Origin of the sequence: Burkholderia sp. B10 (assembly GCF_004368385.1) — a bacterium.
Lineage (GTDB): Bacteria > Pseudomonadota > Gammaproteobacteria > Burkholderiales > Burkholderiaceae > Burkholderia > Burkholderia vietnamiensis.
Genome location: NZ_PQMX01000038.1, coordinates 1 through 56,094, shown reverse-complemented (window position 1 = coordinate 56,094; position 56,094 = coordinate 1). Strand labels below are relative to the sequence as shown.

Genomic DNA, 56,094 nt, shown 5'->3' with positions numbered 1-56,094 from the left:
TGTTGCTCCGGTTTGGTCACCTCCTTGTCTCCCTTTGGGTGTATTCCGGCGCGTAGCGGCTCCTCAAGTGGCGCTTCGCCTTGGGCGGACTTCCGGCCCCTCGGTGGCGGTGTCACCGGCTCCCGCGACGCGTCCCGACTACCCCGCCGCATTCGCCCCCTTCCGTCAGCGCAACGCATCGCATATCTCAAGGAATTGAGACTCACGTCAATGCCCTCCTGCGCGGCCTGCTCGATCAGCTCAGGCATCGTGTATCCCTTCTCCCGCGCCGCAACGATCTGTGTCCATATGGATTTCACGCCATCGCCCACCTTGACCGGCTGGTCGTGTTTCGCCTTTTCCGGCAGCGCATTCAGTCTGCGTCCAAACGCTTCCCACTGCCCTCGCGTGAAGTTCCTGACGTCTGACATGACTCACTCCGATACACAAGCTTCGCTCCATATTGCGCACACACTCACTCGCCGTCAACACCTGCTTCGTGCGTGCTTCGACGACGACGGAATACATCGGAATGCAGATGACATTGACGGAACGAGAATATTTTTTGCCGATTGCCAAAGCGGTCCTCGATTTTCACGGGCCTTTCAGCTGCTCTCCCACTCGTGCACACCAGCGTAATCGCGGTGAACATAATGCGCTCGCAGATTCGCACCGAAGATACGCCACGACGCAACTCATGTCTCAGGTACACGAACGCGACGCTCACTCGTCTCGACCCGCCATTGCCACGCATATGCCATACACGCGAGTGCGCTTCGCGATAATTTTCATCGCGGTGGGACTGCGGATCAAACAAAAGTATCACCCGCACGACATGCGCGATACGCCGAGCCCACCATCCACTCACTGGGCACTGCAGGACGTCCTCGGCACCTCTGCGTCTATCTCGACAGGGATTGATCGGGCGCTCGCGTGCCGAATACTTCTTCGCATCACTACGTCAAACGCGGCGCGCACTGCAATTACATGGATGCGAATTCGCGTTGTACATGGCTTACACATCGAGCGCCAGAAAGTCACACGCGGTATAGAAAACAACACGGGAATCGAGGCATGGCAGGATAGGCTTGCGCCGGTTTTTGGCGCCATTGCGACGCTCCTCGAAAACCAAGGCTGGTCCGATGTTGCGCGTGTCATCTAGATCAACGCCTGCAGCGCGCGCTACGAAGAACTCCAATGTTCTTCGCATTCGTCCACAGTTTCGCTCATAGCAAGACCTGTTCTCTTCCACATACGGAGATTCGCAGAAAAATGACTCGCTGATATTTCAGATGTCCAAACTTTCTGCTCTCGGTCTGTCTGTCTATATTGGAAGGCAGGGCAACCGACTCGTCACATTTCGCTGAGGAGCCGTTCATGTCGCCAAAGGAGGCGCCCCGATCAGGCGCCACACTCTGGAGGAACGTTCCGTGGAATATCTCAAACTTGCGATCATCCTTGGTACTGTCATCGCGATTGCAAAAAGCATTCAGCTTTTTGATCGTCACTCGCGACATCGGTACGGTTACAGTTTCTTCACGGCGCGTGGGTTTTGGCTTGCCGCAGTGGGTATCAATCTCATATGGTGGGGATATGTCGGATGGGGATTCGCACTACTGCATCACGAACCAACAAGGGCGGGGCTCGTGCTCATAGCAATGGGGCTTGCGGCAGTCATCCGATTGATGTACGAAAACATCAGAAACACAGCGCTGATGTACGGTGTTCCCGGATCGGTCCTGCAGCTCGTGCTGTTTTTCCCGGTGGCGATCTACGGCATCCCGCTTCTCGCGATCACATTCCTGTTTCTGCTCGTCGCGACATTCAAGGCCGGGCCAGCATGGCTTTCCGATCGGGAATGAGCCTAGCGGCTCGAAACTGCGGGCTCAAGTCGCAACACAACGGGCAAGACTGGGCACTGTTCGAGATTGCCGGCAACCAAGGGCCGACGGATCATCCGCAGGCCAGCGTAGAAGACCGCTTCGCATGTGGGGACAACGGGCCGCGTACCCAACCAGGCACCAAGTTTCCAAACATCCGGGACTCGGCTTGTAAATATGATTGCTGCCGAGTCGCACCATGATAACGACAGCCATCATGCGCTCTGGCCATTAGCGTTCCACATCGTGCCTGGCGCCACCGGAACGCTCGACAGTATCTGGCATCTGTCGATCCGGCATCTCGCGCCTCGCACGCCCTGCCATTGTTCGATCTCGTTGCACCGGCATGGACCCGACGAAGTACGCCATCTCAACGGCCATTGCCCGATCCTCACGGACACCCGACCTCGCCATTGCATAGGCCATTGATCGCCAGGCGGTAAATGCGCCACCTTGCGCGACCCATACTGCATCGCGCTGAGCATCGGTCGGCATCGATCTCCAGTACCTCGGCATTTCTCCACGCTCGACCATATGGACGACGGGCTGCTTCGGGTAGCGCTGCGTCACGCCGCGCACACGTCGAGGCGTCGCATTCGCCTCGACACCGTGCTGACGCAGTTTCTCCGCAAAACGCTCCCGCCATCGCTGAAGATCCTTATGGCGTGGATTCAGACGATGCCCATTCGGACCACGTACCTGTACGCTCAGATGCACGTGCGGATGAGCTTCGTCATTGTGCGCAGCGAAAACGTACGCCCGGCCATCACCGAACTCAAGCGCCGCGAAATCCCGAGCCGCATCGCGAACTGCCTTCCGATCCGTTCCGGGTGGCATCGACAGCAGGATGTTGAAAGTCTCGCGGCGCGTGCTGGCCTCGGGGATACCCCAACCGCCGAATTGCCAGGTCTTCGCGAGATCGCTTAGCGCATCCTTGCCTTCAATACAGGCGCCGTTTTGATCCTCCAGTTCGATCCGGCCGTTGCGAGAAATATAGCGCAGATGTCGACGTACAGCTCCCATGCCCTGTGCACTCGCCGCCTGGTTGGTAATCTTGACCATGACTTCCGGAGCGCGTCTGAGCGTGCGGGCGATCTGCGCACGCATGCGAGCGGCAGCGTCGCGAATGCCCACATGTGAGAGTCGCGATGCCTGCGCATGTCGCAGCGGATCATGAAACAGGCGGTCGCCCCAGTTCACGAGCATCGCATCGATGTAGATTTTCGGATATGACATGTCAGCGGCTCCATCGATCGAGGTTCGCGCGCATGATCGCAGCTGCCGTACGCAGGTGTTCGTCAATACGCTTTTGCAATTCTGCCGATTCGGACACCAGATCTCGACGCACAAGTTCGTTTTCGTCGGCACGTGCAAGTTCGCCCAACAAACGGCTGATCTCAGCAAGTCGTTGGTTCGATATGGAGAGCGCATTCAATTCGGACACGCCCAATTGCGGTTCCCGGGTCAATTGCGCCCGAACCAACGACACGATCCAGCGATTACTGCGCAGACCTATTGCTGCGGCGCACCGCTCGACCGCATTCAGCTCCGCATTGGTCAGTCGGATTTCGATGCGATGACGCGGCTCTCCAACCACCGGTCGAGGCAAGCGCCATTTGGTCGTGCCGGATCCGTCTGCCGCATTGTCACGCACAGCCGTTGCGATCAACTGACGCACGCCCTCGCCCGCCGTCACACCTCGGCGAGCACACCAGTATTCCCAGCGCACCCTGATTTCCCCGAGTTCGACGCACAAGCGCTCGCGCACGACCACGACTAGCCTCAGCGAGACGGTGCTGATTGCGGCGGCTCGGCTGGTGTGCGCTCGAGCTCGCTGGCAGGCATGCGCTCCGGCACCTGATGCTTACGCCGATCCCGGCCCGACGGCGCGTTCGGATCGAATACTTTCGGCGTAGGCACCGGAATGCCCTCGCGCCGGAATGCCTCGAGCATGCGTTCAGCGTGCTGCCGAACTCGGGTAACGGAGCGCTCGCTAAAACCCTGTTCTCGCATGGCCGCCGTGAGCACGGCTACATGCAATGCCCGTTGCCTGGACCAATAGCGCGCATCGCGGATATTGTGCGGTGCTGTCTCGTCGACTGGAACACCGAGTGAATCTGTAGATCCAGCTTGCTCAACCTGCGGATAGTCCGGCTTGTTCGAGACTGCAACGTCATGGTCCCGCTGCACGGTCTCTACCTGCCAAGTATTTCGATGAACGAGCTTCTCCTCTTCACCTATCACGCTCCCTTCGTCATTCAAAATCGGCAATCGCACGGTGACGAGGCGTTTGCCGAGATTTTCGAGTGTCACCTGCTGCCCGATCTGGGCATTCGCCTCCCGCACCGCACGCTCGAGATCGACACCCCACACGACCTGATCGACGGCCGCCTCGTCGCGAAATACCACGTAGTACGAGCCGCTGCGCGCGGGATTGTGCTGATATGGGGCCGCGCCATGCTCGAGCAGCTCTCCGACGTATTTCCGAGGGATATCGGCCTCGTCGTTTTCAGCGGTACGGCCGCCATCACGAATAGGCAGTTCAGACATCGACGCAAGGACCGATGTGGATGGAGATTTTCGGTCGCTATTCGTGCCTACGCCGGCTCGGGGTACAGTTGAAATCACAGGCGGATTATCTGTACGAGCCGCCGCGCTCGCGGCCGTCGGCGCGTCGATTTGCTCGACCACCTCGATGCGGTTGTCCAACCGCGCTTGCCGCGCCTCCGTCAGGCGCGCCAGATCTGCCGCTTTGGGCGCGTAGCCGTTCACGTCAATGCCGAGCAGCGCGCCCTGGAACCACGCCTCGCTACGAAACATTTCGTGGCCCGACACACGAATGCGCCGCCACGATTTTGCATGCGCCATGTCAATCATCGACTCGACCACATCCGGCCGGTTGTGCTCAGTTACGAGGTATGACCCTAAATCTTCAAATGCAAGCTGATACGGCGCCTCCTTTAGGAAATACTGGTTGCCCGCGCGCAGGTAACGCTTGCGCACACGTTCGGGCAACTGGTCAAGCGGCGCACTCGTCAAACTCATGTCGGCCTGAGTCCCGCTCGGCGGGCGAGTCTGAGCCCTCGACCGTGTGGTCGCATCGTCGCGGATCGCTTGCTCCCGCAATCTCGCCCGGGCGGCATCAAACTCACGTCTGCGCCGGGCCGATACGGCTGCTAGCGCAGCTGATTCCAGCCTGCCCTGGCGTTCGTCCAACGCAGCCGGTCCTCCACCGCTGGCCGTCAAATCCTGTTCGATCACGTTGATAACTGGATCGGCGTCGTTCGCGAAAGTCCTCAGAGCCATGTGGCACCTCGCATTCTAAAGATCGACGTTGAATGTCGGCTCGATGCTGGTATGCCTTATCGGTCAGGCATTGAACCGGCTTTGCGAGACACATCATGTTCCCGCGACTTCTCGAGTGCGGCCGCACGCGCTTCACGGATGCGCGTCCAGGATCTCGCCTGCAACTGATCGAGCATCGCCTCAAGATTGGGGCTGTAGTTCAACTCACGGACCGACTTCTTCAGTGAACCGACCATACGTTCCAGCAGATCGCGCGCCCGGTCCCACGGATAAACCTTCGCCTGATCGCCGTCATAGCCCACTTGCAACTCGGATCCATTCAAACGGGAGTTTTCATCCATCCATTTCAGACGGTCGGACACAAATGTCATTCGATCTTTGCGGTGGAACACGACACTGCGTGTCGCGACCTGCTGGATTAGATAGCGCTCCGTGTTGAAGACCTCACCCCGATAGGGGCCACCGTTTTCGCGCGGCGTGCCCAGCCTCAGCGGTGAGCCAAACCGATGCTCCGCGAGCGCCTTGACCTCGTTCGGAACGTCAGCAAGGCCAAACAGCGCCTCGCCGATTGGTGGACGGGTCGACGCAAGTCGAGTCGGATCGGTAGCCGATGGCGCCGCAACAGGCAGAGTGTCAGATGGAGCATCCACCGAGGGTGACGCGGAGCCGGATGCACGCTCCGTTGCCGGCACATCCGGCGTAGCCTGCTTCGGTGCACCGCGCTTTGAGGACCGGAGACGCGACGTACCGTCATCTCCTGTCAACAGCGTTTCCTTGACGTTGCTCACTTTTCCGTCCTCCTCATGCTCATTGACATCAACCACGGTCACACCGGATTCGGCGAAGATTTCCGATTGGCCATCTGCCCTGACAACAGTACGGACCACAGCGCGCAGGTATTCGCCGACCGCTTCATATCCGCTCAGCACCACCATGTCACTGAAGTCATTCGGTACCATGTCGCGGATACGCGCATCTGCGGCGAATCGTGGCCAAACCAGATGCGCACTCGCATCTTCCGCCGCACGCCGCGCCCGTGCCTGCGGCTCGCCACGACCCAGTTCACCTAGCACGATCAGCTCCGCGGCGGGATACTGTTCACGCAAACTCTTCGCTACCAGCCCCAGGTTCCCGCTGGACAGCGCCGCCGTCGCGAACCAACCTGTGGCTCTGGAGGCCGCCAGGGCAGTCGCCATACCCTCTGCGACCAAAACCCGCGACGGAGCGCTGGCCGGAATCCATCTCGGCTCCGTCGTCCAGTAGCCGCCTCTTTTCGCGCCGCCAGCCAGAGATGATTTGCGCCCGTGTTCGTCGATCAGTTCGAGCGTCGAGATCAACCCATTCCCAACAGGCACGATCAAAACACGTCCATGCAGCGGTACTTCCTCGCTGGCCGGCAGGTAGCCAAGCAGCGCACGCAGTTCAAGTGCATCGAGCTCGCGCAGCGTGTATGGCGGCTCAAGGTGTTTACGTACAAGATAGGGATGCGCCGGGCCGACTGGCCTCGCCCACTGCCAGATCGATGCGGCCTCTTGAGCAACAGCTGCGTGACGTGCTTGAAGTTGAACCTCCTCCCGTGCGCGCTGAGCCAATACCTCGGGTGACGCCGCCAATACGGTGGTCATGCGATTCGGATAATTCGCCCGCTTCAGATCGAAGCCGTGCTGACGCGCCTGCCAGAAAAGCGTAGCGAGCGTCTTGCCACCGGATGCGCTGGCCGAGCGCCATGTAGTCCGAGCTGCACGCTCGTTATAGTTGGGTGCCGTCCGACTCCACGCGTCCCAGATTTCAAAACCTTCGTCGCCGAAGCCCTGCTTGAGCGCGAACGCCATATCGACCCAGGTCCCATAGTCGTCGGCCGGAATGACGGCAAGCGCTGCACGTGCACGATCCACATCGTGTACATAGGGCGTCGTCATTGCCGGACTTCCCCGACTGGCGCACCGCTCACGGCTGCCTGGCGCGCCGGTTCAACAAAATCGAGCTCAGCCACATCAAGATCGCTTGCGCTCAGGCAACGTCTCACCTGCTCAACCTTACCGGCCGGCATACCCAGCAGCACGAAATGCCGCTCGACATAGGCCACAGCCTCCTCCTCGCTGAGGTCTGCGAGGTTCGGCGGCAGATCGCGCGGATTCCATGCCTGCAGTACTTCAAGGTACTCGTGCGGCACATGAACGAGCCCCGCGTCCTGCGGGTCGAGCTCATCGGGATGCAAGTCGCGCAAGCGACGCTGGACCACCGCGGAGAAATGCTCCATGTTCAGGGTGGGCACGGACGGTGCCGGCATGACGCGGGCCGCAAACTCGGGATCGCGCCAATAGCAGATCTTGTCGGCCAAAATCGGCTTGGTGTTTTCGAGCAAGATGATTTCCTTGTCGCGCTCCAGTTCCTTCAATTCCTGCGGCAACAGCAACGGCCGGCGCTGTTCAGATACGCTTTCGCTTGAACCACCCCGGCCGCCAAAAAATGCGTTGGGGCGGCTCACACTGCGCGATTGGTCGGTAAACGTACCGAGCATTTCCGAGTATTCGTTCGCGTCCTTCTGCTCGCGCGGTGCATAGAGGATCTGCATCGCGTGGTTCGTGATGATGGTACGGGCATCGGATCGCCCGTAAACGGATTCGAATTGCGCGATCGATTGCACGATCGACAGCACACGCAGGTTGAAACCCGGCATATAGGCAATCGCGCGCGGAAGAATGTGGATCTTTCCGATTGCCGTCATCTCATCGAACACAAGCAGGCATTGGAACTTGAGTGTAGGATCGGCTTCGGGCAGCTGCTTCGTGTTCAAGTTGATAATCTGCGAAAAGAGCAGGTTCACGATCAAGGCTGCTTCCGCCAGATGATCTGGCGTGACACCGATATAGATGGAAATACGTCGGCGCCGCAGATCGCGCAGATCGAAATCGTCCGCGCTCGTTGCTGCGTCGACAATCGGGTTGGCCCAGATCGTCAGCGGCGCATTGAAGGTCGCCAACACGCTCGCCAGCACCTTGTCGTCATTAGACAGGAAGCGATTCAGTGCATCCACGCATTGTTGCGAGAGCAAGCCACGATGCCGGACCAGCGCTCGCTGCAAATAGGTTTTGACTGGCATGCCATTGCCCGACGACTGCCGCAGCACTTCGCCCATCGTGACGGGAAAATCGGGACTCGACGCGTCCTTGCCAGCCCGGTGCGCATCGCGCCATTCGCACAGCAGGAGCACGATGCCGAGGAACAGATTTCGCGCCTGATCTTTCCAGAAATCGTCGTGACCTCCGGGTGGATACAGTGCATAGCCGATCGCGAGAATGTCGCCCACCCGGAACAAGCCATCTGAGATCGCCGACAGTGGGTTGTAGCGGTGTGTCCGGCCATCTTCGGCAAACGGATTGAACAGATACACATCTTGTCCATGTGCGCGGCGAAAGCCGGATGTGGTCGCATAGTTTTCCTGCTTGATGTCGAGCACCACGACCGAATCGGGAAAGGTGAGCAGATTCGGGATCACTACGCCAACTCCCTTGCCGGAGCGGGCAGGTGCGGCAAGTAGCACGAACTGCTGACCTCCAAATCGCAGGTAGCGGCCGCGCCATATTCCAACGACAATCGCAGGTGGCGTATCAAGGCGGCCATGCGTCGTCATAGCAACCCCGCCTGCCGGATTTCCGATTCATTCGCAAAGCGCGCACTGCCATAGAGACGACGCCGATGCGAGCTCGCCCATAGCGCATGAAAGCCCACTACCGGACCACCCGCGGACACGAGTACAGCAAACAACGCCGCCCCCACGAGCTTACGCCCGACGTTCGGCATCATTCCGTCTCGCCACATCAGTACTGCGTCGAACCAGCCCCACACTCCCGCATGCAGCGGATTCATGCGCAGGCTGGCATAGAAGATGAACGATGCGAGCCAGAGCGATACGGCTAGTCCAGCCATCAGGCAAGCTAGTGCGGCCAACGTCACGACAGCCGTCCGAACATGTTGGCGCAAAGGCAAAGACGGATGATCCACGCGCGCCCCCTATACAAACGCGGTGCGCGCCTTGCGCACCGGATCGAACCAAACTTCGGTCATGCCCCAACGCCTGCCGGTCTGTTTGTCCTCTGCGTCGAACACCGCGCGTGACTCCATGTGCGCGACGAGATCGACTGTCAGGAACAGCAACCGCTTGAGTGCGGCATCATCCCAAGCTGCGGCCTCCGGATGTTCCTTTGCCATCAGCGCGAATCGCTCAATCGCGACGGTCACATTGGGCGCGTGATAGCTCGTGATCGACCCCGCGTGTCCGGTCGTCAGCAGCTTCAGGAAGTCGTAGGCTTCGGCACCACGCAGTTCGGCCAACAGCACGCGATCCGGTCGCATGCGCATCGCGCTTGCAATCAGGTCTGCTGGCGTCACCTGCGCGTGACCATGCCCGCCCTTGCTGTAGAGAAGATGCACGCAGTTCTCGACGTGCCGAATGACTAGCTCCCGCACGTCCTCGATCGTCACGATCCGCTCGGTCGCAGGAATCGAGCGGCACAAGGTCTTCATGAAACTGGTCTTGCCGGACCCCGTATTACCGACCACCGCGATGTTGCGTCGTCCCCTGACAGCATGCTCGAATAAGGTAACCCAATCATGCTCTTCCAGGCATTGGACGAGATCGCGGTCTTCTGCGGACAAGTCCGCCCAAGCTGAGTCGAGCCCGTCTGGCCTGCGCCATACCGTCGCGTCGAACAATCCCTCGTCCCGACACGCGTTGAGCGTCTTCTCGTCCGGGGACGGACGGCGAATCGTGACCGACACCGTGCGCGCCGGTACGACCGGCGGAACCACAATCTGGATCCGTGCGTCGTCCGGCAACAGCGCCGACAGAATCGGATACCGCGACGATACTTCCTGGTTAGTCAGGGTGGCGACCGACACCGCGAATGACATCAGCCGGTCGAAATCGAGATCGGCGTAGTCGTGGCCGTGCCAACCGACCGAGTTCTCGGTCAACACACGCTGCGGCCGATTGATCACCAATTCAGTCACCTCGGGATCGTCGAGCAGCCGCGCAAACGGTCGCATCAGTTCGCGCACGGAGGCGTCGTCGGGTAACCGAGCCAGCACGGCGTTGCGTGTTGCATCCAACGGGGGCGAGTGAGTCATCATCGCGTGCCCTCTGGCTGCAGGGCATACACCGATCCGAAATCCAAATCGCGCGCAATCACGATTGTGAACTCCGCGCCCTGGTTCTGGGTGAGCGTTGGCGGGATACCGATCGTGCTGTCGAGCACGCGCGTGGCCATGTCGTTGCCCTGCTGTTGTGTGCTTTGAAACATCACCGATCCGTTGGCGCTGCCGCCGCGCGTCGACAGATAGCCGATCGCGTCCTGGGTAACGCCAAGCAGCATTGCGGCACCGATGCGTTGACTCCAATGGTTGTCCACGTAGCCGTCAATGCCCATGCGGCCGAGTGCGTCGGCCGCCGGCGAGTCGACCTCGACCGTGACACCGTTGGGTGTCTTGATACGGGCCGACAGCACGAATACCCGCTTCTGTCCCGGCGACATGTTCGCGCGATACTGGCTGTTAATCTGCGAACCCCGTTCAATCAGCACGACGTTGCCATCGTCGGAATACACGTTCTTGGTCACCGTGCAGGTCGACAAGCCGGCCTCGGTCGAATCAAATGCCGTATCGCCGGCACAGTCGATCTTGGCGCCCTGCGCAAGCACCAGGCTCCGATTGCCGAGCATCCCGGCCTGAACACGCGGTGTCACGGTCGGTATCAGCGCCTGGCCGAGCCCGCCCCCCATCTGCCCTGGATCTCGAGCTGACACGCCTGCACCGCCGCTAACGCCCGCGGTAAGCGGGAAAGGTACACTACCCGCCCGCCCAACGCGGGGCGCTACGCCCGCGAGTTCCTGCCCACCGCCCGTTTCCAGCAGCGGCGCATCGTAGTAGCTGCGGGGTGTCGCAGCATGTGCAATACGAGCAGGCGTGGCCACGCCCGCACTCGATGCCAGGCGCACGGCGACTGCGCTTGCTGGTACCGGTTCGGAGGCTGCGCTATCAACCGACGACGCGGGCAGATCGTTGAACATGCGCCCCTGGGAAGACGTACCTGTCATCGAATCGCGCCGCGCCTTCGCCGCGGCATCGTGCCGCGCGAGAAATCCGTGCACGGTCCAAACGGCGCCGACACCGACGATCAGTACGATTGCGACAGGTGTGAGCCACCAGGCGCGTGGACGCGCGCCTCGGTATTGCCCCAACGCTGGCATACCTCGATCAGCGGAAACATTTGATGCTCCCGCGTTCAGGCTGCCTTCATGCCTATGCTCCGAACTATCGTCGGGCCCGATCACGTTGCGCGGGCTATCGTCATTCATCGCGATGGCTCCGCAGAATGCGCTTCACCCCGTTGACCGTCGTGCCGTCATGCGCCGGCACGCCGTCGATGTCGTAAGCGTCATTCCAAATTCCAACGACCTCTCGTGCGAGCCGCAACACAAATCGCTTCGCCACCTCGTGCACGACGATCGTATCACCGTGGATGTGCTTGTCGACCACGCTTTCCGTACCGTCGTCGTCCACGCGGAAAATCGCCGGCATGCGCCGGTTGTTCGGAACACGCAGATACGTAAAACGTCCGTCGTCCCATGCCGCAGTCGGCGCGATGTCGTCGGAGTTCGGCATCACCTGCATCGAATAGTGTGCATTACGCACGGCCGCCGGCCGCGCCAGGCGCTTCGCAACCAACTCGCCGTCCGATTCCCCCGACGCCCGCTTCGCCAACTCGTCCGGATAAACGAAAGTCACGCGATACATCACGCGGTCATTGCCGAACTTCGACTTCAGCGGAAGCACCACGAGATCAAAACTGTAGCTATGCCGGTCGGTGCGAATTTCAAGATTCGAATCGTGGGCGGCAAGCTGCGGCTTCAGGTACACATCGTGATCGCCCTTGTTCGCTACCACCTGCCAGCCGTCTCGATCTCCTGGCGCGACTACCTGAATGTGCTCGTGGGAACCCAGCGCGATGTGCGTCGCGAAGCCGCGTTGCGCCTGCACGCGCACCACCTCGTCGGCTCGATAGATGACCTGGCGAACGCGCGAGTCGCCGTTCCAGCCGGGCAGGTCAACCGCTCGCGCCCCCCCTGCGAATAGCAGGCTTGCCAGCGCGATGCCGATCGGAAGCACTCTCATGGTGTGCCTCCGGCTGCCGACGCCGACGGCGTATATTCCGTATCCCGGCTATAGGCGGTGACCTTGAAGCCGAATGGATTGGCGATCGCCACGCTCTCACGTGTGAATACGGGCGGCCGGTAGGTATAAGCCAGCGTGATCACGAAGCGCTGGGTTGGCTCGGCATGCGCTTCGCCATTCTTGAACGACGTCCGTTCGACGTGCACAACCGCATGGCCGGGTTCGTCAGGCGGCAGCGTGACCGAGAGAATCCGGATCCGCCGCTCAACACCCGCACCCAGCTGCCGATCCAGTGGCTCGGGACCGCTGTAGAGGCCACGGTAATCGCGAGCGACCACGTCGTCACTCATCGAAAGTACGCTGTCGTAGTCCATCTGCAGCAGTCCCCAGTCGTAGCGCTCGCGTGCGCGCACATATGTCTCGACCCAGTGCTTGTCCTGGATTTCCTTCGTGTGCACGTGGCGGGCGTCGAGCACGTCGATCACCTGGGATTCCCCTGTCAGGCGATCGACCTCGATGGGCAGAGGCACGACGCGATAGAACGGCACCATCACAGCGAGCGCTCCCGTGCTCAGCACGGCAATGCCAACTGCCGCGTAAGCAACGTGCCACGCGCGCCGTTCCGAGCGCTCCTGCAGGTGAGTCAACGACGCCTCGATGTCAAGTACGCGGCCATAACCGTGCGAGCTCATGAGTGGTCTCCAGCATCCTGCAACGCGGGCTGGTCGGGAGCAGCCGGCACTGTCGTTGGCACGTCAGGCACTGGCGGGACACGATTGACCGGCACGCGGTGCAGGCCGTCCGGCAGTACGGGCTTGGGTGGTCCACTGCTGCAGGCAGCAAGACTCCACGCGAGGCACCCGGCGAACGTCAACGAACTCAGGATGGACATGGTGTCGCCTCAGTTGCCGAATGACGCGGGCACCATCTGGTCCTGGAGCCGGTTGGTCTTAGCCGCTCGGCTCAGCACCAGTTCACTTTGCTGCTCGGCGACGAGCTTGTCCTCCGTCTCGGCCAGCATGCGAAAGAGCTGCAGTTTGGTCATCTCGTTGCCGACCGCGGTAGATTCGGTCTGAATACGCGCCTGCAACTCCGCGACGCCCTTCGGGTCCTGCGTCGCGTTGATTTGTTGTCCGAGACTTTGTATCTGGTCCAATTCCTGCAGCTCGGTCTGATATGCCTGCAGCCCGAACGCCTTATCCTGGTACGGCTTGTTGAGCGTGCGCCTGCACACCTGCTGGTCCACCCCAGTCTGGTCCTCGCAGTCGTAGATGCGGCTGGCCAGGCGCAATGCCTGCGCACTGCCCGTCAGGCCCGCGTAGCCGCCATTCTGAATCGCGGTATAGACGCTCTGCCAGTTCGACGGCAACGAGTTGGCGACGACCCGATTGTTCAGAAGCGCGCCGAAACCGCGTGTGCCGATCGTCGACTGATAGATCTGCATTTCTTGCTGCACTTGCTGCTTGAGCTGGCCCACGGTGGCAATGGCCTGCGCAACGCTCTGCGCGTCGTAAACCGGGATCCCTTGCGCGTGAGTGCCGGTGGAATGCGCCGCACACACGAACGCGACAGTGATCCATTTGCTTCGTCCGATCATGGTCATTGCCTCCTGGTCAGCCGTCGTGCTGGCCCAAATTCGCGCGTGCAGCGCGCTGGTAAGCGGGGGGCCCGCCACCGCCCGACCGAGATCGCCCGGCCGAACCCGTCCGGTCACGAATTTCGCCACCGGAGGTCGGGCCTCGCCCGTTACGGTTGAATGCCCGCCCGATCGCCGCGACGAGGCTTCGCGACGCGATGCCGGCCACAAACGCGCCGAACCCTGACAGCGTGGCGCCGCCAGACAGGCCCGCTGCAACCGCAGGCAGTTGCCAACCGATCATCGCGAGGAACACCCCGGTCGCAAAGAGCCCAAGCGCGGCAGCCGCTGCGGCGGCGTCGTCGAGTGCGGCGGAAACGGCTTGCATCAGGGCTGACGAATCGGCACCGGGGGCGCGGCCCGTCGCGTGGAACGCAGTGAGATCGGTCGAGAACGCCGTGAGCGCCATGCCAAGGAAGGCAGCCACCAGCACCTGTAGCAACGCGTAATTGGCAACCTTCGCGGTCCACGCTTCGAAAAATCGCGCCGTCGGCGCAAACGCGGCGCACGCGATGAAGATCGGGCCCAGTCCGAGCACGAGATCGAGCAGCGTCCTCGCCATCACGACCTCGAAGGCCAGCACGATCAAAAAGATGGACCCGCCGAGCGCCGCGACGAGGCCGCAGAGGAAATCTCCAATCGCGGCGGCCAGACCGCTCGGACTGATTCCCTCATGCGTCGCCTTGTTGAAGTAGGCGTCCATCACGAGGTCGACCTGCTGGTCGTAGCAGTCAAGCGTCTGATAAATGCTGCTCGCAGCGCTCTGTCCCGTCACGCTGCCAGCGTTGGCAGAGCCGCATCCCGGATTGCCCCCGCCCGTCGTGTTCGCCGCGTTCTGGATGGTCTGGGCCAGCCCGGCCGTCGCGCCGTTGACGGCGGTGACGACCTGCTGCTGGTAGATCCCGGCGCTCAGCGCAAACGCCAGCGTGATCGACACTTTCAGCCCGCGCCAGGCAAACGCCGGCACCGCCTCGTGGGCTTCGCCGCGTACCACCGCGAGACCAAAGGCCAGCACCCAGATCGTGATGCCCGTAGTCACGACCGGCACGAGTGCTCCGGAAAGCGCCGACGATACGGTCGTCACGTAGGTCGACATGCCGTCGTCGAGGGTGCCCCCCAAGGCAGCAAAGAGACCGCTCATCGAGCACCTCCCGACGCGGGAGCTGGCGACAAGCGCGAGCTCGCCTGAGCCGCTCGGCGCTTCGCTAGTCGCTCATGAAAAACAGGCAACCAGTCTTTAGGCATATCCCCGACTTCGGCACGAATCGCATCGAGCAACTCGACGTTATCGGTCGTACCGGACAGGACATCGAGCACATCGCCAAGCCCGGCGAGATCGAGTCGGCCGATCGCGGAGCGATGGCCCTGCTTGACGAGGAACAAGCGGCTGCTCTCGCCCAGGTTGCGCACGATATTGAATTCGGCTTCGGTCAGCTTGAAACCATGCACGTAATCGTCGTAGTCGGCACGCGGATTCGGCAGGAAGAAAAACGTCGCACACTGCTCGATCAGCGCACTGGCTATTTCGCTTCGCAATACGTCGGCCGGTGACTGGGTATCAAAAATCCCCAGCCCGTTCTGCTTGCGGATTGTTTTCTGCTTGTTCCTCGCAAAATCCGTGAAGACCTGGTCCCCGAGCCGCTTCCAGAACTCGGTCATCACATAGATGAAGCGTCGCCCATCGATCAGGTCTTCGGTCCGATGCAGCAGGTACATCGTCACGGGCGTCGACACCTCGGGATCGTCCAGCAGTTCTGTGTCATCGAAGCCGAACAGTTTCGCGTGCGCCAGGTCGATCCGATCTGTCGGATTATCGAGTACCCACCCCAGACGTCCACCCACACACCATTTGGCCAGTCGCGCATGCAAGCTGTTTTCGCCAACGTTCGGGAGAAGTTGCCACACCATCGACAAACGCCGCAGGGGCTTTTCCATACGTGCCACCTCTCGCACGGCACGTGAAACGTCAAGTTCGTCCTTTGCGGACAACGGCTCGCCGACGTTGACGAGCTTGCGCACGAGGCGCTCCCAAAAATCGATCATCGGCTCATCCGGCGCCATCTGGAACGGGTTCAGGCCGGTGGGCTCTCCGCGGCGGAACACGGTATAGGTGCCGCCCATCGCACGAATCGCGATTTCCGTGCCGCGATCCTTGTCGAACAGCACCGCCGTCAGGTCATACTTGGTCGCCATCGCGAGCAAGAACAGCTCGAGCACCGTCTTGCCCGCTCCCGCCCGGCCGATGATCTGCGTATTGGCCAGTGCCTTCTCGTCGAGTGAGTCGTGCTTATCCGGTGTCGCGTGGAAGTTCAGATAAAGCGGCTGACCACTGGGTGTCTTGACGATCGTGATCGCCTCGCCCCACGGATTGCCGTCGCGCTTGCCGGCCGCGAAGTTGTGCAGGCTTGCCAGACCGCAAAAATTGCGCGATGTGAGCTTTGCTTCGCGGGGTCGGTAGCGCCAGTTGGCCGGTAGTTGCGCAAACCAGGCTGCATCAGCCACGAGATCGATCAATGCCGTCTGGAATCCGGCATCGGCCAGCTGCGTTCGTGCCTTCGCGACGCTGGACGACACTTCATTGAGTGAATCGCCGAGCACCGCCAGCGAGTAGTGATACTCACCAAGAACGAAATTCCCGTTGATCAGGTCGTCGAGCGCATGGTCGATTGCGTCGACCTGGGACAGGGAGACGTCCTCTCCGGCGATAAGCTGATTGCGCTGCCGCTCCAATGTCTCCTTCGCCGTGGGTTTATCCAGAATCGTGAAGCTTTGCGTCTCGATATATTCACAGTCGCCGTACAGCAGACCATTGAGCATGCCCGGTTCGGTGTCTTCCGGATAATCCTTGATGTCGAGCATCGCCGCGAACCGCGTTGCCGTCGGCATGCGAATCTCGATTTTCTCGGCACCCACAAAGAGTCTCGAAACTGGCAGCGCCTCGCGGATCGTGCCAGCTGGCACGGGCACAGGTTCCCAGACGCCATTGACCAGATAGCCGAGCAGTTCCAACGCTGACGAATAGCGGAACGAAGTGGCCACGGCGGGACTCGGCCGGCGATAGACACCGAGCGCGACCGGCTCATAGGGTTTCAGGCTCGATTCGACCTGGGCAGCAAGCTCCGACATCATCTTCAGTGCGTCAAGCTGATCGCGCCGGATATCGTCGCGCGTACGGCGCGCCGCACGGCTGAAGACACCGCCGAGGCGGGTGCGGTTTGGCCGGTAGACCACCGTCAGATACAACTCGTTGGCCATCATCCGGTAGCCCGAGAAACTCGCGTAGTAGCGCGTCGCCAGTTCCTCGCAGAAGTGGTCGTCGTACTGCGTCGAGAATCGGTCCGATACCCGTCGGCGCAGACGATGCGACCACAGCGCCACATGGCCTCCCGCCAGTCCGCGCACAAATTGGCTGAATCCCTCGTGTCGCACGAGGATGTCGGTGGGATCGGCTGCCTCAAACGCGATGCCGGCGATCTTCCAGATTTGCAGGTAGTCGCCTTCGCGGGTCTTGATGACGTGGTCGGTCACATGCGTCGAGTACGGGATACAGCTGGCAAGCGGCACTTCCCGGCTCGCGACGGCTCCGACGTACGATAGGCGCGCCATCTCATGCCCTCCTCTTCAGGCGCACCGGCACATAGGCGTGTGCGCCCCAGAAGCGGCGGTTGCCCTGACGCAACGCCATGCGAGCGCGCCGCGCATGCTGCGCAAGCCGTTGATCGTCGTGGCGCGTCGTCATCCGCATCGCGACGAACACCGGAATCATCAAAAGGAGGATCCCGACACCCAGCGCAGGGCTGGCCAGCAATGCCCAGATCGCGGGAATCAGCATGCTGCCGCCGATCATCAGCAAGGGCACCAGCGGCACACCCCAGAGCATCGCGGGCCGCGTGCAGCCTTTGAAGACAGGATCCTTGAGCGAATGCATGGTTCGGCGCCCCGGATCAGCTCGAAGGAATCAGCATGCCAGCGATAACGGTCGCGCAACCGACGAACAAGCCGCCGATAAACACGTTCGCGATATCACCGAACCGGGCATGCTGGAACATCATCCGAAAACCCGCCCAAATGATGGAAATTGAACAAATCACGCCCCCGACGCTCAACAACGTCGCCTGGATCGTATCGAGCAGCGTATTGACCTGCGATAGCTGCGCGCGCGCCGGTGCAGTGAACATCAAGGACGAAGCGCCAAGAATGATTTCCAGCGCCGTCTTTCGATCGGATAGAAATCGCATCATCCGCTTGACGCGCATCGACGATTTATATCGCATTCCTAAATGCATGATCGACTCCTTTCCGATATATCTATATCTTATTCGTCAATGTGGACTTAGAACACCACTGCACTACCGTCCGGTTTGAAACGCTGCTCGGTAACAGGTGAAGCCGTGTTCATCCCATCGCGATCGCTGCGCGATAGCTGCCGAACCGCAGGTTCAGAGCGGGCGGCACGAACCGGCACTGCAGAACCAATCGGTACCACCGCAATGGGCGCAATGGCCGGAACGTGCGAATCTGAGGAAGCTTGTGCCGCTGCGCTCTCCACGACTCGCTGGACGTAGCCCGTTCGGTAGCCGGTCGAGAAATTGCCGCTCGCATAGCAAGACAGACTCGCGCGTAGTGCGGCCTGTACATCCGCCTGATAATCGGTCCTCGCTTGGGACTTTTGGATCGTCACCGCCGCTGTATAACAGCGATGGAGAATGGCAGCACCGACAGCTAGGTTGCGACAAGGCTCAAGCGCGTTCTCGGCGGACAGGCCATAGGCCAGCCAGTTCGCTCGATTCACCTGCGCGAGCCCGACACTGAAATTCCAGCCGCCGGCCTCCAGCGCGCGTACCGTCGCGACCGCTTCGGCCATATTCGACGGCTGTCGACGCAGCCGCCCGCGAACGATGCCGATCGCGTAGGGATTGAATCCTGATTCGGTACGCACGATCGCCGCCATCGTGGCCGGGGCGATCTGCGGCGCGCAGTCATGCACGAGCGACAAGAAATCGAGCGGCATTAGCGATTCCCCTCTCCTAGGCGAACGATCTGCTGCAGGGGGTACCCTACCGACGTCGCGGGATATTGGGCGGACCGTGCATTGCTGTGCGCTGCTCGGTTCAGCGTGCCAACCGTAGCGAGATCACAGGTTGGAAAGGGATCGCCGTCTCGCAGCGCGGCCCATAGCCTTTCGATGGGCGACACGCATTCGGCATACTGCTCCGGGCCACCGAGGTTAGACAGACACAACATCACCTGACAGCCCCAATCGTCCGCTCGTGCAACATCGGGCCACGCCATCGACGTTCCAAACACGACCGCAAGCGACACCACACCGCGCCACACGTTTTGCCGCACATCAGGAGTAGACGCTGAATTATGCATGGCATGCCTCGACCGTTTCAGAAGGCAAAGCCACCTCTTTTGCAGAGTCGAGTCGCCGCGCGAGCACGTCGAAACACGCGCTCATGGCCTGCCATTCGCGATTGGCCGCCCGATCGGCTGGCGTGAGATCCATGACCGAGGTCCCAATCGCCTGCGCCTGCGAGATGGCGTCAATCCGGGGAAGCAATAAATAGCCGCTTGGGCTTTGATCATGCGGAACCAGCCAGGTGGCCATGCACACCTCGAACGGCTTGAATCGGGCTTGCTGCCGCGGAGTCATCTCGACGCAGTTGGGGACGATACCGATAAAGCACAGCGACGGATTGAGCCGAGCTCGGACATTGCGCACCCCATTGCCGCCATTGACGAAATCGGCGACCTGCTCAAGCATGTCCGGCGACAACAGAACGGGGCTGATCAGCGCGTCGGCGAGCGCCGCCGCACAAATCGCACGCGAGTCAGGCCACGGCGGGCTATCGATCAAACAAACGTCAAACAAGGGAGCGACCTGGGTCAACAGGTGTCGCACGTTGGCGTAGCAACGCACGCCAGCCGGATCGGATCGATATGCACTGCCGGCAGTGGTGTTCGCCGCAAGCACGCAAATGCATGGTCCAGTCACATCAGGTCGCTGGTCGCACCGAATATCGAGCGTCGTGTGCGTCACCGAGCGTGCACGGATACCACGTGTAAGCGAAATGGCACTACACGCCGGCTCGGCCAGATCAAGCACCAACACCCGATATCCACGTACGCGACGAAGATAATGGGCGAACTGACACACCAATGTCGTTCTGCCTGTTCCACCACGGGCCGAAGCCATCAGCAGCGATTTCATGGTCGTCATTCCTCGGCTGGGGCTCCGAGCAGTGACGTCTTTTCATGGAAGTGAGACAGTCTCGGTGCGAGGGAAAGGCGCGACGAGTTCAACGTGCATTCTCGAGAGCACGTCACAAAACAGAAAAGCCTGCGATTGCAGGCTTTCTCACGCGCGTTAAGGCCCACTACGCCATCACACAGACGTCAATGCTGCGGGGCCGCTAACGCGTACTCGGTCGTGCTACGCACGTTGACCGGATCAGATTGTTGGCTTCACTGTAGGTCAGCCGCCACGCCGATTCAAGAGCCGACATGCGTCGACGAAATGAGACGAGCGCCTTATCGCGCCGTGAAGCTCCTCGTTAATCCTATATTTATTTTGTGCTCGGAGTGAACGGGATACTTCCACAACACACCAACGCCAAGCAACTGCGATTGCCGCCGCGCGAGCAGCGCATTATGGACGTCGTCCAACATTCATCCCGCGAATGTCACTGCTGGTTCTCGCCTTCTACAAGCGCGCGGACAAGGGCGGATCGTGCCGCATGGAGTTCCAGATCGAAATGTTGACGTGGATGGCGAGCAATCTTCAGCCGTCGACACACGACTTCTCGACTCGCATGCCAGAGATAGACCATGCGCAGAAGCTCCCGATTTCGGGGCGGTAGTGTTCGCCATGCTCGGGTCACATATTCGGCATCCACGGGATCGTGGGCACCACGATTCGACTGCCCCCAGTTGCGAAGACGCTCCTCGAGCGAGGACAGCGACTTATCGTTTTTCACCGCGACCACCCTGCTCTTCTCGCGCGCGCGCCAGCGACGCTCGATATCGCGCGGGATCTGCCAAGAACTGTTCGATATCGGCCGCCCGCCACCCTACCATTCGGCCACCAAGCGCAATGGCGGGGGGAAACGTCCCCTCTTGCATGCGCTTGTAGATCGTCGACCTCGATAGACCGGTGCACTGCTCGACCTGTCGTCGGCGCAAGATTGTCCGCGCTCCGTCATCATTCCAAGACATGATTCGCCCTCCGCACCCGGCACGAACGTGGCCGGAACTGAAAGGCATTCAAGCAGCGAACACGACGAACAGCCAAACCCGTCTGATCGACGGGACATTCCGTCAGTTCAAAACGGCACCTCCTCGGAAGTCACATATGGCGTGGCCGCGGCCCGGCTGCACGAGGCGCGGTAGCAGGCCATCTCGCGTTGATGCAACGTTCCCGCAGCAGCTGACGTCGCACCTTCCCCGACAAACCCGGACGATGGTCGCACGGTGCTTTTATGGGAGCCTTGCCGGTTTCACGACACCACGCTCAGCCTCTCAATGGGTGACGCGTGCCGTCCGGTCATCAATTGTTGGAGGTTTTCCCAGGCTGCGCAGTACCGGTGCATCGGCACGACCGCCAACTGATCGTCATGAACGACCAGTATCTGCTCGATCATGCACGGCTCGCAATTGAGCAACAGCCCCGCCGCGCCCTGCTCCGCGCGTGCAACGCACGCGTCCAGCGCAGCTTCGGCTTGCCGATACATACTCAAATCCGCACCTGCGCCGGTCTCGTTGCGCATATAAGACGTGAGGCAGACCACTCGTAGCAGAGCACTGATTTGCTCTTCTCGCCCATGACCAGCCCGCACAGTGCCCAGCGCCATATAATGTTCAACGGACAGCGCACGGACCTTCGCGCTCGGCAATGTCAAGAACTCGCCTTTCGTAAGCGGCTTGCGACCCGAGCGTCGGACTTTGGGCGAAACTATGAGACATGAAGTCGTGATGATGTTGGGACATAATACCGCGCGCCGCATATCCAGCCGAATGCATCCTGGTCTCGAGCCCAAGCAAGCGCGGCACTGAAGGCCGGACACCCGATCCGGCCGTGTTCTAGCCTACCGAGGTCTGGCTGCTCAGAATCTGACCCGCATCCCGGCACCCACGCTATTGCCCGTCGACACACCTGTGATCGTGTCATAACGCCAAGCTGCATACACATCGGTTCGCTTCGACAACGGGTAGTCGTAACCCAATGCGACCGTCGACCAACGGATATGATCGCCCACCGACGGTCGCCGCCGCGTTCCCGCCCACGACATCAGTACGTTTCCTAACCCTATCCGAACGCTTGCTCCGAGTTGCACCGTGTCGTCCGTGACATGATTGTTGTTGTCCACGCGTTCGTATTGTGCGAACAGCTTCGCCCCACGCAACCGATACGCGCCACCTGCCATCCAGGCGGTCTGTACGGTTGCGCCGTTAAGAAACAGCGATGCCGTGTGCAGACTCTGCACCGCGGCCGTTGCGGAAAACGGGCCGGCGAAGTACAACACGTTCGCGCTATAGTTAGCTTGCCCGGCATGGCCGGCAACGCCTGCGTTGCTGTAAAGAACGCTTCCCGACAGACCGGCCACCTCGGGCGTCTGATAAAGGAGCGAATTGTCGATCGCCGTATCGCTCTGGAGTGACGCAGCCCCCATTGCCGAGCCAAGGAAACTGTGCACGACGATCGGCGAGAAGACGAACGAATTGCCGAACGGATTGAACAGCAGCGTCGACACGAACAGCGGCGCCGTATTGCGCCCCAGCGTCAACTCCCCGAAATGGCCGCTCAGGCCAACGAAGGCGTTTCGCCCGAAAAATGACTGTCCAGGAAACGAGCCGACCTGGCCGCCGTTGATGCGATAAAAACTCTCCAGCGTGAAGACAGCTTTCATACCCCCGCCCAGCTCCTCTGTACCGGACATCCCCCAGTACGAAGTCGTCATCCCGCCAGAACCGACTTGCCACGCATTGCCGGCAGCACCGGCGGGATGCACTTCGCCAACGAACGCGTCCGCTAGCCCATACAACGAGACCGATGACTGCGCATGCGCGATCCCGGTACAGGTGCACACGCCCAACACGACAGCCAACTTACCCACGCTTCCCCGAAATCTTCTTGTCTGCATGACGTCTCCTTCCTCTTTGTGATTGTTTGTTCGTGTCGCGCCGTCTTGGCATCGGCACGGTTCAGTCCGGTCGCACACGCGCGAGCGGTCTACCGCTATCGGCCAGCGCGACCGCCACCACGATCTCGTTCGGCGCCGGCGCATCGGCGAGCGTCAGCGAGACCGTGTCGAAGTGGTCGAAGCTCCACATGTCGGTGCTGCCGTGCAATGGAATGTCCATGCACGTCCCCGGCGCGCCGCGCTTGGTCACTGACGGGATCAGCGACGTGGCGCCGGGCAAGCTCGCGCGCATGGCCTTGCCCATGCGGGGATGCAAGATCGCCGCCGCGCATTCGAGCGGTACCTCGCTGCCCACGAGCGCGGCCTTGCCGTAGGCCTGAATTGCCGACGGCGGAAGATCCAGCGCCCATCGCGCACGGCCTGTGAGCAACGTGCCAAGCTCAGCGCCCAGTTCATAGAGCGGCTCAAGCGCCGCAAGCGACTCATCCGCTCGCCAGCCCTCTAGTCGCAGCACCGCCGCCACGATGACTTGTCGATGAGGCGGGTCAACCGGTACATCTAGTTCTGCCAGTCGCTCGACCAGTTGAACCAGGATCTTCGCGATAGGCGGACTCATCTGCACACCTCCGAGTCCTCAGTCCGATCCCGGAGCGCCTCAGGTGGAGCCGGAAACGGACCACGTGCGCACTCGTACGCCCGTGCCGCGCGCAGCACCAGCGCATCGCTGCCTGACGGGCCGATGATCTGTAGGCCCGTCGGCAACCCACCCGGCAATCCACAGGGCACACTCGCCGCCGGCAAGCCAGTCTGGTTGCACCACGACGTCAACGGCGGCGCCATGCGCGAGTGCTCGGGCCGCCCCTGCGCGAGCGGCGGCGCACAATGGAATGTCGGTGTGAGCAGTAGGTCGTAGTCTTCAAAGAACGCGGCCATCGCCACCGTAAGCGTGTGGCGCGCCTGAAGCGCGTCGACGAAGGTCGAAGTGGGGACGCTATCGCCCGCCTCGGCCAGCGCACACACATCCGGATCGAGCTGGCGCCGCGCGGAAGGAGAAAGCTGCCGTGCTCGTTGCGCAAAGAAGACGGCCCACTGGATGGCGTGCATGCCGCTCTCCAGATAGCCGTCGAGCGGCTTCACGGCGGTTTCCTCGACCTGTGCCCCAAGCGCCTCGAACAGGCTCACCGCCTGACGGACGCTCAAGGTGATGTCGGGCTCGACCTGTACCCCCGCAGGTGCCGGGCAATAGGCAATGCGCAACCCGGCGATGCCATCATCCAGACCGATACGCAGATCGGGACAAACAAAGGCCAGACTTCGCGCATCGCTCTGGCGAGCCATCACGGTAAGCATCAGCGCCGCGTCGCTAACGCAGCGAGCGATCGGACCAAGCGTCGACAGGTGGGTCCAACTCACCGCCGCGCCGGCAGGCACTCGGTTGAACGACGGTTTCATTCCGACCACCCCGCTCCAGCAAGCTGGAACGCGGATCGAACCGCCGCCGTCGGTGGCCAGTGACAACGGTCCCATGCCGAGCGCAACCGCTACGGCTGATCCACCGCTGCTCCCGCCGGACGTCAGACGCCGATCCCATGGGTTACGGGTAATGCCGGTGAGCAGGCTGTCCGTGACGATCTTGTTGCCAAACTCCGAGGTCGTAGTCTTGCCGAACAGCAGCGCGCCGGCCTGTCGCAGTCGCGCGACCGCGGGTGCGTCATCGGCCTCCGGCGCGCTAGGTGACGTAAGCGATCCGTATCGTGTCGGCAGCCCACGCACGGCGACGAGGTCTTTGACCGAGACCGGCACCCCATCCGGTAATCCACATGGCTCCCCGCGCATCCAGCGCCGCTCGGACTCGCGAGCGGCGGCCAGCGCGCTGTCCTCGTCGAGACTGCACACGCCGTTGACAAGGGGATTGAAGAGCGCGACCCGGTCCAACACAGCGCAAATAACCTCCACCGGCGAGAACGAGCGGCGTCGGTAGCCAGCCATGAGCTGCTCGGCATTCACTCCCAATACATCATTCATATGCACACCTTAATAATTTAAAGAAATTTGGACGTGTTTGAAGACCTCAGGCCTATCCCTCGCACTGCGGCGCAATCGGTCCGACCGAGTCCAACACGGCGAAGCTGTTGTCCGACAGTGCGCGGCCGATACGGGTTTGACACAACACATGGTCGCCATCCGAGCTCACGCCCGCCTTGCCACGCGGTAGATTCAATGAAACACGCGGCAGCGCGGCTTTCACGCGGGCGACGTCGACGCTGCCGACCGCCCGGACAGCCGCTGCAAACAGGCGAAGCCCGGCATACGTGCACTCGCCGTGCGGGAGCACCACGGCCGTCTGCCCTAAGCGAGGGTCGTGCGAACCTGCTTCATGCGCCGTATAGCGGGCGAGAAAATCTCGGTTCTCCGGGTTGTCGACGCTCATGAAATACGAGGACACGCCGATGACCCCGGTCGACGCGCCGGTGGTCGCGATCGACAGCGACTCATGTGCGATGTCGGTCACGAGCTGCGGCTTCATGCCGAACGAGCGGTACTGCTTGACGAAGGTCACCGGATCGTCGCCGATGCTGTGCCAGACGATCTGAGGGTGCGCGCTGGCGATCTGCTGCAACACCGCCCCATAGTCGCGCGTGCCGAACGGCAGCCAATACACGTTGAGAAACTGTCCACCGTGGCGCTTCACCGCCGCCTGCAGTGCAGGCACCAGCACCTTGCGGTTGCTGCCGATGTCCGAGATCACCGCACACATGGTGCGCCCCCCCTTGCGCATCAGCCAATCGATCAGCGGGTCGACGCGCTGGTTGACAGTCAGACCCGTAGTGAACAGATTCGGATCGCAGCGCCCTTCGTCGAAGTTCGGGTAGATCACGAGCCGCCCAGCGGACTTGGCGGCCTGCAACGCGGCTTCGCGCTCGGACGGTAGCACCATGCCGGTCAGGACCGAGACTTCATCGCGCATCAGCAGTTGCCGGGCCTTCTGCAGCGTCACGGCGGTGGACATCTGGGTATCCTCGACGCTCAGTTGCAACGGGCGTCCCAGCAATCCGCCGGCGGCGTTGATTTCGTCGACGACCAACTGCGCGCAGTTGCGATTGGTCTCGCCCACGCGGGTGAGCGGACCACTCAGCGGTGCAAGCAAGCCAATCTTGAGCGGCGTGGTGGCCCGTACCAACGATGGCATAGCGGACGTGGTGAGTGCGCCGAGGGCACTGAATAAGGTGGTTCGGGTAAAGGCACGGCGGTTCATCATGTTCTTCATTGGGTGGAAGTCCGGTTGGAATGCGTTGAATGTGGTGACGAGACTGAAGACGTGGCAGACTCGGCGGCCGGCGACAGGTATTGCGCCAACGGATGAGCCCCCGCGGCACCGCTTCGCGGCTCGACGTGGCCGGTATGGGCAAGTCGCCCGTTCTTGAGCACGATGCAGCGCTGTGCGCTGCGCAGCACGAGATCGAGGTTCTGCTCGACCAGGAGCACGGCGAGCTGCGAGCGGCGGCACAGGGTGGGAATAACCTCGCCGATCAGTTCGACCATATTCGGCTGCACACCGTCGGACGGTTCGTCCAGCAACAGCAGCTTCGGCCGGCCGCACAGCGCACGGGCGATCGCCAACACCTGCTGTTCGCCACCCGAAAGCGTGCCGCCGTTCTGCGAGAGTCTGGACTTGAGAATAGGGAAATACTCGAACACCTCATCAAGGATCGCCCCCCCGCCCGCGGCCTGCGTGCCCATGATGAGGTTCTCGCGCACAGTCAGTTTCGGAAAAATCCAGCGCCCCTGCGGTACCAGTCCAATGCCGCGCCGGGCAATCGCATGGGTACGCAGGCCGGTGATGGACTGCCCCTGAAACACGACGTTGCCACTTACGCACGGCAGCAGTCCCATGATCGCCTTGACCAGCGTCGTCTTGCCCGCGCCATTGCAGCCAAGCACGCCGACCACATCGTTGGGTCCAACCTCGAGGTCGATCCGGTGCAGCACCGCGGAGTCGCCGTAGCCCGCAGATAGCTTTTCAATGTGCAACATGCCCCGCCCCCTGACCGAGATAGATGCGTCGGATTTCGTCATCACGTGCGATGTCGGCATAGCTGCCCTGGCGGACGATCTGCCCGCGATGCATGACCCATGTCTCACACCGCAGCGCCTCGACAAAGCTCAAATCGTGCTCGATCGCGAGCACCGCGCAGCGCTCGCGCAAACGGTGGATCAGGCGTACGAGCCGCTGCGCATCTGGAGCTGACAGGCCGGCGGCGGGTTCGTCGAGCAGCAGCAGTGCTGGTTGGCACATCATCGCCATACCGATCTCCAACCACTGGCGTTCCCCATGCGGCAGGATCATCGCCCGCAAGTTGGCCTGCTCCGACAGCCCTATCTCGTCCAGAACAGCGTCTGGGTCCGGCATCGGCGTGTTCCGGTACGCCGCAACGCCGAGGCCCGCGACGACGAGGTTCTCGCGCACGCTCATCGAGAGAAACGTGTTGGTACCCTGAAACTTGCGCACCACGCCCCGTCGGCAAAACTGGTGCATCGGCCGGCCCGTCACGCGCTCGCCAGCGAGATACAACTCTCCGGCGCCGGGGGGGATTGCTCCGGACAACAGCCCGACCAGCGTGCTCTTGCCCGCACCATTCGGGCCAATTACGCACAGAAGATCGCGTGGGCCAATCGTCACGTTGACGTTCTCGACGGCGTGAATGCCACCGAATGCCCGCTGCAGCCCCTCGCCCTTCATCAACGGAGCGCTCATCACCGCCCTCCTTCGACGCGTTCGGTGCCGCGCACGGCGGTTCTCCAAAGGCGGATCCGGCCGATTCGACGCACCCCGGTGATCAAACCGCTCGGCTGGACCCCGTTCGGCAGGAACAGCACGCAACCGAGGAACACCCCCCCGAGCAGCAGCGGCCATCCGTCGGTACTGACGCTCGACACGGCCTGTTTGAGCAGCGTGAGCGCGACCGCCGCGAGCACCGGACCGCCGAGCGTGCCGCGGCCACCAATCGCGACCCAGAGAATGACTTCGGTGGCCAGCACCGGTGAGAACACGTCCGGCGCCACGACACCCGAGCAGGCGGCCATCAGCACACCAGCGACCGCGGCAAGCCCCGCGGACGCGGTAAACACGAGCAGCAGATGCGCCGACGTGTGATAACCGCACGCTTTCGCGCGCCATTCGTTGGTCGCAATCGCCGACAGAACCTTGCCGTATCGGCTGCGGCACACGAGCCAGGTCGTCAGGAGCAACATGGCAAGCACGGCCGCTACCATGTACCAGGCCCCACTCGCTCCGCTCAAATCGACCGTGTGCCCGATCAGTGAAAAGGACAGTCCCGGTATGCCCAGAAGGCCCGTGTCGCCACCCGTGACCGATTGCCAACTCGTCGCCAGTTGCTGAACGACGATCAGCACGGCCATGCTGATAATGGCGAAGAAGTGCAGCCGGACCCCTGCGAACAGCAAGAAGTAACCCAGTACGACCGCCACCGCCATCGCACCGAACAGTCCAACGATGAATCCGATGACAGGCGTCTGCCCGAACTGCACGGTGGCGACCGCAAAGCCGTACGCGCCCAGTCCGAAAAACGTGGTGTGCCCAAGCGTGAGCACACCCGCTCTGCCCCACAGCAGGTCATAACTCAGTGCGAGCAATCCCATGATCAGCGCGTCGCGCACGGTCGAGAGCAGGTATGGTCCCAGGCAAAACGGCAGGATCAACGCAGCAGCAACGATAGCGACGCCGACTGCCATCGGGGAAATGTCTTCGATGTTCATTGCCGGCTGCCACAACCAGCGGCGCACGTGTGCAATAGGTGGTTGGAGCATGACTTAACCTTTACCGTGAAGCTGATGCGCGGCGCTAAAGCCGGGCAACAGACCTTGTGGGCGGAAACGAATCAGAACGATGGAAAGGACCAGCACAATCGCCGAGGCGAGCGACGGATCCACCCGATAGCTGAGCAGCGTCTCGGCAGTGCCGACAAATGCGCTACCGAACAGGCTCCCGGCGATCGAGCCAATCCCGCCCAGCACGATCACAAAAAACGCCTTGGCGAGATAGGCGACACCGAGATGCGACTCCACCGAGACCATCGGTGCCACGAGCACACCGGCGAGCGATGCGAGCGCAGCGCCGCCGCAGAAAGCGAGCCGGTTCAGGCGCCGCGTATCGATACCCACCGCCTCGGCCATCGCCGGATGCTGGATCACCGCGCGCAGCTGTGTGCCAAAGCGCGTGCGAGCAAACAACAGCCAGCATCCTCCCGTCACTGCGAGCGCTACGCCGATCACCACGAGCCGGTACGCTGGATAACTACCGCCCGGCACGGGAATCGCGCCGTCTACAGGCGCATACACCAGCATCGGATGTGTGCCGAAAACGAGTTCGAGGGCTTTCTGGACGATCAGGCTGACCGCGTAGGTCGCGAGCAGCGTATCAAGCGGCCGTTCATACAGGAGCCGGATCACAAGGCGCTCTAGGCACCAACCGAGCACCGCTCCCACTGCAGGCGCCGCGAACAATGCGAACCAGAACGCATGCGCCCCGCCCAATGATTGCGCTACGGCCAGCGTGTAGGCGCCGATCGTGACCCACTCGGCATGCGCGAGGTTCACGATGTCCATCAGCCCGAAGATGATCGCGAGGCCTAACGCGACTAGCGTCAGAATGCTGACGTAACTCACGATATTGAGGAATACCATCATTATTCGCAGTCCTGCCTTATTGAGAAGTTGAAAATACCCGCCTATTTTTCCGGCGAAGCTAGCCTTTCTTCGTCGATTTCAAACCCATCGCGTCGCGCCCAATGCCTACTGCTTCGTGCCTTTAAAGGCACGCCCTAAGACAACGATTGAAGTCTTCTCCGTCGCCTGAGCGCTCAAGCGACGCGCGCAGTGATAAGGGTCAGCGCGCGTGCGCTAACCTCTGTCGGGGTGCCGCCTACGGATCTGGCCCGAATGAGCATCCGTGATAATATGACGTATTACACATATTATAAGGTATAAAGTCCTTCTGCAAGTATTCGTGAAAAAGCACACTCGCGTCTCTACTTCGTGTGGGGATGTCGGTGGCAGCTGACGATTTTGAAGACGGGGAACTCGCCAGGACCGTCGGAAAAGCAATTGCAAACAGACGCAAGCGCATGGAGCTCACGCAAGAGCAGCTGTCTGAAGCAGCCGGAATTGCTCAGGCGTCGCTGTCCCATATCGAACGCGGACAGGTTCTACCGAGCCTTGATCGGCTCGCTCAACTCGCGGCGCTACTACACTGCCGACTCGCTGATCTGCTCGCCGAAGCAGGCACTACGCCTGGGGACCGGGCGACGCGCATTCACGAAAAACTGTCTGCACTCGCGCCGGCCCAGCAGGAAGCGCTTGAGCGCCTGCTGGACGAAGCGATCAAGTTGGCGACCAATTCACGCACTGAACCCCGCCGCAAAGCAAGATAATGTAAGCACGCGTCGGTTCGACGCCTTCCATCTTCCTCGGATAACGCTCGCGTGCGCGGCATAAAACAGTCGTGTGGCGCTGACCTTCACACGCCGCCTCTCCCGAGAAAAGAGATCGACTCCGCGGCATGCTTGGCAACGCCGCCACGCTTACGCACAAACCCGCTCCCGTCGGACTTGCCACTGACAACACGGTCGCCACGGATATGATCTACGCGCACAGAGCTCCCCACGCTTTCGTGGGACCGATGCGTCGCCCATCACGCTGCAAGCACCGTGACAGCGTGAAATGCACAACGCACGGCGAATACTGCGCTTCGGCCCGGGATCAGCCTCGGCGCGCCCAGCACATATTTATCATCATTAAATGTACGCTGACCGAGGTACGGCGTCAATGTGTCGCTATCGAGCGTTAACCCGCAATCTTCTTTTTACGCCAGTGCCACGCTAAGCTTGACAGGCACATCGATCGCGTCTACCGCTAATTAATAATGATTAATGGGGAGGCACCATGAGCAGCGATCTTTTGATCTGACGGCGCGCGAACTGAACGCAATCTATGCGACTGGGCATGCGTCGCCAGTAGACTTGATGCATGCGAGCCTCGCGCGTCCAGTCGCTCGGTCCGTCGGTGAATGCGTTCTGCCGGATCGCCGATGACGCACTCGACTTCGCGGGCGCGTCCGAATTACGATGGCGGCGCGATGCGCCGCTTGTCACGTCGGTCCGATGACGCGTCGCGTGGAAGATGCCGCGCAGACGCTGACAATCATCAGCCGGCCAGACAGCCGCGACTGGTACACGTTGCGATTCGATGGCGCCGACTACGTGCGCGGACTGCCATGCCCACCCGTACCGGGTGGCGTCCGTTTTGCCAGCAGTCCTACGCTCGGATTGTCGGTCACCGTCGACGCAGCGATCCACGATCGCCGACACCCGGGCTGCCGCGATGTTTCGCGAATGGGGGGGCGCTCGTTCAGGTCACCGATCCCCCGGGCGTCGCGCAATGCAATGCGGTCTACACAATCCTCTGGCATGCCTGCTGCCATCAACTTTCGGACGGCATGACCGACCGTTGGGCCGAGCTCGATCCGTCGCTGCAGGCATATGCACAAGCCGGTAACGGCATCTCGCGGGAAGCATTGCTCGGCGCACTAATCGAACGAGGCGAGCTGGGGGCTGCCGTGAACGCGTTCTTCGAACAACACGACCTCCTCATCTGTCCCGTGTATCCGCACGTGGCACCGTCACTTGCCGAGGTGAATTCGAGCAACGCGCTGTTTCCGCATTTCACCGCATGGTGCCATCAGTTGAGCCTGCCGGCGGCGAGCCTCTATGCCGGGCTGACTGCCTCACGCCTGCCCATCGGGATTCAAATTGCAGGTGGCCGTCATGCCGATGCACTGGTACTGTGGGCGAGCCATATGCTTGAACGCGCGTTTGGGTCCGCCCCGTTTGCCGAACTCGCACGTGTGCTCTCTATGCCCACCACGGCCGCCGACATGACATCTGCCCGATGTGCGTCCTGATCGTGCCCACGCGCAAGCGAGCCGCCATCGAGTCATTCTGAGCGTACGCGGTACGCGCGCAGGTCCAGTTCAGAATCGAGCACCAGCTTCTGCTGCAGCGCTGCGTGAACCTTACGCAGTTGCGCCTCGGCTTCGTCCATGTGCGCCGTCATCAGTTGCGCGACCGCCTCGGCATCCCGGCGCCTCGCGGCGTCCACTATCGCGCGGTGCGCGTCAACCGTGTGCTGCCCGAATGCCTGATAGTCCTTCTGCGTCACGTTCCCCGCCACGATCACCAACGTGTGCAACATCTGATTGATAATCTGGCACAGGCTGCGCAGGAACGCATTCGGGTGCGCGGCAGCGAGCACGTCATGGAAATGAATGTCTTCGTGGCGCTGATCGAGCACCTCGTCGTGACACGCTTCGAACGGCTCGCAAACCGATACGCTGCGCTCGAGCGCCTCGAAGTCCGCGTCGCTGAGATAGGGAACCGCACCGGCCGCTACCATGGGTTCCAGCGTCCGGCGCACCGCATAGATATCCTCGAGCGTGATGCTTTCGAAGAACAGATAGTTCTGCAGTGACTGGAACGCGCGGGCAAGCGGCACACGCGTGATCGTCGCTCCGCCGTCCGGACCGGTGCTCAAGCTTACGAGCCCTTGCACTTCCAAGGCCTTGAGCGCCTCGCGAATTGAGCCTCGGCTGACATTGAACTGCTGCTGAAGCTCCGCTTCCTTGTCAAGTCGTTTCCCCGGTCGTGCCTGCCCATCATTGATCCGGCGCTTGATCTGCTCGGCCACCTGGTCGCCGCGCTTGATTGCGCGCGAACCTCGGTTATCCCGCAGCATCCGCGGCAACTTCTTTTCGGTTGTCGGTTTTCGCCCTGCCATATCGGTCACGTCCGTCGTTGGCCATTCACTGCTGTATCCCGGCGCCATTATCAGGCATCCGCACCCGACACGGTCAGATTTCCGACTCGATGCAGGCGTCCCTCCCAACGTTAGGAGTAGCCGGGATCGCGACCAGGACCTACGCTGCAATCCGAACGCCATGCGCCACGTAACCGTCACTTGCTTGCATGTCGGTCACTCGATGTCGATTGCCATCAGGAGGGAATCCCTCATGTCACAGTGGGTGAAGTCGTCTCAGGCGCAATCCACGCTTGCGACCATCCGGGCCAACCTCTTGGCCGACGGGCTGGAACTGGATCAGCTTGCTGCACGCATGCGGTTGCACGGCCCCGAAGCCGACCGGACACGGCAGATTCCAGATGCAGTTTGTGCCCCCTCTGACGTAACTACGCTGAACTTGAATCTCGTTCCGGCCGCATACGGCGGTAGCACGGACGTGCAATCACTGATGTCGCGCACCACACTGATGGAATATCTCGGGTACGCCGACGCGGCGCTCGCGCTCGCGCTGCCCGGCCCTGGCCTTGCCATGCCACCCGTCCTCGCACTCGCCAGCGGCGAGCAACAGACCCGCTTTTTCCAACGATTTCGCAGTGACACACCACGCTGGGGCGCGTTTGCAATTACCGAACCCGACTGCGGCTCGGATGCGACCGCGATGCGGACCACCGCTCGCAAGACAGCACGCGGCTGGGTGCTGAACGGTACCAAGTGCTTCATCACCAACGGCGCACGCGCGGATGACGTGATCACGTTCGCCACCATCAATCGGCACGCTGGTCGTTTCGGCGTTCGAGCGTTCCACGTCGATCGCAATATCCCGGGGTTCTCTGTCGTTCGCATCGAAAACATGGTCGGCCTGCGCGCCAGTCAGCTTGCGGTTCTCTCTTACACCGATTGCGAAGTACCTGACGACGCGCTTCTCAGACGCGGTGACGAAAAATCCCTCAACGACGCGTTTTCGGGCGCACAACACGCATGGAACTACTTCCGCCCCCTGCTTTCCGCAGTCATGGTCGGCGCATGTCGACGAGTACGCGACGATCTCGCGACCTACTTCGAAGCAGGCAGACATCCGGTGAATCAACGCCAGTGCACTGCCGATGTGAACGCAGCTCTGCTCGATATCGATCGGCAAATCACTACGGCCCAGCTGCTCTGCAGACACGCGGCGTGGAAAACCGATCAAGGCATTGCGACGCCGATGGATTCGTCAATGGCCAAGGCATATGCATCACAAATAGCCGCCCGCGTCACCCGAACTGCAATCGATTTCGCCGGCCTTGATGGCGTCACTGCCTTTCCATCGCTTGAGCAAAGCTATCGCGATGCAAAGGCCTTCGACATCATGGAAGGCACCGGGGACTTGCAGCGGCTCATGATTGCTCGCTTCGCACTCCGCTCGGTATCACTCCCCTGGGAGGCCACCTCTTCCGGGTCGCACCGCTCCTGAGAAGCCCACCCATCCTGAATCCATTCGACATTCGCACTGGAGATCGTTCATGGCAACCCATCCCGTTTCCCCCAACTCCGCCAGCGTGTCCGAGACAGTAAAAACCTGTTTGCTATCGGTACTCGGCAGCACCCTGAGCGCCGATCTCATCGTAGACGACACCAACCTCTTCGACATCGGTGTGGATTCGATGAATATGACGGACTTGCTGCTGCAACTCGAACAGCGCTTCGGCTTCACCCTGGCCCCCGAGGATCTATCCGCCAATCTGTTCCTGCGTTTCGGCAATCTCGTCTCGTTCGTCGAATCCCATGCGTCCTTCGGCTAACTTCACGGTCGTCGAGCCGCACATTGTCGCCACGGCAAGATATATCCCACAGCGCGATGTCCCGGCCGATGCACATCTCGAACCATTCATGGATTCGGGTGGGTCCGCACGAGAGGCTGTAATGCAAGCCGTGTATGCCGACACGCTGCGGTGGCGCGACAGCGGAGCCCCATTCGGCGTGGCCGGTATTCCATTGCCGCACACATCACGAGCGACGAATCACCGGGTCGCTGTGGAGTCTGACCTGACATTATCCGACATGGCACTTGCCACGGCGCGAATGCTACTCGATTCATCGCATCAGAACGCTGCGTACCCGCTCGATCAGTTCATCGTATGCACAACGAGCTTCGAGCATGATCTAGCATTATCGTGTGCCTGCCGTCTCCACAGCGAACTCGGATCAAGCCGAGCCCCGCTCGCGGTCGGTCAGCTTCAGGGCGTATCGTTCCTGATGGCATTGGACATTGCCGTGGCAATGATGGCAACTGATATCCGACTGAATACCGTCGTGATTGTCGCTGCTGAACGCTGGCGTCAGCCGTTCTCACGTCGGATCGGTGCATTGGTCGACATGGGTGACGGGGCAGCTGCCGTACTGATCGCGCGACACCCCGGCCCGGGATGGCGCGTGAGGGGGCTCACCGTCCGGACGCCCGGAATCCCACCTCTCGCAAGTGAACGCGAACCCGTCTACATATCGACGCTCACGGAGGTCATCGGCGAGACGTGCGCAAGCGCAGGTGTGCAACCTGCCAATGTCGACTGGATCCTTCCGGCGCCAATCGACGCTCATGTGGCTCGCGCAATCCACAGGCGATGTGGATTGCGGCACGAACGTGCCTGCCACCTACGCATGGACGCGCCCGGCCAATTTTGCGCCGCCGACACGCCGGCACGGCTCGACGCGCTACTGCGGTCGATCCACCCTAACGAGGGACAACATGCCCTTGCTTGGTCCGCCGGCTTCCAAGGGCAGGCCGGTTGCGCTCTCCTTGAATTTCGTGGAGGTCGATCATGATTGCGTCGCAACAGGCTAGCTCGCTTGCACTCGCTGGCATCGCATTCAGTCTGCCAGATCGAACTGTGGACGCACATCGCTGGGCGCAGCGCTGTGGTCAGCCGTCGACTCGCGCGCGCGCACTGATCGAAAACGGCGTAACGCAGTTCCACGACGCGGCTGGTGAATCACCCGTGGCGCTCGCCGTTGACGCTATCTTGTCCCTGCTACGCGACACCGGAACAGCGCCTGAAACGATCGATGCATTGGTGTACACGCACACAATTCAGACCAGCGTGATCGCACCGCCCGCGAGTACTGCGCAACAGATCCAGTCCCAACTGAATCTGAACCGCGCGCTCGCATTTTCAGTCACGCAGCAGCACTGCGTCTCGCCCATAGCCGCGATCCGCGTGTTGCAGGCGCTCGCTTTGCGACGGCCCGCATTCCGGCGTGCAATTGTGGTCTGCGCCGATGTGATCGGCTCCCACTGCGACCGACTGCGAGCCATCCAGGATCTTGCGCTCCATAGCGACGGTGCCTGTGCGCTATTGCTCGAACGAGACGGTCATCGAAACGCCATTGCGGGCCTGCACATGTATACAGACGGACGATCTTACCGTGGCACCGACGAGGATCTGCAGCCGGTTCCAGACGATCGGTACTACTGGTCTGCATTCACGACCATGCGGGCCGCCATTCAACAAGCAGGCATCACGACACGCGAGATTACACACGTACTGCCTCATCACGCCAATCTGCCGGGCTGGTTCAGACTGATGACAATGCTTGCCATTCCTCACGAGCGACTTTTCACGGCGAACTTCGCACCAATCGGTCACGTCTTTGGCGCGGATCCCTTCATTAACTTCCAGACATGTTCGACCCGGGAACCGGGCGGCTGGTCGCTGCTGTTCTCCTGCGGCCTCGCTGGCTGCTTCGGTGCCATGGTGGTCCGTCACTGATCGCCTGAACGACCTCCTTTCAACGCTCGACATTCGATCCGGATACCGCCATGAGAAACGTCCTCGACCTCGTACAAGCTGCAGCAAACCGCACGCCCGACGCGGAAGCGCTCATCTGCGGCGCCGCCCGCGTAACCTATCAGAACTTGATTCACCGCGCGCGCGGCATGGGCAATGCACTCGACGCACTTGGATTCACGGCCGGCGCGCGCATTGCGATCTATTTGGACAAACGTGTCGAAACCGTCGTGTCGATACTGGGTGCCGCTGCCGCGCAATGCGTGTTCGTTCCCATCAATCCGCTCCTCAAACCCAAGCAGGTCGCTCACATCCTGCTCGACTGCGGGGCCGACTGCCTGATTACCAGCGCGCTGCGCGCGCGGGTCCTTGACGAACACGGCCTTACCAGTGTTTCCAACACCATCATCGTGGACGATGCCGGCTCCGCAAGCCGCCAACTCCGAACAACAGCGCGCGTCCAAAGCTGGCCCGAGTCCGCAAACGGAAATCGCTCGGAACGCGATAGTGAGAATCCACCACAATCGCCGGGGTCGGCCAATGTCGACACCGATCTGGCCGCCATCCTCTATACATCAGGCTCGACCGGATTGCCGAAAGGCGTGATGCTGAGCCACCGCAATCTGCTCGAAGGTGCCTGGAGCGTTGCTCACTATCTGAACTACGTCTCATCCGATCGAATCCTCGCTGCCCTGCCGCTCAGCTTCGATGCCGGCCTGAGTCAGCTTACATCGGCCTGGGCGGCGGGAGCCACCGCCATGCTCATCAACTATCTGGTACCGCGAGACATCATTGATGCCTGCGCGAGCGAACGCATTACGGCGATCACGGGCGTCCCCCCCTTGTGGATGCAACTGGCCCGTGCGAATTGGCCCGAAACGGCACGCTCGACGCTGCGCTACTTCGCCAACACCGGCGGCAAGCTGCCGGCGCCGGTCTTGCAGCAACTCCGGGCATTATTTCCGCAGGCCAAACCCTATCTCATGTATGGCCTGACCGAGGCATTTCGCTCCACGTTTCTCGACCCTTCAGAGGTCGATCGTCGCCCCGACTCCATCGGGAAAGCCGTACCTAACGCCCGAATTCTGGTCGTTCGCGATGATGGCTCGCCGTGTGGAGCTGACGAAACCGGTGAACTGGTCCATGTTGGAGCTTGCGTCACGCTCGGTTATTGGAATGACGCGACGCGCACGGCCCAGCGCTATCGACCTTCGCCCGAGCCGAAGCCCGGCGGCGCGCCGCGAGAGCGCGCTGTGTGGTCAGGCGATCTGGTACGGCGCGATCCAGAAGGATTCCTGTACTTCGTCGCACGCAACGACGCGCAGATCAAGAGCTCCGGTTATCGCATCAGCCCTGAAGAGGTCGAAGAAGTCGTTCATTGCAGTGGCCTTGTCACAGAAGCGGTTGCCTTCGGCGTGGCTGACGATGAACTCGGCGAAGCGATCGTCCTGGTGGTCGTGCCGATCGCCAATGGCTTCGATGCTCAAGTGCTTCAAGGCTGGTGCGTCGAGCATTTGCCGAGCTACATGGTGCCGCATCGCATCGTGGTCCGTGAGACCGTTCCGCGCAACCCCAACGGGAAATTCGATCGAGCCGGATTGCGCGCTGCCTTCGCCGCTCCTGACGCCGGCCACGAAGTGAGACCATCATGAACGCGCAGTTTAGCGAGCGTGAAGGCATCCTCACCGTCGGGGGCGTCGCGATCAATCGCCTGGCCGATCGCGCCGGGCGCACACCCTTCTTCGTCTACGATCGGGCAACGCTCGATGCGCGTGTATGCATGTTGCGCGAGACGCTGCCAACCGGTATCGACCTGCATTACTCGGTCAAGGCCAACCCATTGCCTGCGGTCGTCCATCACCTCGCGCCTCAGATGGACGGGTTCGACGTCGCATCGGCCAACGAGATGGCAGTTGCGCTGAATGCGGGCATGCCCGCAGAACTGATTGGCTTTGCCGGCCCAGGCAAGAGCCGCGACGACTTGCGTCGCGCCGTCGCAAGCGGTGTCAACATTCACCTCGAATCGGTCACCCAGCTGCGCCTCGTCACAGCACTCGGCTGGGAGCTCGGTGTGCAGCCGAAGGTCGCCATTCGAGTCAACCCGGACTTTCACGTCGATCACAGCGGCATGCGCATGGGTGGCGGAGCCAGCCCTTTTGGGCTCGATGCGGAGCAGGTGCCTGAGCTACTGCGCGAGCTCGATGCTAGAGACGTGACGTTGGCCGGTTTCCACATTTTTTGGGGATCCCAGTGTCTGCACGCCCCGACCGTCATCCACGCGCAACGGAAAAGCGCGGATCTCGTCGTGCGATTGGCCGGCGGCCTGCCAGTCGCGCCGCAATACGTGAACTTCGGAGGCGGTTTCGGTATCCCCTATTTCGCGGGGGAAACACCGCTGGACCTCGCTGCGGTCGCCGACGCCATGCACGATTGGCTCGGCGTATTGCGCGGTCGTTTACCGGGCACACGCACGGTCCTGGAATTTGGACGATATTTGGTCGGGGAAGCCGGCATCTATGTGTGCCGCATTATCGATCGCAAGATATCCCGAGACAGAACGTTCCTGATCACGGATGGCGGCCTGCACCACCATCTGGCGGCATCGGGGAACTTCGGGCAGATTCTGCGCCGCAATTTTCCAGTCACGATCGGGAATCGCCAGACTCAAGCCCCCACGGAGCGTTGCCACATCGTCGGATGTCTGTGCACGCCGCTCGACCGGATCGCCGACGACGTGCTGCTTCCCGAAGCTCAGATCGGAGACTTTGTGGTTGTCTTCCAATCGGGTGCGTATGGACGCTCGGCCAGCCCCAGGGACTTTCTTGGCCACCCTGATGCGATCGAGATGCTCGTCTGATCAAGCTCTTTCTTTGTGGAGGATGGTGATGTTCTCCCCTGATTCCTTCCCGCCGGGACTGGCGCTAGCGCCGTGGATACTGACCGACGATCAACGCAACCTCTATATCGCGAGCCAACGCTTCGCGCGCGACCGACTGGAGCCCTTGCTTGCGGGTTCACCCAGTGCAGCAGCATGGCGAGAAACCGTCAGATTCGCAGCCGCAACACTTGATCTTGGAACAATGGTTTTACCCGAAGAACACGGCGGATTGGGAATCGATCGTCGCGGTCTGGCAGTGGTTATCGAAGCGCTCGCCGCCGGGCCGCTTGAGCGTGCGGTGGAGCTAACGCTGACAGCGCCCGCGCTCATGGTGCTCCGGACGCACAACGCGCTCGGTTCGGCTCTGGCTCGGCCTGTTCAAGCGTACTTCGACGGCACAACAGCGATCGCGCTGTCCGTGCCCGGTATCGACAGCGGGGCAATATGGCAACTTGGTCCACTGGGCAGCGAGGTGAGCCTTGCCATGCGCATAGATGACCAGCAGCGCCTCGTCCTCACCGAGCGCCCACGCGATCGGCGATCTTCAAGATCGACAGGCATCGCCACGCTCGGCGCGCTCGTGTTGGAGCAATTGCATTCAGATGAGGTCGCGGCCGAAACGCCGCTCGCCGTGATTGCACGGGCCGACAGCGATAGCGTTCCTCCCGCGCAGACGTACATGACGGAAATCGGCCTCTATCTCGCTGCGCTCTTGATGGGTGCCATGCAACATAGTATCCGGTTCGCGTTCGATTACGCGACGACTCGGCAAGCGTTCCGAAAGCCGTTGGCAAGCCATCAACTCGTCGCGACGCGATTGTCCGACATGATGATCGCCACCATTGGTACCCATCTCTTTCTGCAGGCAGTAGGTACGGCTTGCCCGTCGGCACCGGTCTCGCTGGTCCGTCAGCTGCTGCGACACGTCGCGGCCGAGTCGGTCAACGTCAGTCGCGAATTCGTGCAGCTTTGCGGCGGCCATGGTTATGTTGAAGGTCTCCCGCCCGCAGCCCGCTTCCAGACGGGCCACTGGTTTGCCTTCCTACTGCAGCACATCGACACAGCGCTCGGCTGGCTCGCGCCGCCACGGGTGGCAAAAGAGGAGGTCGACAGATGAATGGCTGCGCCTCTACGGATGGCACCCCTCAGCCCTCGATGGACAACGCAGCATCGCCTGCAACGTCCTCCACTGTCTGGCTACGCGAACCAGGGCTGAATGACATCGACGACATCGTCGCCTGGCTCGCACAGCCGACTATTAGCCGGTGGTTCGACTTCGGGCTTGGCCGCCAAACCCTGCCCGCATTGGCGGTACAAGCGATGGTCCATAGCAGACAGCATCGAATACGCGTATTCGGTTCGGCTGGCTATACAGTGCCGAGCGGTGTGGTCGCCGTCAGTGATGTCGCACATCGCTTCGCGACGGGCTCATTCTGGATCCTTCGCGACCGGTTGCGACCAACCTGCATCAATATGGCTTGCAACGCAGCGACAGCCCTCCTTCATGAAGCGTTCGTTCGTGATCGGCTGCAGTGCATCGCCGCATGGGCTGTCGACTGCAATGTTCCGTCGCAACGTCTGCTCGCGCGCCTGGGTTTTCGTCTGATCGGACAGCAACGCGCCTGTCATCTCGTCGATGGCAGGCGCGTCGGGCGACTCCTTTACGACCTGCTGCCCGAGAACCTCCCACTACTACGCGCACCATGAATACAGCCGTGATCACGGCACTGGCCAGCTATGTGCCGCGTACAGTCGCTGTACATCGTGAGCCCGGAATCGAGCCGACGCTCGGTGCTCCGATGCGCTCCGGTTGGCACGCGTGGGTCGCGTCGTGGCAAGCGGACTACGTCCGCTACTCCACGAAGAAGGCGGCTTCGGCCGGAAGCGCTGCAATCGGCGCAGCGCCAGACGAATTTCGTTGTGTCCCTGTTGAGGGCGATACCGATCTATCCGGGCTCGCCGCCAAAGTGGCGCAGACAATATGTGCCGCGCGGCCAGCCAATGCAGCGCCGATCGATATTGCAATGTTCTGCCACAGTAGCCTCAACGAGCACATGTCCACAACGACCGCTGGACGCCTGCGTACGGTAGTCGGCACTCCATGCTTTCCATTCTCGGTCTCGCAACAGCAGGGGGCTTCCACGTTCACAGCACTCCAGTTGGCGGATAATCTGCTGATTGCAGAGCCCGAAATCCACACTATCTTGATCGTCGCTGCAGAAAAGTGGTGCCCACCATTCTCACGATGGACGGATCAGGGAATCGTGCAGGGCGACGCAGCCGGTGCCATCTTGGTGGAGCGCGCCGGACCCGCATCTTACGGACTGCTTGTGATCGACGCATGCGCCAGCCGCCTCGACAGGTTCCGAACACACACCCCGCTGTCAAGCCAAGATATCCCGACAGATTGGGTTCCGGCGCTGCGATTGACGATCGACGCGATGCTGCTCCGACACGCGCTTCAACCGAACGACCTCGGTACCGTCGTGGGAGCGGGAATCGATCCGCAACTTGAAGAAGCTGTTTGCCGACATCTCAGTCGCCGTGTCGTTGAATTTCCCGAGCGCTGCCGCGCCCATCTAGGCGCAGCCGAACCTATCGTGCAGCTCGCCGATGCCCTGGAATCTCACGACCTGCCAGTGCGCGAACGAATCCTGACGTGGGGCATCGGCCTGGGCGGTTTCGTCGGTTGCACACTGTTCGAATCGTATGGCAGGCCGCTCTTATATCGCAATCCTCCATGAGCGCTTCTATCGGGATCGTCCATACCGCTTACTATCTGCCCGAGCCGGCCGAGGACGTCCGCGGCTGGGCCCAACGAACCAAGCAGTCCGTCGAGACCGTCAAACGCCTCGAAAAAGCCGGGGTGCGACTGTTCTATAACGCTCGGGGACAGACTGCACTTTCGCTCGCCGCAAACGCCATCCAGTCCCTCGTTTGTGCGACCCGGCTTGGGCCGGACACGATCGACTTTCTCGTCTATGTTCATACACTTCAGGGCAGCGTCGCCCCTCCGCCACTATCCTTGCCACGTCTGCTATGCGAACACTTTGGCTTCGAGCGGGCAGAGGCATTCTCGTTTGCGCAACAGCATTGCGCCTCATCACTGGGGGCGCTGCGGATCATTCGCGCGATGTTTGCGGCCCGTCCAGCGATCAATCGCGGCCTGCTGGTCGGGGCAGACGTCATGCCCCTTGCAAGCGAACGGTCAATAGCCGGGGCCGGATTGCTCAGCGACGGCGCGTGTGCCGTGCTGGTCGAACGCGACGCCTCGATCAATCGCTTGGTTTCGCTGGCGTTTCACGCGAGCGGAGAAGGCTGGCGCGGCACACTGGAACAAGATGAATCGCGTTTCGCGGCGCAGTACTTCTTTGCGGCGCGTCGACTCGCGATGCAAGCGAGCGCCGAGGCGAATGTGCCCCTCGCCGAGATTCAGCGAATCTTGCCGTGCCATCTTGATCTACCCACCTGGCGCCGAACGGTCGCATCGCTCGGCCTTCCCGCACGACACCTGTTTGCTGATAACTTTGTCCGCATCGCGCATGTGACGGTCTGCGATCCATTCATCAATCTCGCCGACTGCGGTGACCTGGTTCCCGGTAAGCCTTTCCTGCTATGCGCCCGCGGAGTGGGAGGATTTTCTGCGGCGGCGCTCTTCGTTCGCTAATAGGATGGTTGAATCGAGGCAATTTCACCGCTGGTGCAGGGACACGATCACTAAATACGCGGCAATCTCGCTCCCATTCCAGCAGTTACACTTAAAAACACAATCAAGTATTATATTATTACAATATAACAGGTGACGTTCCGGTTCAAACTATTAGACTCCACGCTAGCCACGCCCGCAATGTTCGTCCGAGTCGCTGCCACATCGCTGGCGCCGTGCCCCAGCATTTCTCCTGAATACCACTAGGCACCAAGCGAGGCAAAAGTCATGAGAACGCGATTTCGGGATCGAACGAGCAGACAAGTGCTCAAGCCATCACCATGGAATGCCACATTAGCGACTCGAATGGTGAAAATCCTGTCGCTCTTTACCGATGCAAAGGATATTTCTTCGCTTTCAGACTCACTTGGAGATGCGGTACTTCCATTGGGATTTCCATGTTACGCCGTCACGCGGATCGCCCTGACGTGCTACCGCTCAAGACCCAGCATCTCAATGGAGGCAATTTGTACGCATTATCCTAATAACTGGGTTCAGCACTACCTACAGCACAACTATGGCGCCGTCGATCCGGTACATCGAGCGGCTTTTACGTCATCCGGACCTTATCGCTGGGCAGATATTACCGATTTGAGCCAAAATGAGCGACATGTGCTTGCAGAAGCATGCGACGCCGGACTCAAAAATGGGCTTAGCATTCCAATTCGTGAGATTGGAGGCAGTATTTTGCTCATCAACCTGTCGGGTCCGTCATCCCGTATCAATACAGAGACGAAGCGGCAGCTCGCGAGCGTAATCAGCAATCTATTTCGTTTGGAGCTGGATCGACTCGCCCCTCCTCATCCGAATGAATTCATTCAGCTTTCCCCGCGTCAACGCCAATGTCTTTCATGGGTTGCGCAAGGGAAGACATCGTCGGATATCTGCATGATTCTCAAGATATCTCGCCATACGGTCGAATATCACATTACTGAAGCAATGAGGGTTCTGAACGTAAATAGCAGGATAGCGGCGGCTGTGATTGCCTCCAATTATGGCCTACTTGATTAGCGCTCTTATTTTCAGTCGAAGCCATCCTTGTGCAAGCCAGCCACCGGCATGAGTTAATCATGTCTCGACACCTCTTGAATCCCACATACTGAATAATTTCGGACCACCCAGAGATCCTTAACCTCCCACCGACAATGCACCGCAAATATTCATTCCCGCCCCTCCCTACCTGACTAGTTCATTTTGTTGTTTCGACTTGATACGGTGGCGCCCATCAATAAACGATGGAGAACGCAAATGCCACTCATTATCGCGAGTAGGTTGTGCGACTTGCCGCTCGAACTTCGTGATGAACTCGGTGCGTTCCGGTACGACGTGTTCGTGCGCCGCCTCGGCTGGTCCCTACCCGATGTTAAGGAAAATGAAACCATGGAATGGGATCACTTCGATGGCGAAAACACCATTCAGGTTGTTGAACGCACTTCCAACGGACCGGTATGTGGTTGCGCACGACTGATGCCAACTACCGCCCCATATCTGCTCCGAGAACTACTGCCTCGTTCGTCGGAACTCGATTTTCCCTCGTCACCGACCGTATGGGAGCTATCGCGGTTCGCCGGTTCGGGCATGCAACTGTTTCCCTACGTTATGGCCGTCGCGGCGTTGCTCGGGGCGACCCGCATCATTGGTGTGGCCACCCAGGCAATCGCACGACTGTATCGCCGCTTTGGCCTCGATCTTCAGTATGAGGGATCTCATCCGCAGACCGCTACCTCTCCGTTCGTGGCCTGCTCCATTGCTCTCACGGCCGTCGCGTTCGCCAACCTTGGAACTGACCTCGACAGTCTCCGATCATCAATCACGTGGTATCGGTCCCTCACTTCGAACGTTCCTGGCTCGCTGAGGAGCGCGCCACGCGCCCCCCATAACACGGCAGAGATGCAATAGATCCCGTACCGGTCGGGAGCCGTCGCGCTTCGCCCGACTTGGTGCGCAAGACGTCCAAGACCACCATCAGGATGTGGATCGCGGGCGGTGATGCCGGTTATCCGCGTCCTTTACCCAATCCGGCCGGATGGCGGAAGCGTAGGCCTGACCGGTGCGCGAACCTTCGCCGCTTGCCTGTGCGCGCAGTCCGAGACGTTCGTCAATTGCATGGGCGACAGTCGAGGATTTTGGCAGGCGGCCGTCATCGCAGTCGCCCCAGAACACATGCATCGCATCAAATAACACTGACAGGATCGTGGTTAGGTACGGTAACCGAACGATCACACCACCTCCCCTTGACGCGCCATGAATCGGACCGTGGCGCTCGCTTAACACCTCGGCCGGCATATCAATACGTAGCGCGTCGAGTTCACGCTGCAATCGCTCTTCGACGCAATAGTGCGCGGTCGCCGAGTTCGCCAGGACCTTGCCAAGCTCTCGGAGCTTCTCGTCTTTCAGTTGCACGCATCTTGTGAGACGACGAATCTGTGTTTCGGCGTGCCGCAAGCGGATCTGCAACGCCTCGCAGTCGCAGGCTGGTACCAAGCCTGCGTCTGTATCGCTTGATCGCCAAACATTATCGCGTTGCTCCATAGCAGGCCTCGCCTCCAACGTGGCGATATGTACTCCACACACCGCGAGAAATGGGACCGCTGATGCACCGAACTGACCGGACCCATCGCGCCGGCGCAAATCGATGCGTCTTTTTCGTTCCTTCGCGCTGCAGTGTCAACTGTAAACATTGGGGGGACGACAACCAGCAAGCATCGCGTCTGCCAAATTTGAGCTATCTGGGCAGACGAAACGTCGAATTACAACATTGAGGCAGAGTAGGTCCATCAATGGCGCATATCCCGCACATATGAACCCAGAAAATAACGCGGCCTGTCTGACGCTCCACGCTTTGTGCACGACCGGTTAATGCAAAATAGGTATCCTCATTGCGCCTTCAACGCAATCCGATGAAGACAGCCCCCCACCCGCTCTGGCGAATTACAACGGTTGACCCCGCATCGACGCCGGGCCGGCGGCCGCCCAACGAGCCGTTGATGATCTTTGGCAATTTGCGTACCCAACGGAAATCACTCAATGGACGGCTTCGATTGCTCCACCAGGTCCGCGGACTCGGAAGCGAAAAATGATCGACTCTCGGTCCAAACGATGAGAAAATCGTCCAATCGTTTCGACTGTGCAGCCGACAATAGCATGTCGCAGACTCGACGCAACGCGCCGAATTGAACTCCTCGAAGCAACCGTTTCAATACTACTGTTTCGTTTAACCACGTGGAGTGAAGAATGGCCACCTATCAAGAATTGAAAGCCAAGGCTGAAGCACTGCTCGTGCAAGCAGAAAAAGCTCGGCAGGCCGAACTAGCGACCGTGCTTGACGAGGTTCGCGCGCGGGTTCAGGAGTACGGACTCACGCCAGACCAGATCTTCGGCCGTAAGCGCGTACGTATCGCGAATGGCAGCCAACCCGCAACGCCGAAGTATCAGGATCCCAAAACGGGCAAGACGTGGAGCGGGCGTGGCCGTGAACCGTCATGGATCAAGGGCAAGAGACGCGATCGTTTCTTGATCGCCGAATGATCGCAGCAGCGTCGCGATCGATCGCCCGACGGACACCCTGCGAACCCGCGGCTCCATGCTTCAGGCCTAGTTGAATCTGTATCAAGCAGTGTCGGCCCAACTGATTCAGATCCCTCTTAGCGGACTGCGGTTGAATAATTCCCGCGGTCCTTTGGACTCCATGCTGTTCGTCTCCGTGGCGACTTTATTTCACACATAGCAGCGATACAGCAAGGTGTCGATAAATCCGGACCGTAGTGCATCACGATCAAACGACATACCGACGGCACTGCCCCGCACTCGCGGTACCGGCCAAGTGCGAACCCGCCCGGGCCACCGCACCGTTTCCAGAACAGAAGCAGTGTCCATTTAGGCAACAACCGTTTGCGGCATGATCGGCTCCATTGACGCCTCAGCGTGTGCCCGCGTGAACAATAGGGCCGAGTCTTCCATCATGAGTCGCCGTCGTTTGAGTTGATCGCGACGCCGATAAGCCGCTATCGTCTGAGAAGTAATGATGCACGCCAAGACTTCCTCTGCCCAAGCGTCCGGATAGTCGGCGCATTCGGCGACCCGTGAATACGAATGCGTGTCAATAGGGCCATCATTGCCATGTTCGACAGTGGGCGCCCTTCCGCGCAACCGGGGAAAAGAAACCCATATTTGACCGTGGGTCGCGCAGCATGCATGACTTAGACGGCTCGCTCACAAAGCGGCACGCGAAGCGCGCCGATCGCTCTCCGTGCGATCGAGCGCCCGGAACGGAGTTCCAATTCACGGACGAACGTCGGCAGGTCTTCGAAGGCAGCGCAGGATGCTGTTTCGTCTGCGAGCGTTTCTTCGAGCGCGGCAACAACAGTTGGAGATGGTCGACGTACCGAGCAGGGTTGCCGCCGGTGCGCTTCCCCATCACGGCTTCCCCGCCGAGGATCGCCTTGATGCGACCGCGCACCCGGCGTGCTGTCTCTGCCTCTTGGTCCAGATCGGCTGGAGAATACGCACGATCATCGCGGTGTCCATGTCGCGCACGCACACATCGCCGATAACGGGATAGGCGCAGGTCCCCAGTGTATTGCCCGTATTGCCCCGTTGCCGGACATGCTTGCGGTTTCGCCATTCCGGTTCACGTGCGCGGATGGATGCCCCAGCCGCCTCACGGACGGTCACATTCGGCTCGACCGAGATATCAAGCTGTCGCCGACGCTGCGCTTCGCACCGGGCGAGGACCGGATTGATCTGGTTACCGACCATCGTGCGATATCCGATGGCCAGTTTCCGTGCTTTCCCACGTGAGACTCGCGACAGCGTCCAAAACCCATTTCGCGCACGCGACCGTCAAGCTTGAAGCGAAATACCCATGAGCGCGCAGAGTCGATGCAATTGTCGCTCCGTCGTATTGCCCTCCTTTCCTACCCACAAGGCCCAGCTCGCCCCCCATGTTTCATGGGGAGATTGTGGGGAGCCGTGGCAGAAGTCGTAAGCGCGCCCCGTAAGCGCGCCGTCAACCACAAAATTCTTTAAAATCATCGATCTATTGTGCACTTACGGAAGTCACCGGAATGTGCAGGAAGCCTTGATCGGCGGAAGGCACCCGCAGCGTGATCTTCGTGTCGTCGTCGAGTACGGCGATTGAAATCGACGGCGGCATGCATATCCACCATTACTGACCCGCCGATACCGCCTTAAGCACGGTGCCGCTGCACGCACGGCACCCTCGGGCCGCGACGGAATGCGGCTCAATAATCGAAACCACTCGGAGACAACCCGTGAACACCCAGACAATCGCACGTCGGTAAACCGGTCAAGGGACAAGATCGCGATGGCTAACGCTCAGTCTCGCCACGCTTGTGACATGCGTGAATTACCTCGACCGTGCGAACCTCGCGCTCGCCGGTACTGCGATTCACAAGGAACTGGGGCTGAGCACCGCGGAGATGGGCATCGTATTTTCGTTGTTCGGCTGAGCCTATACCGCGTAGCTGTCGCTCGCCGGCGCGCTACTCGACCGGATCGGCCCGCGCATCGTGTAAGGGATCGCGGTCGCGGGCTGGTCGATCGCGTTCTTCGCTCAAGCAATGGCGTCTATCGCCACGAGCGCGCCGCTTTCCGACATCGCGCCAAACGGCATGGTGGATGTGCTGGGTGGCATGCTGTACTTCGTCGCGAGCGTGGGCGGCACGCTCGCGACGATCGTGGTCGGCTTCATCGTCAAGTCGACGGGCGGGTTCAATCTCGCGCTCGTCTACGTGGCGGCGGTCGCCGCGCTTGGCGTCGCGTCCTATCTGTTCGTGCTCGGCGAGGTTCGTCGCATCGACATCGCCGGCCGATAACGCGACGGCCGCGCGATTTGCACGCACCGCGCGGCCTCACTGTCACGCAGTCGACGCCATCGAGAAGCTCCGCACGTACGCCGGAATCTCGGCCGCCGGCACCGCGCGACAAAAGTGATAGCCCTGCACGATCGGGCAGCCCTCGGCGACCAGGAACGACAGCTGGTCCGGACGTTCGACGCCTTCGGCCACCACTTCGAAATGCAGGCTGCGGGCGAGCGCGAGGATGGCGCGGATGATCGCCTCGTCGGCGCAGTGGGTGCCGATGCCGCGCACGAACGACATGTCGATCTTCAAGCGGTCGGCGTGGAAGGTGCGCAGGTACGACAGGCTCGAATAGCCGGTACCGAAATCGTCGATCGCGATCAGCACGCCGGTTTCGTTCAGCGCGCGCAGCGCGGGCAGCGCCCCGGGCGCGACCAGCGCGCTCTCGGTGATTTCGAGCTCGAGCTGATGAGCCGGCAGCCCGGACGCATCCAGCACGCGCCGCACCACGCTGCAGAAGTCGCCGCTCGCCAGCTGCCGCGGCGACACGTTCACCGACACGCGCAACGCCGGCAACGTGTCCGCCCAGCGCTTCGCCTGTCCGCATGCGCTGCGCAGCACCCACTCGCCCAGCTGGCCGATCAGCCCGATGTCTTCGGCAAGCGGGATGAAGATGGCCGGGCTCACGGTGCCCATCTCCGCGTCGTGCCAGCGCAACAGCGCCTCGACGCCGCTCACGCGGCTCGTGCGCACGTCGATCTGGGGCTGATACGCAAGCTCGAAGCCATCGTGCTCCAGCGCGGCGCGCAAGCGGTGCGACAGCGCAATACGCCGCTCCGCCGCTTCCGCGAACGACGGCTTGAACAGCTCGACAGTATTGCGGCCGCGCGCCTTCGCCTGATACATCGCCAGATCGGCGTGCTTCAGAAGCGTCTCCGCGTCGAGCCCGTCTGCCGGGTAGCACGCGACGCCGATGCTCAGTTGCACGCGCGACTGGGCGTCGCCGATCTGCACCGGACGCTCCAACGCACGGGCGATGCGCCGCAGCAGGGCGGCCAGCCGGTCGCCGTCGTCCGGGCGGCCGAGCATCGCGACGAACTCGTCGCCGCCGTAGCGCGTCACCGTGCCGTCCTCGCCGACGCAACCGGACAGCCGTTGCGCGACCTCGCGCAGCAGTCGGTCGCCCGCGCCGTGGCCGAGGCTGTCGTTGATGTCCTTGAGCCGGTCCACGTCCATGAACAGCAGCGCGAACGCGCGCTGCTCCGCCACCGCCTGCTCAATCAGCTCGCGCAGCGTCGCACGGTTCGGCAAACCGGTCAGCGCATCGCGTCGCGCCTGCCTCACCAGCTGATCGCGCGAATCGATCAGCTCGGTCAGGTCGCTGATCACGCAGATGTGATACGTCAGATCGTCGCGCACCGGCGCGACGTACAGCTGCCCCCAGAACGCCGAGCCGTCGGCCCGGCGGCTGCGCAGCAGCCGCGCGCCGGCGCTGCCGGCGGCCAGCGCCTGGGCCATCTGCTCGAACAGCAGCCCCTGCTGCCCGGCACGCGCGAGGCCCGCGTGGTCGCGGCCGACGACCTGCGCGCTGGTGTAGCCGGTGATGGTCTCGAACGCGGGATTCGCATATTCGACGATCTCGCCGCCGGCTTCGACGCGCGTGATCAGCACGCCGTTGCCGATCGCATCGAGCGCGCGGCTGCGCAGCCGCAGCGCCAGCTCGGCGTTCTTGCGCTCGGTCACGTCGATCGCGGTGATGAAGCAGGCATCGCGCTTCGTGTACGTCAGGAAGTGATACGACAGATCGACGTACATCGCGCGGCCATCGCTGCGTCGGTGCCGGCAAATGCCGGCCGAGCCGCTGCCCGTACCGGACGTGCGCAGATGCTGCAGATCGCGCAGGAACGCCGGCATGTCGGCCTGCGCGTACAGCGACGCCATGTCGCGCCGGCACAGCTCGCCCACCGGATAGCCATACTGGGCCGCCGCGGCGACGTTCGCGGCCATGATGGCCAGCGTCTCGACGTCGAAAATCAGCATCGGCAGCGGGTGGTGCTCGAAATACTGGCGAAAGCGCCGCTCGTTCTCGGCGGCGACCAGACGCCCGCGCTGCCGTTCGAGCCGCGCGCGGTAGCGCGCGACGAACGCGTAGCTGAGCAGCGCACAGGTGAGCAGCGACGACAGCGCCAGCACGCTGCCCTCGATCGCCTCGTTGCGGCTCGCGCGGTCGGACATCGCGCGCAGGATCCGGGTTTGCCCTTCGCGCAGCGCCGTGAGCTGGCCGATGATCTGCGCGAGCAGGCGGTTGGCCTCCAGCAAGCCGGCGCTGTCGACCGACGCGCGACCGCCTGCGACCTGCGCGTTGACCGTGATTTCGGCGAGCAGCCACGCCCATCGCGCGGTTTCCTGACGCAGCGCGTGGATGGTCTCGATGCCGCCGCGCTCGCCGGCATAGCTCTGCTCGAGGCGCCGGAAGCCGGCCACGGCCGCACCGACGCGTTCGACCGGCCACGCGAACGACGCCGCGCGCGTGCTGCCGAAGCCCTGCAGGAAGTCGGCGTTGGCGCGCAGATAGAGCGCCTGCAGCGCGTCGATGTCGTTGCGCGCGTGCAGCGCATGCACGCGCTGCGCGTTCAGCCGGTTGTGGCTGATCGTGATGTAGCCGAGCCCCGACGCGAACATCGCGAGCCCCACGAAGGCGAGCCCGAGCGTGACGGGAAGACGGGCGCCGTCGACGACGTGACGTTGCCACCAACGCCGGACCGCAGCGGGAGCACGAGATAACAGGACGAACTTCATCGAAGGGCAATAAGACGGCAAGAAGCGCAGCACTACACGCAACCGGCTCTCAGTCCCGGCTGTTCGAATATGGGGCCAGTCCCGTCATGGCAGGAATTTTGTCTCCGCCCTGATATATCGGTGCGCGGCGCAAAAACTTCAGTGAAATTTTCGGCCGGGACAGGCGGGTTATTGCCGAATCAGCGCTGCGTCACTCGAAAATGCCCGCTGGCCGGGCTGCGCCCATGGCCGCGGCCCGCCGCCCGCTGCGCCACGGTCCGCGCCCGTTACGACCATTCCTCCGGCGGCATCGCGGGGCGATCGTCCTCCCACAGCGGCTCGCCAGTCTCGTGACCGCCGCTCGTGGCGACTGGCCCTTGGCCGTCCGGGCGCTCGTTGCGCGGCGCCGCGTCGCGCGACGTCGCCGCACGCAGCCGCGCTCGCGTGCGGGTCGGTGCGACCGTACGTTGCCCGCCGGGAAAGTGTTCGCCGCTCGCGGTTCGATCCTCGGTCCGTTGCATGTCGGAAGTTGAAGTCATGGGTGCCCTCCTTGGGTCGGTGAAGGAAACGCTGCCATCTGGAGCAGCAATTCCGGTGCCGATGGCCGGGCAAGCGGCTTGCTATGAGCGCCTTATCGCAACCCATCGCAACTCGTTACGGAGGTAACCATGCCGACAAACCGCAGCACGCCACCCTCGACGCGACGCCGGCTCGGCGCCTGGATGGCCGGAGAGGAAGCGCAGATGGCGGCGTACCGCGAAAAGCTCGCGAGCGACGCGCGCGCGCAGGCCGGCGAACGGCTGCGTACGCCGGCCGTGCAGGCGCTCGCGCAATTGTTCGACGATAACGCGGTGCTGCGCATGGGCCTCACGCGCGCGATCGACGAGGCGCGCGCCGCGGGCCGCCGGCTCGGCTACGCGTCGATCGGCGAGCTGATGACGGTGCTCGACCATCTGATGACGTACGCGCCGCCATTCAGCGAAACGAGCCTGATCGTGTGTCCGGTGAACGCGTTCCTCGACTGGCCGATGTGCATGCCGTCGGGCCATGCGGTGTTTCGCGACGCGGCGGTCAACGCGCAGTTAAAGCAGGTGCTGAACGTGTGGTGCGACTTCCTCGGCGGCCCACATTCGCGCGCGCATCTCGACACGTCCGCGCCGAACGGCTGGTTCTGCGAGGCCGCGCACAAGCGCCTCGGTCTGTCGCAGTTCGAGTACCGCGAAGATCAGCCGCACTGGGGCTTCGATTCGTGGAACGACTTCTTTACGCGGCGTTTTCGCGCCGGGATGCGGCCGGTCGCAGCGCCCGGCAATTCACACGTGATCGTGAGCCCCTGCGAATCCACGCCGTACCACACCGCGTCGAACGTGAAGATTCGCGACACGTTCTGGATCAAGGGGCAACCGTATTCGTTGCGCGACATCTTCACGCCGGCGTGGCAGCCGCTGGCCGAGCGCTTCGTCGGCGGCGAGATCTATCAGGCCTATCTGGCCGCGTACAACTATCACCGCTGGCATGCGCCGGTGCGCGGCACCGTCACGCACGCGTACCGCGTGGAAGGCGCGTATTACTCCGTCGCCGAAGCGGAAGGCCCCGATCCGGCCGGGCTCAACGACTCGCAGGGCTATATGACGGCCGTGGCCGCGCGCGCGATCGTCGCGATCGACAGCGATGATCCGGGCATTGGCACCGTCGCGGCGGTGTTCATCGGGATGGGCGACGTGTCGTCGTGCGTGATCGAGGTGGTGCCGGGGCAGCGCGTCGACAAGGGCGAGGAGATCGGATATTTCCAGTTCGGCGGCTCGACCTGCTGCCTGGTGTTCGAGCCGGGCGTGATCGACCGCTTCGTGCACGCGCCGCCGTTCGACGGCGAACCGCCGGTCGTGAAGGTCAACGATTCCGTGGCGATCGCGCGTTGAGGCGCGGGCCGGCGGCGCGCGGCGCGCGGGTTACAGCTCGAAGCCGTCGACCCGCCGGTCGTCGTGCCGCTGCACGCTCCGGACCATCGTCAAGCCGCCGGCGGTCAAGGCAGGACGGTGTGCGCCCGACCCGTCGGGCTGCAACTCGATCAGTTCCCGTTCCATCAACGCGACGACGTCGTCGCGGTCGAGCTGGATCTGTTCCGGTGCGCGATGCACCAGGAACAGTGCAGCGAATTCGTGTGCGGTCAGCATGTTTGATTTCCCCCGTGGACGGCTTCATACGGTGCGGCGCGCGCCTCGTGGCGTCGGCGCGGGCGCGCAGGCGCGCGCCGCAGCTACAGGGACATGCAGGGATCGTGCCAACCGCGATGAAGCGCGAGATCGGCGCACAGCGCGCGTGCGGCGTGGTCTGTCGCTACGGGCGGCGCGCGCCCCGGTGCAAAGTTTTCAACGCCATGTAATGCCGCGTGACAACGGCCGACGGTTTCACCGCCACGCCGGCCGTCGCCGCGCGGTGCAGCGCGTGGCTCACGACCGACGCGCGCGCTCGAGGCCCGCGCGCGCGGCCTCGCCCACGACCGTCTCGCGCACGCGGAAATAGCCGCTGTGCAGCTCGACGACGCCTTCGCCGCTCGCCAGCAGCTCGGCGCAGGCCGCCTGGATCCGCGCACGGCCACGCTCGAACGCGTCGCGCAAGTCGGCTTCCAGCGCGGAGCGTGCGCCGAAATGATCTTCCAGCGCTTCCACGGTGATCGCTGCCGTCTGCGGCTTGCCGTCGACGTCGATCACGAAGCGCAAATGCAGCGCCGCGCCGTCGAATTCAGGCGGCGCATCGGTCAGCGTCACGCGGCGCTCGGAGGAAGCCATCGCTCAGGCTCCCCGCGCGGCGAGGCACTGCACCAGCGCGCCGTTGAACGCGGGCAGGTCGTCGGGCTTGCGGCTCGTGATCAGATTGCCGTCACGCACGACTTCCTGATCGACCCACTTGCCGCCCGCGTTGCGGATGTCGTCCTGCAGGCTCGGCCAGCTCGTCATCGTGCGGCCGTTGACGAGCCCGGACGACACCAGCAGCCAGCCGCCGTGGCAGATCGCCGCGATCGGCTTGCCGCCGCCGACGGCCGCGGTCACGAATTCGCGCGCGGCCGACAGCATGCGGATCGCGTCGCCGTTCACGACGCCGCCCGGCAGCACCACCGCGTCGTAATCGCCTTCGCGCACGTCGTCGAACGTGCGATCGACCTTCACGCGATCGCCCTTGTCGACGTGCCGGAAGCCCTGGATCTCGCCGGCTTGCTGCGAGATCACGTCGACCTGCGCGCCTTCGGCCTTCAGCGCGCGCAGCGGTTCGACCAGTTCGGCTTCCTCGAAGCCATCGACGGCAAGGATCGCCACCTTGCATTGGTCCAGCTTGTTGCTCATGGATCGCTCCCTGTCGTGTTACCGCGTTGCGGCACCCATCGTGCCGTGCAGCTTGCGCAGCAATCGTCATGCCGGTCGCTCGCCCAAGCGACGCTGATCGCGGTGCCGCTGCGCGTGCTCTGCAAACATTGCAACGCGGTGTAACGCGCGCTGCGGCCGGCCGGCGACGCATCGACATGCGAGGCCGGCCAGGTGTCGCGCGTGTCGCACGTGTCGCGAGTATCGCGTTACCGGGTTACTGCAAATGGCGCGCCACGTCGAGCATCGCGTCGGTGAGCTCGACCGTCAGCGTCATCTCGTCGCCGGTGTCGGGCAACGTCTCGAGCGTCGCCTGCACGCTGTCGTGCAGCATCGCGTGAACGCGCAAGCGCGCAGCTTCGTCGAGGTTCGCGTAGCGCTCCATCGTGTCGCAGTCGAGCGCGAGCATGACCGAGTGCCGCGCGGCAATCGGCGACGCGTTGGGCGCCGACGCCCAGGCCGCATGGAACATGATCCTGCCGGTTTCAACGTCGAGATGCACCGTCGTGTCGAGATCGTCGGTATCGATGTCGTCCGCGTCGAGGTCGTTGGGGTCGAACGAGCTCCAATGATTCGAGTGCATGATGTCCTCCTGCGTGGCGGCGGCGCGCCGGCTGCGCGGCCGGCCCCGCCATCGCGCCGCGCCGGCTGCGCCGACGCGACACCGTGGTCGTCAAATGAGCGCGTCAATACCCGCTGGAGCCCGCGCTGCCCGTGCCGCCCGCACCGCCGCCGCCCGAGCCGGTCGCGCCCGACGAGCGGCCGGCGCCTGCACCGGCTCCGGTGCCGGCCTGACC

58 protein-coding genes (1 of these 58 only partly in view) are annotated in these 56,094 nt (G+C 61.8%); 20 read left to right on the top strand and 38 right to left on the bottom strand.

The window, feature by feature from the left end:
- Positions 1–410: the 5' portion of a hypothetical protein gene (locus C3Y15_RS19420; protein ID WP_060044183.1), read on the bottom strand. The gene continues 52 nt to the left of window position 1, outside the view; only the first 410 of its 462 coding nucleotides appear in the window; it begins with the start codon at positions 408–410; its stop codon lies beyond the left edge, outside the window.
- A 101-nt stretch (positions 411–511) separates the two neighbouring features.
- Here C3Y15_RS19420 and C3Y15_RS19415 point away from each other — a divergent pair, with 101 nt between their 5' ends.
- Complete coding sequence (locus C3Y15_RS19415) at positions 512–1,141, top strand: hypothetical protein (protein WP_124259976.1); 630 nt, start codon at positions 512–514, stop codon at positions 1,139–1,141.
- 268 nt (positions 1,142–1,409) lie between these two features.
- A complete protein-coding gene (locus C3Y15_RS19410) occupies positions 1,410–1,841 on the top strand; it encodes a hypothetical protein (RefSeq protein WP_011879938.1) in 432 nt (143 codons plus the stop codon).
- Positions 1,842–2,090: 249 nt separating this feature from the next.
- Here the strand turns inward: C3Y15_RS19410 and C3Y15_RS19405 are convergent, their stop codons facing one another.
- The 28 genes from C3Y15_RS19405 to C3Y15_RS19260 form a co-directional block, all read right to left on the bottom strand.
- Positions 2,091–3,095, bottom strand: a complete 1,005-nt coding sequence (locus C3Y15_RS19405; RefSeq protein ID WP_059475157.1) for a relaxase/mobilization nuclease domain-containing protein — start codon at positions 3,093–3,095, stop codon at positions 2,091–2,093.
- 1 nt (position 3,096) lies between these two features.
- Positions 3,097–3,633: a plasmid stabilization protein gene (locus C3Y15_RS19400; protein WP_124259977.1), complete on the bottom strand. Its 537-nt coding sequence runs from the start codon at positions 3,631–3,633 to the stop codon at positions 3,097–3,099.
- Between the two features lie 8 nt (positions 3,634–3,641).
- Positions 3,642–5,165: an LPD7 domain-containing protein gene (locus C3Y15_RS19395; RefSeq protein ID WP_124259978.1), complete on the bottom strand. Its 1,524-nt coding sequence runs from the start codon at positions 5,163–5,165 to the stop codon at positions 3,642–3,644.
- A 56-nt stretch (positions 5,166–5,221) separates the two neighbouring features.
- The gene (locus C3Y15_RS19390; RefSeq protein ID WP_045579591.1) at positions 5,222–7,084 is read right to left on the bottom strand and encodes a PriCT-2 domain-containing protein; all 1,863 of its coding nucleotides are present in this window, start codon (positions 7,082–7,084) and stop codon (positions 5,222–5,224) included.
- Positions 7,081–8,799, bottom strand: coding sequence for a type IV secretory system conjugative DNA transfer family protein (locus C3Y15_RS19385; protein WP_011879932.1), 1,719 nt, complete (start codon positions 8,797–8,799; stop codon positions 7,081–7,083). Before C3Y15_RS19385 ends, C3Y15_RS19390 begins: the two co-directional genes overlap by 4 nt.
- Positions 8,796–9,170: a hypothetical protein gene (locus C3Y15_RS19380; RefSeq protein ID WP_081091351.1), complete on the bottom strand. Its 375-nt coding sequence runs from the start codon at positions 9,168–9,170 to the stop codon at positions 8,796–8,798. Before C3Y15_RS19380 ends, C3Y15_RS19385 begins: the two co-directional genes overlap by 4 nt.
- 9 nt (positions 9,171–9,179) lie before the next feature.
- Positions 9,180–10,298, bottom strand: a complete 1,119-nt coding sequence (virB11, locus tag C3Y15_RS19375) for a P-type DNA transfer ATPase VirB11 (RefSeq protein WP_011879930.1) — start codon at positions 10,296–10,298, stop codon at positions 9,180–9,182.
- Positions 10,295–11,521, bottom strand: coding sequence for a type IV secretion system protein VirB10 (gene virB10 / locus C3Y15_RS19370; protein ID WP_011879929.1), 1,227 nt, complete (start codon positions 11,519–11,521; stop codon positions 10,295–10,297). Before virB10 ends, virB11 begins: the two co-directional genes overlap by 4 nt.
- Positions 11,514–12,338, bottom strand: coding sequence for a TrbG/VirB9 family P-type conjugative transfer protein (locus C3Y15_RS19365; protein ID WP_060044177.1), 825 nt, complete (start codon positions 12,336–12,338; stop codon positions 11,514–11,516). The genes virB10 and C3Y15_RS19365 overlap by 8 nt, the downstream gene beginning before the upstream one ends.
- Positions 12,335–13,030 (bottom strand): type IV secretion system protein, encoded by a 696-nt coding sequence (locus tag C3Y15_RS19360; protein WP_045579587.1) that lies wholly within the window; start codon positions 13,028–13,030, stop codon positions 12,335–12,337. The genes C3Y15_RS19365 and C3Y15_RS19360 overlap by 4 nt, the downstream gene beginning before the upstream one ends.
- 209 nt (positions 13,031–13,239) lie before the next feature.
- Positions 13,240–13,935, bottom strand: a complete 696-nt coding sequence (virB5, locus tag C3Y15_RS19350) for a P-type DNA transfer protein VirB5 (protein ID WP_011879926.1) — start codon at positions 13,933–13,935, stop codon at positions 13,240–13,242.
- 16 nt (positions 13,936–13,951) lie between these two features.
- On the bottom strand, positions 13,952–15,115 hold the full coding sequence (locus C3Y15_RS19345; protein ID WP_060044176.1) for a type IV secretion system protein: 1,164 nt from the start codon (positions 15,113–15,115) through the stop codon (positions 13,952–13,954).
- Positions 15,112–17,580 (bottom strand): VirB4 family type IV secretion/conjugal transfer ATPase, encoded by a 2,469-nt coding sequence (locus C3Y15_RS19340; RefSeq protein WP_124259979.1) that lies wholly within the window; start codon positions 17,578–17,580, stop codon positions 15,112–15,114. Before C3Y15_RS19340 ends, C3Y15_RS19345 begins: the two co-directional genes overlap by 4 nt.
- 1 nt (position 17,581) lies before the next feature.
- On the bottom strand, positions 17,582–17,902 hold the full coding sequence (locus tag C3Y15_RS19335) for a VirB3 family type IV secretion system protein (protein ID WP_011879923.1): 321 nt from the start codon (positions 17,900–17,902) through the stop codon (positions 17,582–17,584).
- A gap of 16 nt (positions 17,903–17,918) precedes the next feature.
- Positions 17,919–18,260, bottom strand: a complete 342-nt coding sequence (locus tag C3Y15_RS19330) for a TrbC/VirB2 family protein (RefSeq protein ID WP_124259980.1) — start codon at positions 18,258–18,260, stop codon at positions 17,919–17,921.
- 47 nt (positions 18,261–18,307) lie between these two features.
- The gene (locus C3Y15_RS19325) at positions 18,308–18,985 is read right to left on the bottom strand and encodes a lytic transglycosylase domain-containing protein (RefSeq protein WP_124259981.1); all 678 of its coding nucleotides are present in this window, start codon (positions 18,983–18,985) and stop codon (positions 18,308–18,310) included.
- A 357-nt stretch (positions 18,986–19,342) separates the two neighbouring features.
- Positions 19,343–20,188, bottom strand: coding sequence for a ParA family protein (locus C3Y15_RS19315; protein ID WP_063710898.1), 846 nt, complete (start codon positions 20,186–20,188; stop codon positions 19,343–19,345).
- A gap of 472 nt (positions 20,189–20,660) precedes the next feature.
- Positions 20,661–20,954 carry a hypothetical protein gene (locus C3Y15_RS19310; protein ID WP_124259982.1) on the bottom strand — a complete coding sequence of 98 codons (294 nt, stop codon included), beginning with the start codon at positions 20,952–20,954 and terminating at the stop codon, positions 20,661–20,663.
- Positions 20,941–21,192 carry an AlpA family phage regulatory protein gene (locus tag C3Y15_RS19305; protein ID WP_011879917.1) on the bottom strand — a complete coding sequence of 84 codons (252 nt, stop codon included), beginning with the start codon at positions 21,190–21,192 and terminating at the stop codon, positions 20,941–20,943. The genes C3Y15_RS19310 and C3Y15_RS19305 overlap by 14 nt, the downstream gene beginning before the upstream one ends.
- Positions 21,193–21,473: 281 nt before the next feature.
- Positions 21,474–21,875: a hypothetical protein gene (locus C3Y15_RS19300; RefSeq protein WP_230944157.1), complete on the bottom strand. Its 402-nt coding sequence runs from the start codon at positions 21,873–21,875 to the stop codon at positions 21,474–21,476.
- 204 nt (positions 21,876–22,079) lie between these two features.
- Positions 22,080–23,117 carry a porin gene (locus tag C3Y15_RS19295; RefSeq protein WP_011879915.1) on the bottom strand — a complete coding sequence of 346 codons (1,038 nt, stop codon included), beginning with the start codon at positions 23,115–23,117 and terminating at the stop codon, positions 22,080–22,082.
- 61 nt (positions 23,118–23,178) lie between these two features.
- Positions 23,179–23,733 (bottom strand): amino acid synthesis family protein, encoded by a 555-nt coding sequence (locus C3Y15_RS19290; protein ID WP_011879914.1) that lies wholly within the window; start codon positions 23,731–23,733, stop codon positions 23,179–23,181.
- Positions 23,730–25,142 carry an amidase family protein gene (locus tag C3Y15_RS19285; protein ID WP_124259983.1) on the bottom strand — a complete coding sequence of 471 codons (1,413 nt, stop codon included), beginning with the start codon at positions 25,140–25,142 and terminating at the stop codon, positions 23,730–23,732. The genes C3Y15_RS19290 and C3Y15_RS19285 overlap by 4 nt, the downstream gene beginning before the upstream one ends.
- A gap of 52 nt (positions 25,143–25,194) precedes the next feature.
- Positions 25,195–26,373 (bottom strand): ABC transporter substrate-binding protein, encoded by a 1,179-nt coding sequence (locus C3Y15_RS19280; protein ID WP_124260000.1) that lies wholly within the window; start codon positions 26,371–26,373, stop codon positions 25,195–25,197.
- A gap of 8 nt (positions 26,374–26,381) precedes the next feature.
- Positions 26,382–27,152: an ABC transporter ATP-binding protein gene (locus C3Y15_RS19275; RefSeq protein ID WP_124259984.1), complete on the bottom strand. Its 771-nt coding sequence runs from the start codon at positions 27,150–27,152 to the stop codon at positions 26,382–26,384.
- Positions 27,139–27,873: an ATP-binding cassette domain-containing protein gene (locus tag C3Y15_RS19270; protein ID WP_045579580.1), complete on the bottom strand. Its 735-nt coding sequence runs from the start codon at positions 27,871–27,873 to the stop codon at positions 27,139–27,141. Before C3Y15_RS19270 ends, C3Y15_RS19275 begins: the two co-directional genes overlap by 14 nt.
- Positions 27,873–28,895, bottom strand: coding sequence for a branched-chain amino acid ABC transporter permease (locus C3Y15_RS19265; RefSeq protein ID WP_226098174.1), 1,023 nt, complete (start codon positions 28,893–28,895; stop codon positions 27,873–27,875). The genes C3Y15_RS19270 and C3Y15_RS19265 overlap by 1 nt, the downstream gene beginning before the upstream one ends.
- Positions 28,896–28,949: 54 nt before the next feature.
- A complete protein-coding gene (locus tag C3Y15_RS19260; RefSeq protein WP_124259985.1) occupies positions 28,950–29,825 on the bottom strand; it encodes a branched-chain amino acid ABC transporter permease in 876 nt (291 codons plus the stop codon).
- Between the two features lie 362 nt (positions 29,826–30,187).
- Here C3Y15_RS19260 and C3Y15_RS19255 point away from each other — a divergent pair, with 362 nt between their 5' ends.
- Positions 30,188–30,568 carry a helix-turn-helix domain-containing protein gene (locus C3Y15_RS19255; RefSeq protein ID WP_059862328.1) on the top strand — a complete coding sequence of 127 codons (381 nt, stop codon included), beginning with the start codon at positions 30,188–30,190 and terminating at the stop codon, positions 30,566–30,568.
- 1,064 nt (positions 30,569–31,632) lie between these two features.
- Positions 31,633–32,097: an amidase family protein gene (locus tag C3Y15_RS32335; RefSeq protein ID WP_045579577.1), complete on the top strand. Its 465-nt coding sequence runs from the start codon at positions 31,633–31,635 to the stop codon at positions 32,095–32,097.
- A 32-nt stretch (positions 32,098–32,129) separates the two neighbouring features.
- Here the strand turns inward: C3Y15_RS32335 and C3Y15_RS19245 are convergent, their stop codons facing one another.
- Positions 32,130–32,969 carry an FCD domain-containing protein gene (locus tag C3Y15_RS19245; RefSeq protein ID WP_011879905.1) on the bottom strand — a complete coding sequence of 280 codons (840 nt, stop codon included), beginning with the start codon at positions 32,967–32,969 and terminating at the stop codon, positions 32,130–32,132.
- A gap of 232 nt (positions 32,970–33,201) precedes the next feature.
- On the opposite strand from C3Y15_RS19245, the gene C3Y15_RS19240 reads away from it, so the two are divergent.
- The 12 genes from C3Y15_RS19240 (at position 33,202) to C3Y15_RS19185 (ending at position 45,237) form a co-directional block, all read left to right on the top strand.
- Positions 33,202–34,443, top strand: coding sequence for an acyl-CoA dehydrogenase (locus C3Y15_RS19240; RefSeq protein WP_059460782.1), 1,242 nt, complete (start codon positions 33,202–33,204; stop codon positions 34,441–34,443).
- 49 nt (positions 34,444–34,492) lie between these two features.
- Entirely contained in the window at positions 34,493–34,771 is a 279-nt protein-coding gene (locus C3Y15_RS19235; protein ID WP_011879903.1) for an acyl carrier protein, read from the top strand.
- A gap of 121 nt (positions 34,772–34,892) precedes the next feature.
- Complete coding sequence (locus C3Y15_RS19230) at positions 34,893–35,792, top strand: 3-oxoacyl-[acyl-carrier-protein] synthase III C-terminal domain-containing protein (RefSeq protein WP_224020415.1); 900 nt, start codon at positions 34,893–34,895, stop codon at positions 35,790–35,792.
- Positions 35,789–36,736 carry a 3-oxoacyl-[acyl-carrier-protein] synthase III C-terminal domain-containing protein gene (locus C3Y15_RS19225; RefSeq protein ID WP_011879901.1) on the top strand — a complete coding sequence of 316 codons (948 nt, stop codon included), beginning with the start codon at positions 35,789–35,791 and terminating at the stop codon, positions 36,734–36,736. The genes C3Y15_RS19230 and C3Y15_RS19225 overlap by 4 nt, the downstream gene beginning before the upstream one ends.
- A gap of 50 nt (positions 36,737–36,786) precedes the next feature.
- Positions 36,787–38,406 carry an acyl-CoA ligase (AMP-forming), exosortase A system-associated gene (locus C3Y15_RS19220; protein WP_124259986.1) on the top strand — a complete coding sequence of 540 codons (1,620 nt, stop codon included), beginning with the start codon at positions 36,787–36,789 and terminating at the stop codon, positions 38,404–38,406.
- On the top strand, positions 38,403–39,611 hold the full coding sequence (locus tag C3Y15_RS19215; protein WP_059460734.1) for a pyridoxal-dependent decarboxylase, exosortase A system-associated: 1,209 nt from the start codon (positions 38,403–38,405) through the stop codon (positions 39,609–39,611). The genes C3Y15_RS19220 and C3Y15_RS19215 overlap by 4 nt, the downstream gene beginning before the upstream one ends.
- A 28-nt stretch (positions 39,612–39,639) precedes the next feature.
- Entirely contained in the window at positions 39,640–40,749 is a 1,110-nt protein-coding gene (locus tag C3Y15_RS19210; RefSeq protein ID WP_124259987.1) for an acyl-CoA dehydrogenase family protein, read from the top strand.
- Positions 40,746–41,339 carry a GNAT family protein gene (locus tag C3Y15_RS19205; protein WP_124259988.1) on the top strand — a complete coding sequence of 198 codons (594 nt, stop codon included), beginning with the start codon at positions 40,746–40,748 and terminating at the stop codon, positions 41,337–41,339. The genes C3Y15_RS19210 and C3Y15_RS19205 overlap by 4 nt, the downstream gene beginning before the upstream one ends.
- An 8-nt stretch (positions 41,340–41,347) precedes the next feature.
- The gene (locus tag C3Y15_RS19200) at positions 41,348–42,376 is read left to right on the top strand and encodes a 3-oxoacyl-ACP synthase (RefSeq protein WP_230681502.1); all 1,029 of its coding nucleotides are present in this window, start codon (positions 41,348–41,350) and stop codon (positions 42,374–42,376) included.
- Entirely contained in the window at positions 42,373–43,299 is a 927-nt protein-coding gene (locus tag C3Y15_RS19195; RefSeq protein WP_011879895.1) for a 3-oxoacyl-ACP synthase, read from the top strand. Before C3Y15_RS19200 ends, C3Y15_RS19195 begins: the two co-directional genes overlap by 4 nt.
- Positions 43,300–43,602: 303 nt before the next feature.
- Complete coding sequence (locus C3Y15_RS19190; protein WP_243860248.1) at positions 43,603–44,349, top strand: LuxR family transcriptional regulator; 747 nt, start codon at positions 43,603–43,605, stop codon at positions 44,347–44,349.
- Positions 44,350–44,586: 237 nt separating this feature from the next.
- Positions 44,587–45,237 (top strand): acyl-homoserine-lactone synthase, encoded by a 651-nt coding sequence (locus C3Y15_RS19185; protein WP_185499742.1) that lies wholly within the window; start codon positions 44,587–44,589, stop codon positions 45,235–45,237.
- A gap of 66 nt (positions 45,238–45,303) precedes the next feature.
- Here the strand turns inward: C3Y15_RS19185 and C3Y15_RS19180 are convergent, their stop codons facing one another.
- Positions 45,304–45,870, bottom strand: coding sequence for a hypothetical protein (locus tag C3Y15_RS19180; RefSeq protein ID WP_106919370.1), 567 nt, complete (start codon positions 45,868–45,870; stop codon positions 45,304–45,306).
- A 702-nt stretch (positions 45,871–46,572) separates the two neighbouring features.
- Here C3Y15_RS19180 and C3Y15_RS19175 point away from each other — a divergent pair.
- Positions 46,573–46,866: an H-NS histone family protein gene (locus tag C3Y15_RS19175; RefSeq protein ID WP_059460735.1), complete on the top strand. Its 294-nt coding sequence runs from the start codon at positions 46,573–46,575 to the stop codon at positions 46,864–46,866.
- Between the two features lie 888 nt (positions 46,867–47,754).
- Here C3Y15_RS19175 and C3Y15_RS19165 read toward each other — a convergent pair.
- The gene (locus tag C3Y15_RS19165) at positions 47,755–48,096 is read right to left on the bottom strand and encodes a hypothetical protein (RefSeq protein WP_124259990.1); all 342 of its coding nucleotides are present in this window, start codon (positions 48,094–48,096) and stop codon (positions 47,755–47,757) included.
- A 605-nt stretch (positions 48,097–48,701) separates the two neighbouring features.
- Between C3Y15_RS19165 and C3Y15_RS32550 the strand changes: the two genes are divergently transcribed.
- Both C3Y15_RS32550 and C3Y15_RS19160 read left to right on the top strand, forming a co-directional pair.
- Entirely contained in the window at positions 48,702–48,809 is a 108-nt protein-coding gene (locus C3Y15_RS32550; protein ID WP_140993168.1) for an MFS transporter, read from the top strand.
- A 162-nt stretch (positions 48,810–48,971) separates the two neighbouring features.
- Positions 48,972–49,175 carry a hypothetical protein gene (locus tag C3Y15_RS19160; protein ID WP_124259991.1) on the top strand — a complete coding sequence of 68 codons (204 nt, stop codon included), beginning with the start codon at positions 48,972–48,974 and terminating at the stop codon, positions 49,173–49,175.
- 42 nt (positions 49,176–49,217) lie between these two features.
- Here C3Y15_RS19160 and C3Y15_RS19155 read toward each other — a convergent pair whose 3' ends face one another.
- Both C3Y15_RS19155 and C3Y15_RS19150 read right to left on the bottom strand, forming a co-directional pair.
- Positions 49,218–51,959, bottom strand: coding sequence for a bifunctional diguanylate cyclase/phosphodiesterase (locus C3Y15_RS19155; RefSeq protein ID WP_046427232.1), 2,742 nt, complete (start codon positions 51,957–51,959; stop codon positions 49,218–49,220).
- A 266-nt stretch (positions 51,960–52,225) separates the two neighbouring features.
- Positions 52,226–52,477 (bottom strand): hypothetical protein, encoded by a 252-nt coding sequence (locus tag C3Y15_RS19150; protein WP_045579573.1) that lies wholly within the window; start codon positions 52,475–52,477, stop codon positions 52,226–52,228.
- A gap of 129 nt (positions 52,478–52,606) precedes the next feature.
- Here C3Y15_RS19150 and C3Y15_RS19145 point away from each other — a divergent pair, with 129 nt between their 5' ends.
- Complete coding sequence (locus tag C3Y15_RS19145; protein WP_124259992.1) at positions 52,607–53,857, top strand: phosphatidylserine decarboxylase family protein; 1,251 nt, start codon at positions 52,607–52,609, stop codon at positions 53,855–53,857.
- 30 nt (positions 53,858–53,887) lie between these two features.
- Here the strand turns inward: C3Y15_RS19145 and C3Y15_RS19140 are convergent, their stop codons facing one another.
- From C3Y15_RS19140 to C3Y15_RS19125, 4 genes are all read right to left on the bottom strand, one after another.
- A complete protein-coding gene (locus C3Y15_RS19140) occupies positions 53,888–54,112 on the bottom strand; it encodes a hypothetical protein (protein ID WP_011879887.1) in 225 nt (74 codons plus the stop codon).
- Positions 54,113–54,388: 276 nt separating this feature from the next.
- Entirely contained in the window at positions 54,389–54,727 is a 339-nt protein-coding gene (locus C3Y15_RS19135; RefSeq protein ID WP_011879886.1) for a DUF1488 domain-containing protein, read from the bottom strand.
- Positions 54,728–54,730: 3 nt separating this feature from the next.
- Positions 54,731–55,279 (bottom strand): type 1 glutamine amidotransferase domain-containing protein, encoded by a 549-nt coding sequence (locus tag C3Y15_RS19130; protein WP_124259993.1) that lies wholly within the window; start codon positions 55,277–55,279, stop codon positions 54,731–54,733.
- A gap of 235 nt (positions 55,280–55,514) precedes the next feature.
- Positions 55,515–55,880 (bottom strand): DUF3022 domain-containing protein, encoded by a 366-nt coding sequence (locus C3Y15_RS19125; protein ID WP_011879884.1) that lies wholly within the window; start codon positions 55,878–55,880, stop codon positions 55,515–55,517.
- Positions 55,881–56,094: the final 214 nt, after the last annotated feature.

What these genes read in the sequence shown, in the direction of transcription:
- C3Y15_RS19415 (WP_124259976.1), top strand. Translation starts at nt 512, where the DNA reads ATGCAGATGACATTGACGGAACGAGAATATTTTTTGCCGATTGCCAAA.
- C3Y15_RS19405 (WP_059475157.1), bottom strand. Translation starts at nt 3,095, where the DNA reads ATGTCATATCCGAAAATCTACATCGATGCGATGCTCGTGAACTGGGGC.
- C3Y15_RS19395 (WP_124259978.1), bottom strand. Translation starts at nt 5,165, where the DNA reads ATGGCTCTGAGGACTTTCGCGAACGACGCCGATCCAGTTATCAACGTG.
- C3Y15_RS19390 (WP_045579591.1), bottom strand. Translation starts at nt 7,084, where the DNA reads ATGACGACGCCCTATGTACACGATGTGGATCGTGCACGTGCAGCGCTT.
- C3Y15_RS19385 (WP_011879932.1), bottom strand. Translation starts at nt 8,799, where the DNA reads ATGACGACGCATGGCCGCCTTGATACGCCACCTGCGATTGTCGTTGGA.
- virB11 (WP_011879930.1), bottom strand. Translation starts at nt 10,298, where the DNA reads ATGATGACTCACTCGCCCCCGTTGGATGCAACACGCAACGCCGTGCTG.
- virB10 (WP_011879929.1), bottom strand. Translation starts at nt 11,521, where the DNA reads ATGAATGACGATAGCCCGCGCAACGTGATCGGGCCCGACGATAGTTCG.
- C3Y15_RS19365 (WP_060044177.1), bottom strand. Translation starts at nt 12,338, where the DNA reads ATGAGAGTGCTTCCGATCGGCATCGCGCTGGCAAGCCTGCTATTCGCA.
- C3Y15_RS19360 (WP_045579587.1), bottom strand. Translation starts at nt 13,030, where the DNA reads ATGAGCTCGCACGGTTATGGCCGCGTACTTGACATCGAGGCGTCGTTG.
- virB5 (WP_011879926.1), bottom strand. Translation starts at nt 13,935, where the DNA reads ATGATCGGACGAAGCAAATGGATCACTGTCGCGTTCGTGTGTGCGGCG.
- C3Y15_RS19345 (WP_060044176.1), bottom strand. Translation starts at nt 15,115, where the DNA reads ATGAGCGGTCTCTTTGCTGCCTTGGGGGGCACCCTCGACGACGGCATG.
- C3Y15_RS19340 (WP_124259979.1), bottom strand. Translation starts at nt 17,580, where the DNA reads ATGGCGCGCCTATCGTACGTCGGAGCCGTCGCGAGCCGGGAAGTGCCG.
- C3Y15_RS19335 (WP_011879923.1), bottom strand. Translation starts at nt 17,902, where the DNA reads ATGCATTCGCTCAAGGATCCTGTCTTCAAAGGCTGCACGCGGCCCGCG.
- C3Y15_RS19330 (WP_124259980.1), bottom strand. Translation starts at nt 18,260, where the DNA reads ATGCATTTAGGAATGCGATATAAATCGTCGATGCGCGTCAAGCGGATG.
- C3Y15_RS19325 (WP_124259981.1), bottom strand. Translation starts at nt 18,985, where the DNA reads ATGCCGCTCGATTTCTTGTCGCTCGTGCATGACTGCGCGCCGCAGATC.
- C3Y15_RS19315 (WP_063710898.1), bottom strand. Translation starts at nt 20,188, where the DNA reads ATGAAATCGCTGCTGATGGCTTCGGCCCGTGGTGGAACAGGCAGAACG.
- C3Y15_RS19305 (WP_011879917.1), bottom strand. Translation starts at nt 21,192, where the DNA reads ATGTCTTGGAATGATGACGGAGCGCGGACAATCTTGCGCCGACGACAG.
- C3Y15_RS19295 (WP_011879915.1), bottom strand. Translation starts at nt 23,117, where the DNA reads ATGCAGACAAGAAGATTTCGGGGAAGCGTGGGTAAGTTGGCTGTCGTG.
- C3Y15_RS19290 (WP_011879914.1), bottom strand. Translation starts at nt 23,733, where the DNA reads ATGAGTCCGCCTATCGCGAAGATCCTGGTTCAACTGGTCGAGCGACTG.
- C3Y15_RS19285 (WP_124259983.1), bottom strand. Translation starts at nt 25,142, where the DNA reads ATGAATGATGTATTGGGAGTGAATGCCGAGCAGCTCATGGCTGGCTAC.
- C3Y15_RS19280 (WP_124260000.1), bottom strand. Translation starts at nt 26,373, where the DNA reads ATGAACCGCCGTGCCTTTACCCGAACCACCTTATTCAGTGCCCTCGGC.
- C3Y15_RS19275 (WP_124259984.1), bottom strand. Translation starts at nt 27,152, where the DNA reads ATGTTGCACATTGAAAAGCTATCTGCGGGCTACGGCGACTCCGCGGTG.
- C3Y15_RS19270 (WP_045579580.1), bottom strand. Translation starts at nt 27,873, where the DNA reads ATGAGCGCTCCGTTGATGAAGGGCGAGGGGCTGCAGCGGGCATTCGGT.
- C3Y15_RS19265 (WP_226098174.1), bottom strand. Translation starts at nt 28,895, where the DNA reads ATGAACATCGAAGACATTTCCCCGATGGCAGTCGGCGTCGCTATCGTT.
- C3Y15_RS19260 (WP_124259985.1), bottom strand. Translation starts at nt 29,825, where the DNA reads ATGATGGTATTCCTCAATATCGTGAGTTACGTCAGCATTCTGACGCTA.
- C3Y15_RS32335 (WP_045579577.1), top strand. Translation starts at nt 31,633, where the DNA reads ATGACCGACCGTTGGGCCGAGCTCGATCCGTCGCTGCAGGCATATGCA.
- C3Y15_RS19245 (WP_011879905.1), bottom strand. Translation starts at nt 32,969, where the DNA reads ATGGCAGGGCGAAAACCGACAACCGAAAAGAAGTTGCCGCGGATGCTG.
- C3Y15_RS19240 (WP_059460782.1), top strand. Translation starts at nt 33,202, where the DNA reads ATGTCACAGTGGGTGAAGTCGTCTCAGGCGCAATCCACGCTTGCGACC.
- C3Y15_RS19235 (WP_011879903.1), top strand. Translation starts at nt 34,493, where the DNA reads ATGGCAACCCATCCCGTTTCCCCCAACTCCGCCAGCGTGTCCGAGACA.
- C3Y15_RS19230 (WP_224020415.1), top strand. Translation starts at nt 34,893, where the DNA reads ATGCAAGCCGTGTATGCCGACACGCTGCGGTGGCGCGACAGCGGAGCC.
- C3Y15_RS19225 (WP_011879901.1), top strand. Translation starts at nt 35,789, where the DNA reads ATGATTGCGTCGCAACAGGCTAGCTCGCTTGCACTCGCTGGCATCGCA.
- C3Y15_RS19220 (WP_124259986.1), top strand. Translation starts at nt 36,787, where the DNA reads ATGAGAAACGTCCTCGACCTCGTACAAGCTGCAGCAAACCGCACGCCC.
- C3Y15_RS19215 (WP_059460734.1), top strand. Translation starts at nt 38,403, where the DNA reads ATGAACGCGCAGTTTAGCGAGCGTGAAGGCATCCTCACCGTCGGGGGC.
- C3Y15_RS19210 (WP_124259987.1), top strand. Translation starts at nt 39,640, where the DNA reads ATGTTCTCCCCTGATTCCTTCCCGCCGGGACTGGCGCTAGCGCCGTGG.
- C3Y15_RS19205 (WP_124259988.1), top strand. Translation starts at nt 40,746, where the DNA reads ATGAATGGCTGCGCCTCTACGGATGGCACCCCTCAGCCCTCGATGGAC.
- C3Y15_RS19195 (WP_011879895.1), top strand. Translation starts at nt 42,373, where the DNA reads ATGAGCGCTTCTATCGGGATCGTCCATACCGCTTACTATCTGCCCGAG.
- C3Y15_RS19185 (WP_185499742.1), top strand. Translation starts at nt 44,587, where the DNA reads ATGCCACTCATTATCGCGAGTAGGTTGTGCGACTTGCCGCTCGAACTT.
- C3Y15_RS19180 (WP_106919370.1), bottom strand. Translation starts at nt 45,870, where the DNA reads ATGGAGCAACGCGATAATGTTTGGCGATCAAGCGATACAGACGCAGGC.
- C3Y15_RS19175 (WP_059460735.1), top strand. Translation starts at nt 46,573, where the DNA reads ATGGCCACCTATCAAGAATTGAAAGCCAAGGCTGAAGCACTGCTCGTG.
- C3Y15_RS19165 (WP_124259990.1), bottom strand. Translation starts at nt 48,096, where the DNA reads ATGGTCGGTAACCAGATCAATCCGGTCCTCGCCCGGTGCGAAGCGCAG.
- C3Y15_RS19160 (WP_124259991.1), top strand. Translation starts at nt 48,972, where the DNA reads ATGGTGGATGTGCTGGGTGGCATGCTGTACTTCGTCGCGAGCGTGGGC.
- C3Y15_RS19155 (WP_046427232.1), bottom strand. Translation starts at nt 51,959, where the DNA reads ATGAAGTTCGTCCTGTTATCTCGTGCTCCCGCTGCGGTCCGGCGTTGG.
- C3Y15_RS19150 (WP_045579573.1), bottom strand. Translation starts at nt 52,477, where the DNA reads ATGACTTCAACTTCCGACATGCAACGGACCGAGGATCGAACCGCGAGC.
- C3Y15_RS19145 (WP_124259992.1), top strand. Translation starts at nt 52,607, where the DNA reads ATGCCGACAAACCGCAGCACGCCACCCTCGACGCGACGCCGGCTCGGC.
- C3Y15_RS19140 (WP_011879887.1), bottom strand. Translation starts at nt 54,112, where the DNA reads ATGCTGACCGCACACGAATTCGCTGCACTGTTCCTGGTGCATCGCGCA.
- C3Y15_RS19135 (WP_011879886.1), bottom strand. Translation starts at nt 54,727, where the DNA reads ATGGCTTCCTCCGAGCGCCGCGTGACGCTGACCGATGCGCCGCCTGAA.
- C3Y15_RS19130 (WP_124259993.1), bottom strand. Translation starts at nt 55,279, where the DNA reads ATGAGCAACAAGCTGGACCAATGCAAGGTGGCGATCCTTGCCGTCGAT.
- C3Y15_RS19125 (WP_011879884.1), bottom strand. Translation starts at nt 55,880, where the DNA reads ATGCACTCGAATCATTGGAGCTCGTTCGACCCCAACGACCTCGACGCG.